The 54,553-nt window shown below is 70.7% G+C and carries 59 protein-coding genes and 1 tRNA gene (1 of these 60 cut by a window edge); 35 read left to right on the forward strand and 25 right to left on the reverse strand.

Features of this window, described 5'->3' with window-relative positions; all coding sequences use genetic code 11:
• The 4 genes from KTR66_RS17720 to KTR66_RS17735 form a co-directional block, all read left to right on the forward strand.
• Positions 1 to 662 (forward strand): sugar nucleotide-binding protein (locus KTR66_RS17720; protein WP_213614848.1); only part of this gene is annotated, 662 nt, incomplete at its 5' end.
• The gene (locus KTR66_RS17725; RefSeq protein ID WP_213614849.1) at positions 662 to 1,696 is read left to right on the forward strand and encodes a hypothetical protein; all 1,035 of its coding nucleotides are present in this window, start codon (positions 662 to 664) and stop codon (positions 1,694 to 1,696) included. The genes KTR66_RS17720 and KTR66_RS17725, both read left to right, overlap by 1 nt.
• 98 nt (positions 1,697 to 1,794) lie before the next feature.
• Positions 1,795 to 3,531 carry a glycosyltransferase gene (locus KTR66_RS17730; protein WP_213614851.1) on the forward strand — a complete coding sequence of 579 codons (1,737 nt, stop codon included), beginning with the start codon at positions 1,795 to 1,797 and terminating at the stop codon, positions 3,529 to 3,531.
• Between the two features lie 153 nt (positions 3,532 to 3,684).
• Entirely contained in the window at positions 3,685 to 5,712 is a 2,028-nt protein-coding gene (locus KTR66_RS17735; protein WP_213614853.1) for an FG-GAP-like repeat-containing protein, read from the forward strand.
• A 7-nt stretch (positions 5,713 to 5,719) separates the two neighbouring features.
• Here the strand turns inward: KTR66_RS17735 and glp are convergent, their stop codons facing one another.
• The 4 genes from glp to trpD all read right to left on the reverse strand — a co-directional run bounded on the left by glp (position 5,720) and on the right by trpD (position 9,402).
• Positions 5,720 to 6,922: a gephyrin-like molybdotransferase Glp gene (gene glp, locus KTR66_RS17740; protein WP_213614855.1), complete on the reverse strand. Its 1,203-nt coding sequence runs from the start codon at positions 6,920 to 6,922 to the stop codon at positions 5,720 to 5,722.
• The gene (gene moaC / locus KTR66_RS17745) at positions 6,919 to 7,395 is read right to left on the reverse strand and encodes a cyclic pyranopterin monophosphate synthase MoaC (protein WP_213614857.1); all 477 of its coding nucleotides are present in this window, start codon (positions 7,393 to 7,395) and stop codon (positions 6,919 to 6,921) included. Before moaC ends, glp begins: the two co-directional genes overlap by 4 nt.
• Before the next feature lie 166 nt (positions 7,396 to 7,561).
• Complete coding sequence (gene trpC, locus KTR66_RS17750) at positions 7,562 to 8,383, reverse strand: indole-3-glycerol phosphate synthase TrpC (RefSeq protein WP_213614859.1); 822 nt, start codon at positions 8,381 to 8,383, stop codon at positions 7,562 to 7,564.
• A complete protein-coding gene (trpD, locus tag KTR66_RS17755) occupies positions 8,380 to 9,402 on the reverse strand; it encodes an anthranilate phosphoribosyltransferase (protein WP_213614861.1) in 1,023 nt (340 codons plus the stop codon). Before trpD ends, trpC begins: the two co-directional genes overlap by 4 nt.
• A gap of 209 nt (positions 9,403 to 9,611) precedes the next feature.
• Here trpD and KTR66_RS17760 point away from each other — a divergent pair, with 209 nt between their 5' ends.
• Positions 9,612 to 10,454, forward strand: a complete 843-nt coding sequence (locus KTR66_RS17760) for a tetratricopeptide repeat protein (RefSeq protein WP_371819160.1) — start codon at positions 9,612 to 9,614, stop codon at positions 10,452 to 10,454.
• Between the two features lie 17 nt (positions 10,455 to 10,471).
• Here the strand turns inward: KTR66_RS17760 and moaB are convergent, their stop codons facing one another.
• From moaB to KTR66_RS17775, 3 genes are all read right to left on the reverse strand, one after another.
• Positions 10,472 to 10,999 (reverse strand): molybdenum cofactor biosynthesis protein B, encoded by a 528-nt coding sequence (gene moaB, locus KTR66_RS17765; RefSeq protein ID WP_213614863.1) that lies wholly within the window; start codon positions 10,997 to 10,999, stop codon positions 10,472 to 10,474.
• A 5-nt stretch (positions 11,000 to 11,004) separates the two neighbouring features.
• Entirely contained in the window at positions 11,005 to 12,663 is a 1,659-nt protein-coding gene (locus KTR66_RS17770) for a lytic transglycosylase domain-containing protein (RefSeq protein WP_213614865.1), read from the reverse strand.
• 245 nt (positions 12,664 to 12,908) lie between these two features.
• On the reverse strand, positions 12,909 to 13,730 hold the full coding sequence (locus KTR66_RS17775) for a uracil-DNA glycosylase (protein WP_213614867.1): 822 nt from the start codon (positions 13,728 to 13,730) through the stop codon (positions 12,909 to 12,911).
• Positions 13,731 to 13,821: 91 nt separating this feature from the next.
• Here KTR66_RS17775 and KTR66_RS17780 point away from each other — a divergent pair, with 91 nt between their 5' ends.
• The 8 genes from KTR66_RS17780 (at position 13,822) to KTR66_RS17815 (ending at position 18,413) form a co-directional block, all read left to right on the forward strand.
• Positions 13,822 to 15,426, forward strand: coding sequence for an electron transfer flavoprotein-ubiquinone oxidoreductase (locus KTR66_RS17780; RefSeq protein WP_213614869.1), 1,605 nt, complete (start codon positions 13,822 to 13,824; stop codon positions 15,424 to 15,426).
• Positions 15,427 to 15,429: 3 nt separating this feature from the next.
• Complete coding sequence (locus KTR66_RS17785; protein WP_213614871.1) at positions 15,430 to 15,705, forward strand: hypothetical protein; 276 nt, start codon at positions 15,430 to 15,432, stop codon at positions 15,703 to 15,705.
• Complete coding sequence (locus tag KTR66_RS17790; protein WP_213614873.1) at positions 15,705 to 16,085, forward strand: DoxX family protein; 381 nt, start codon at positions 15,705 to 15,707, stop codon at positions 16,083 to 16,085. Before KTR66_RS17785 ends, KTR66_RS17790 begins: the two co-directional genes overlap by 1 nt.
• A gap of 10 nt (positions 16,086 to 16,095) precedes the next feature.
• The gene (locus tag KTR66_RS17795) at positions 16,096 to 16,290 is read left to right on the forward strand and encodes a hypothetical protein (RefSeq protein ID WP_213614875.1); all 195 of its coding nucleotides are present in this window, start codon (positions 16,096 to 16,098) and stop codon (positions 16,288 to 16,290) included.
• A 5-nt stretch (positions 16,291 to 16,295) separates the two neighbouring features.
• A complete protein-coding gene (locus KTR66_RS17800; protein WP_213614877.1) occupies positions 16,296 to 16,907 on the forward strand; it encodes a glutathione S-transferase family protein in 612 nt (203 codons plus the stop codon).
• Positions 16,904 to 17,527 (forward strand): class II aldolase/adducin family protein, encoded by a 624-nt coding sequence (locus KTR66_RS17805; protein ID WP_371819161.1) that lies wholly within the window; start codon positions 16,904 to 16,906, stop codon positions 17,525 to 17,527. Before KTR66_RS17800 ends, KTR66_RS17805 begins: the two co-directional genes overlap by 4 nt.
• Positions 17,528 to 17,629: 102 nt before the next feature.
• Positions 17,630 to 17,968: a hypothetical protein gene (locus tag KTR66_RS17810; RefSeq protein ID WP_213614879.1), complete on the forward strand. Its 339-nt coding sequence runs from the start codon at positions 17,630 to 17,632 to the stop codon at positions 17,966 to 17,968.
• 106 nt (positions 17,969 to 18,074) lie between these two features.
• A complete protein-coding gene (locus KTR66_RS17815) occupies positions 18,075 to 18,413 on the forward strand; it encodes a hypothetical protein (RefSeq protein ID WP_213614881.1) in 339 nt (112 codons plus the stop codon).
• A 43-nt stretch (positions 18,414 to 18,456) separates the two neighbouring features.
• On the opposite strand, the gene KTR66_RS17820 is transcribed toward KTR66_RS17815, so the two are convergent.
• Complete coding sequence (locus KTR66_RS17820) at positions 18,457 to 19,539, reverse strand: alpha-hydroxy acid oxidase (RefSeq protein WP_213614883.1); 1,083 nt, start codon at positions 19,537 to 19,539, stop codon at positions 18,457 to 18,459.
• 114 nt (positions 19,540 to 19,653) lie between these two features.
• Between KTR66_RS17820 and KTR66_RS17825 the strand changes: the two genes are divergently transcribed.
• Positions 19,654 to 20,511, forward strand: a complete 858-nt coding sequence (locus KTR66_RS17825) for an oxaloacetate decarboxylase (protein ID WP_213614885.1) — start codon at positions 19,654 to 19,656, stop codon at positions 20,509 to 20,511.
• Positions 20,512 to 20,614: 103 nt separating this feature from the next.
• A complete protein-coding gene (locus KTR66_RS17830; RefSeq protein ID WP_213614887.1) occupies positions 20,615 to 20,875 on the forward strand; it encodes a hypothetical protein in 261 nt (86 codons plus the stop codon).
• 5 nt (positions 20,876 to 20,880) lie between these two features.
• Here the strand turns inward: KTR66_RS17830 and KTR66_RS17835 are convergent, their stop codons facing one another.
• Complete coding sequence (locus KTR66_RS17835; RefSeq protein WP_371819162.1) at positions 20,881 to 22,488, reverse strand: ABC transporter substrate-binding protein; 1,608 nt, start codon at positions 22,486 to 22,488, stop codon at positions 20,881 to 20,883.
• 394 nt (positions 22,489 to 22,882) lie between these two features.
• Here KTR66_RS17835 and KTR66_RS17840 point away from each other — a divergent pair, with 394 nt between their 5' ends.
• From KTR66_RS17840 to KTR66_RS17850, 3 genes are all read left to right on the forward strand, one after another.
• Positions 22,883 to 23,281 carry a GtrA family protein gene (locus KTR66_RS17840; protein WP_249732232.1) on the forward strand — a complete coding sequence of 133 codons (399 nt, stop codon included), beginning with the start codon at positions 22,883 to 22,885 and terminating at the stop codon, positions 23,279 to 23,281.
• A gap of 169 nt (positions 23,282 to 23,450) precedes the next feature.
• On the forward strand, positions 23,451 to 24,296 hold the full coding sequence (locus KTR66_RS17845; RefSeq protein WP_213614894.1) for a PhnD/SsuA/transferrin family substrate-binding protein: 846 nt from the start codon (positions 23,451 to 23,453) through the stop codon (positions 24,294 to 24,296).
• Positions 24,297 to 24,317: 21 nt separating this feature from the next.
• Positions 24,318 to 25,796, forward strand: a complete 1,479-nt coding sequence (locus tag KTR66_RS17850; RefSeq protein WP_213614896.1) for an ATP-binding protein — start codon at positions 24,318 to 24,320, stop codon at positions 25,794 to 25,796.
• Positions 25,797 to 25,822: 26 nt separating this feature from the next.
• Here KTR66_RS17850 and KTR66_RS17855 read toward each other — a convergent pair.
• A tRNA-Pro gene (locus tag KTR66_RS17855) sits at positions 25,823 to 25,899 on the reverse strand.
• A gap of 109 nt (positions 25,900 to 26,008) precedes the next feature.
• Here KTR66_RS17855 and KTR66_RS17860 point away from each other — a divergent pair.
• Positions 26,009 to 26,470 carry a cytochrome c gene (locus KTR66_RS17860; protein WP_213614898.1) on the forward strand — a complete coding sequence of 154 codons (462 nt, stop codon included), beginning with the start codon at positions 26,009 to 26,011 and terminating at the stop codon, positions 26,468 to 26,470.
• On the opposite strand, the gene KTR66_RS17865 is transcribed toward KTR66_RS17860, so the two are convergent.
• The 8 genes from KTR66_RS17865 to KTR66_RS17900 form a co-directional block, all read right to left on the reverse strand.
• A complete protein-coding gene (locus KTR66_RS17865) occupies positions 26,455 to 27,183 on the reverse strand; it encodes an FkbM family methyltransferase (protein ID WP_213614900.1) in 729 nt (242 codons plus the stop codon). The genes KTR66_RS17860 and KTR66_RS17865 overlap by 16 nt on opposite strands.
• Entirely contained in the window at positions 27,183 to 28,070 is an 888-nt protein-coding gene (locus KTR66_RS17870; protein ID WP_213614902.1) for a PhzF family phenazine biosynthesis protein, read from the reverse strand. The genes KTR66_RS17865 and KTR66_RS17870 overlap by 1 nt, the downstream gene beginning before the upstream one ends.
• Positions 28,060 to 28,695: a thiamine phosphate synthase gene (gene thiE / locus KTR66_RS17875; protein ID WP_213614904.1), complete on the reverse strand. Its 636-nt coding sequence runs from the start codon at positions 28,693 to 28,695 to the stop codon at positions 28,060 to 28,062. Before thiE ends, KTR66_RS17870 begins: the two co-directional genes overlap by 11 nt.
• A 149-nt stretch (positions 28,696 to 28,844) precedes the next feature.
• Positions 28,845 to 29,195 (reverse strand): DUF4345 family protein, encoded by a 351-nt coding sequence (locus KTR66_RS17880; RefSeq protein ID WP_213614906.1) that lies wholly within the window; start codon positions 29,193 to 29,195, stop codon positions 28,845 to 28,847.
• A 39-nt stretch (positions 29,196 to 29,234) separates the two neighbouring features.
• Entirely contained in the window at positions 29,235 to 29,723 is a 489-nt protein-coding gene (locus KTR66_RS17885; protein ID WP_213614908.1) for a hypothetical protein, read from the reverse strand.
• Between the two features lie 38 nt (positions 29,724 to 29,761).
• Positions 29,762 to 30,490, reverse strand: coding sequence for a sulfite exporter TauE/SafE family protein (locus KTR66_RS17890; protein ID WP_213614910.1), 729 nt, complete (start codon positions 30,488 to 30,490; stop codon positions 29,762 to 29,764).
• A 53-nt stretch (positions 30,491 to 30,543) separates the two neighbouring features.
• On the reverse strand, positions 30,544 to 31,464 hold the full coding sequence (locus tag KTR66_RS17895) for a class I fructose-bisphosphate aldolase (protein WP_213614912.1): 921 nt from the start codon (positions 31,462 to 31,464) through the stop codon (positions 30,544 to 30,546).
• A gap of 40 nt (positions 31,465 to 31,504) precedes the next feature.
• Positions 31,505 to 31,888 (reverse strand): hypothetical protein, encoded by a 384-nt coding sequence (locus tag KTR66_RS17900; RefSeq protein WP_213614914.1) that lies wholly within the window; start codon positions 31,886 to 31,888, stop codon positions 31,505 to 31,507.
• A 92-nt stretch (positions 31,889 to 31,980) separates the two neighbouring features.
• Here KTR66_RS17900 and KTR66_RS17905 point away from each other — a divergent pair, with 92 nt between their 5' ends.
• Positions 31,981 to 32,253, forward strand: coding sequence for a hypothetical protein (locus KTR66_RS17905; protein ID WP_213614916.1), 273 nt, complete (start codon positions 31,981 to 31,983; stop codon positions 32,251 to 32,253).
• 11 nt (positions 32,254 to 32,264) lie between these two features.
• The gene (locus tag KTR66_RS17910) at positions 32,265 to 32,603 is read left to right on the forward strand and encodes a cell division protein ZapA (protein ID WP_213614918.1); all 339 of its coding nucleotides are present in this window, start codon (positions 32,265 to 32,267) and stop codon (positions 32,601 to 32,603) included.
• A 7-nt stretch (positions 32,604 to 32,610) separates the two neighbouring features.
• Here the strand turns inward: KTR66_RS17910 and KTR66_RS17915 are convergent, their stop codons facing one another.
• Positions 32,611 to 33,216 (reverse strand): BLUF domain-containing protein, encoded by a 606-nt coding sequence (locus KTR66_RS17915; protein WP_213614920.1) that lies wholly within the window; start codon positions 33,214 to 33,216, stop codon positions 32,611 to 32,613.
• Between the two features lie 493 nt (positions 33,217 to 33,709).
• On the opposite strand from KTR66_RS17915, the gene KTR66_RS17920 reads away from it, so the two are divergent.
• From KTR66_RS17920 to KTR66_RS25320, 11 genes are all read left to right on the forward strand, one after another.
• Positions 33,710 to 34,264, forward strand: coding sequence for a 5-formyltetrahydrofolate cyclo-ligase (locus tag KTR66_RS17920; RefSeq protein ID WP_213614923.1), 555 nt, complete (start codon positions 33,710 to 33,712; stop codon positions 34,262 to 34,264).
• Complete coding sequence (locus KTR66_RS17925; RefSeq protein ID WP_213614925.1) at positions 34,261 to 35,070, forward strand: TIGR00282 family metallophosphoesterase; 810 nt, start codon at positions 34,261 to 34,263, stop codon at positions 35,068 to 35,070. The genes KTR66_RS17920 and KTR66_RS17925 overlap by 4 nt, the downstream gene beginning before the upstream one ends.
• A 118-nt stretch (positions 35,071 to 35,188) precedes the next feature.
• The gene (locus tag KTR66_RS17930; protein WP_213614927.1) at positions 35,189 to 35,428 is read left to right on the forward strand and encodes a hypothetical protein; all 240 of its coding nucleotides are present in this window, start codon (positions 35,189 to 35,191) and stop codon (positions 35,426 to 35,428) included.
• A 28-nt stretch (positions 35,429 to 35,456) separates the two neighbouring features.
• The gene (locus KTR66_RS17935) at positions 35,457 to 36,275 is read left to right on the forward strand and encodes an ADYC domain-containing protein (protein WP_213614929.1); all 819 of its coding nucleotides are present in this window, start codon (positions 35,457 to 35,459) and stop codon (positions 36,273 to 36,275) included.
• Between the two features lie 203 nt (positions 36,276 to 36,478).
• On the forward strand, positions 36,479 to 36,613 hold the full coding sequence (gene rpmH, locus KTR66_RS17940) for a 50S ribosomal protein L34 (RefSeq protein WP_131547129.1): 135 nt from the start codon (positions 36,479 to 36,481) through the stop codon (positions 36,611 to 36,613).
• 37 nt (positions 36,614 to 36,650) lie between these two features.
• Positions 36,651 to 36,989: a ribonuclease P protein component gene (gene rnpA / locus KTR66_RS17945; protein ID WP_213614931.1), complete on the forward strand. Its 339-nt coding sequence runs from the start codon at positions 36,651 to 36,653 to the stop codon at positions 36,987 to 36,989.
• Between the two features lie 10 nt (positions 36,990 to 36,999).
• A complete protein-coding gene (gene yidD, locus KTR66_RS17950; protein WP_213614933.1) occupies positions 37,000 to 37,257 on the forward strand; it encodes a membrane protein insertion efficiency factor YidD in 258 nt (85 codons plus the stop codon).
• A 9-nt stretch (positions 37,258 to 37,266) separates the two neighbouring features.
• Positions 37,267 to 39,048, forward strand: coding sequence for a membrane protein insertase YidC (gene yidC, locus KTR66_RS17955; RefSeq protein WP_213614935.1), 1,782 nt, complete (start codon positions 37,267 to 37,269; stop codon positions 39,046 to 39,048).
• A gap of 80 nt (positions 39,049 to 39,128) precedes the next feature.
• Positions 39,129 to 39,776 carry a ribosome biogenesis GTP-binding protein YihA/YsxC gene (gene yihA, locus KTR66_RS17960; protein WP_371819163.1) on the forward strand — a complete coding sequence of 216 codons (648 nt, stop codon included), beginning with the start codon at positions 39,129 to 39,131 and terminating at the stop codon, positions 39,774 to 39,776.
• A 52-nt stretch (positions 39,777 to 39,828) separates the two neighbouring features.
• Positions 39,829 to 40,710: an acetylglutamate kinase gene (argB, locus tag KTR66_RS17965; RefSeq protein ID WP_213614939.1), complete on the forward strand. Its 882-nt coding sequence runs from the start codon at positions 39,829 to 39,831 to the stop codon at positions 40,708 to 40,710.
• A 217-nt stretch (positions 40,711 to 40,927) separates the two neighbouring features.
• Positions 40,928 to 43,753, forward strand: coding sequence for an ATP-binding protein (locus KTR66_RS25320; protein WP_213614941.1), 2,826 nt, complete (start codon positions 40,928 to 40,930; stop codon positions 43,751 to 43,753).
• A 72-nt stretch (positions 43,754 to 43,825) separates the two neighbouring features.
• Here the strand turns inward: KTR66_RS25320 and KTR66_RS17975 are convergent, their stop codons facing one another.
• A complete protein-coding gene (locus tag KTR66_RS17975; RefSeq protein WP_213614943.1) occupies positions 43,826 to 44,479 on the reverse strand; it encodes a DUF4189 domain-containing protein in 654 nt (217 codons plus the stop codon).
• Positions 44,480 to 44,646: 167 nt separating this feature from the next.
• Here KTR66_RS17975 and KTR66_RS17980 point away from each other — a divergent pair, with 167 nt between their 5' ends.
• Complete coding sequence (locus KTR66_RS17980; protein WP_213614945.1) at positions 44,647 to 48,504, forward strand: PAS-domain containing protein; 3,858 nt, start codon at positions 44,647 to 44,649, stop codon at positions 48,502 to 48,504.
• A gap of 416 nt (positions 48,505 to 48,920) precedes the next feature.
• Here the strand turns inward: KTR66_RS17980 and bcp are convergent, their stop codons facing one another.
• The 5 genes from bcp to KTR66_RS18005 form a co-directional block, all read right to left on the reverse strand.
• A complete protein-coding gene (bcp, locus tag KTR66_RS17985; RefSeq protein ID WP_213614947.1) occupies positions 48,921 to 49,388 on the reverse strand; it encodes a thioredoxin-dependent thiol peroxidase in 468 nt (155 codons plus the stop codon).
• A gap of 107 nt (positions 49,389 to 49,495) precedes the next feature.
• Positions 49,496 to 50,134 carry an aspartate/glutamate racemase family protein gene (locus KTR66_RS17990; protein ID WP_213614949.1) on the reverse strand — a complete coding sequence of 213 codons (639 nt, stop codon included), beginning with the start codon at positions 50,132 to 50,134 and terminating at the stop codon, positions 49,496 to 49,498.
• Positions 50,135 to 50,136: 2 nt separating this feature from the next.
• Positions 50,137 to 50,583 (reverse strand): hypothetical protein, encoded by a 447-nt coding sequence (locus KTR66_RS17995; protein ID WP_213614951.1) that lies wholly within the window; start codon positions 50,581 to 50,583, stop codon positions 50,137 to 50,139.
• A gap of 21 nt (positions 50,584 to 50,604) precedes the next feature.
• A complete protein-coding gene (locus KTR66_RS18000; protein WP_213614953.1) occupies positions 50,605 to 51,852 on the reverse strand; it encodes an MFS transporter in 1,248 nt (415 codons plus the stop codon).
• Positions 51,853 to 51,946: 94 nt separating this feature from the next.
• Positions 51,947 to 52,369 (reverse strand): globin family protein, encoded by a 423-nt coding sequence (locus tag KTR66_RS18005; protein WP_213614955.1) that lies wholly within the window; start codon positions 52,367 to 52,369, stop codon positions 51,947 to 51,949.
• A 150-nt stretch (positions 52,370 to 52,519) separates the two neighbouring features.
• On the opposite strand from KTR66_RS18005, the gene queA reads away from it, so the two are divergent.
• Together queA and tgt are read left to right on the forward strand one after the other, a co-directional pair.
• Positions 52,520 to 53,572: a tRNA preQ1(34) S-adenosylmethionine ribosyltransferase-isomerase QueA gene (gene queA / locus KTR66_RS18010; protein ID WP_213614957.1), complete on the forward strand. Its 1,053-nt coding sequence runs from the start codon at positions 52,520 to 52,522 to the stop codon at positions 53,570 to 53,572.
• Positions 53,569 to 54,553 carry the 5' portion of a tRNA guanosine(34) transglycosylase Tgt gene (gene tgt, locus KTR66_RS18015; RefSeq protein WP_213614959.1) on the forward strand. It continues 134 nt past the right edge of the window, so 985 of the gene's 1,119 nt are visible here — the first part of the coding sequence; its start codon is at positions 53,569 to 53,571; its stop codon lies off the right edge, out of view. The genes queA and tgt overlap by 4 nt, the downstream gene beginning before the upstream one ends.

Below are 54,553 nucleotides of genomic sequence, written 5' to 3' on the forward strand. Positions count from 1 at the left end.
GGGCCAATGCCCTGGGCCCCGCGCTGCTGGCGAAGCTCTGCGCCGAGGCCGGCATCCCGCTGATCCAGATCAGCACGGATTATGTCTATGACGGGCTGAAGGGCGCGCCCTATCTGGAGAGCGACCTGGCCAATCCGCTCGGTGCCTATGGCCGCACCAAGCTCGCGGGCGAATGGGCGGCCTTGGCCGGCAACCCGATGACGAGCGTGCTGCGCACCGCCTGGGTGTTCAGCCCGGTGGGCAAGAACTTCGTGCGCACCATGCTGGCGGTGGGGGCGACGCGGCCCGAGCTGCGCGTGGTGGCGGACCAGCACGGCCACCCGACGGCGGCCCCGGACCTCGCGGATGCGATTGCCGGCGTCCTGGCGCGGATCCGGCAGACCGGCTGGCGGCCGGAGTATCGCGGCGTGTTCCACGCGCGGGCCGAGCAATCCACCCATTGGCACGGCTTTGCAGAGGCGATCTTCGCCGGTGCGGCGCCCTATGGCGGCCCGCAGCCGCGCGTCGTCCCGATCGCCACGCACGAGTATCCAGTGAAGGCCGTGCGCCCGGCGGATGGGCGCATGGACGGCACGAAGCTCGCAGAGACCTTCGGCGTGACACTGCCGAGCTGGCAGGCCGGGCTCGCGAGGGTGCTCAAGGCCCTGCACGCGGGCGGCTGATGCTGCCCTATCGCCTCAGCGACCTCGCCACCCCGCAGGGGGGTGCGCCCCGCGTGCTGCATGGCCTTGCCGCCCGCGCGCCGCTCACCTTCCTGCGCCGCGCGGCCGAAGTGGCCTTCGAGATCGCCCAGGCCGCCGTGCTGGACCGCGTGGCACCGCTCAAGGCCGGTCTGCGTGAAGTCTCGCCCGGGCAGGCGCCGCGTCAGGGCCGCTCCCTTGCGCTCTACCTCCATTGGTCGCCCGATGGGCGCGTCTCGCCGATGGTGCTGCGGCAATTGGCGCTTTGGCGGGAGGCGGGGTTCGACCTCGTCTTCGTCACCAATGCGCGGGACCGCCCGCCCGAAGCCGATTGGGCGGCCGTCGGCGCACAATGCCTGCTGCGCCTCCATCGCGAGAATGTCGGGCGCGATTTCGGTGGCTGGCGCGATGCGGCTGCGGTTGCGCTGGCCGAATTCGGCCCGCCGGAAGAATTGCTGCTGGCCAATGACAGCGTGCTCGGCCCCTTCCTGCCGCTGGGCCCGCTCGTGGAGGCCTGGCGCGCGGGCGGCGAGGGCCTCTTCGGCATGACCGAGAGCGAGGGGGGCGGGCCGCACCTGCAATCCTATGCCCTGCTGGCGCGCGGTGCGGCCGCCGTGAACCTGCTCGCCACGCATCTGGCCGCCTTCCGGGACAGCCGCAGCAAGTGGCGCGTGGTGCAGCAGGGCGAGATCGGCCTCTCGCGGCGCGCGCGCGCGGCCGGCCTGCGCTGCGCCGCCCTCTTCGGCTATGCGCGCCTGACCGCGCAGGTGGATGACGCGACGCGCGCGAGCCTTGGGCCACGCTTCGCGAGCCCGGCGGCCTTTGCCCGCTATCCCCTCAACCCCTGCCATCACCTCTGGCGGGTGCTGGTGGAGCGGATGGGCTTCCCCTACCTCAAGACGGAACTCATCCGCCGCAACCCAGGCCAGCTGCCCGGGGTGGAAGGCTGGCCCAAGCTCATGGGCGCGCAGGATGCGGCGCTGATCCGCGAGCATCTCGACATGATGGGCCCCTGATCAAATCGCATGCGGCTCGATTGACAGCGCCCATCCGGAGCGGCAGAGACGGGCGGCCCGCGCAGGCCCCCACCCCTTCCCGAAAGTTGTCGCGCTCCATGGCTCCGCCGGATCAGGACCATCGCATTCATCCGCTGCGCCGCGCTGTCCGGCGCCTGCCCGGGGTGCGCAAGGTCCTTCTTACGGCGCTCAAGCCCGTCATGCCGCAAGTCGGCAACCTGGTCCGCTGGCTCGAGGCGGCCGAATACACCAGCTGGTTCGAACGCTGGCAGGCCAGCACCCCAGCCGATGACGCCGCCATCCTGGCGCTGCTCGGCCCGGCGCCCGCCTCCTTCCTGGTGACACTGCCCCGCGCCGACGCCACGACGCAGGCGAGCATCGCCGGCCAGATCGGCGTGGCGGCGGAGACGCTGGAGGGCGGCACGCTGGAGGCCGCGCAGGCGCTGCGGAGCCGCTTCGTGATGCATCTCCAGCCAGGCGACCTGCTGGTGCGTCACGCGCTGGCCGAATTCGCGATCGCCGCCCGGGCCGAGCCCGCGCCGCTGGTCCTCTTCGCGGACGAGGATGGGCAGGTGATCCGCGGTGCGCGCCGGGCACCCTGGCTGAAGACCGCCTTCGACCCCGACCTGCTGCTGCAGCAACCCGCCCTTGGGCGCGCCGTGGCCTATGACACAGGGCTGCTCGCGCGGCATGGGCTGCTCGGCCTGCGCGGCCATGCGCTGATGGTGGCAGCAACCCGCGCCGCGCTGGCCGAAGCCGGCCCAGCCGCGATCCGGCACATCCCCGGCATCCTGCTGCACCGCGCGGCTGGGTGCCTGCCCCCCTGGCGCGAAGAACTGGACGTGGCTGGCGTGTCCCAGATCCTCGCCGAGGCGGGCGAGCCCGTAACGCTGGAGCCGCCGCGCAGCGGCCGCCCCGTGCCGCGTGCGACCTGGCCCCTGCCCGACCCTGCGCCGCAGGTCACCATCATCATCCCGACGCGCAACGGCCTGGCGCTGATGGAGGCCTGCCTGGAAGGTCTCCTCGACCGCACCCACTACCCGGCCTTCGACATCATCGTCTGCGACAATGACAGCGACGACCCGGCGCTGCTGCGCCGCTTCGAGGAATGGTCCCGCGATCCGCGCTTTGCCGTGCTGCCCTGCCCGGGCCCCTTCAACTACTCGGTGATCAACAACCGCGCGGCGCGCGCGGCGAAGGGCGAAATCCTGCTCTTCCTCAACAACGACACGGAGATCCGCAACGCCGGCTGGCTGCGCGAGATGGTGAGCCACGCCGTGCGGCCCGAGATCGGCGCCGTGGGCGCGCGCCTGCTCTTCCCCAGCCTGCGCGTGCAGCATTCGGGCACGGTGCTGGGCCTCGCCGGCATCGCAGGCCACGACATGCTGCACACGCCGCAGAAGAGCCATGGCCCCTATGACCTGCTGCGGCTGACGCGCCGCGTCTCGGCGGTCACCGCCGCCTGCCTCGCGGTGCGGCGCGAGGCCTTCCTCGCCGTCGGCGGCTTCGACGAGGAGGGGCTGCGCGTCGCCTATAACGACGTGGATCTCTGCCTGAAGCTGCGCGCGGCGGGCCTGCACAACCTCGTCACGCCGCATGCGGAGCTGCTGCACAAGGAGAGTGCCACGCGCGGCGACGACATGTCGCCCGCGCACAAGGCGCGCTGGCTGACCGAGCGCGCCACCATGCGCGCGCGCTGGGGCGATGCGCTGGTGACCGACCCCTATTACAGCCCGTTGCTCTCGCTTGATCCCCCGGCCCGCATCCTGACCTCCGCGCCGCGGCGCCTCGCGCCCTGGCGCGCACCGGCCGAGCAGCCGCCACTGCCGGATTGAGCCAGGGCGCGCGCCCCAGGCGGGCCTGGCGGGAGCAGGAATTCACTTGCGCCTGCCGGCCGGCGCGCCCGATCCTGCGGGCTGCAGGCTCGCGGTCGCGCCACGGCATGACCCGCATGGTCCGCGGGCGGAGCATCAGGGAGGTGCCTCGCGATGGCACAGGGCGTCAGCGACGCTTCGGAAGCCGAGGATTTCGACGGCTTCTACGAATTCGCCTGGCAGGTCCCGCAGGAGCTGACGGAGGAGGCTGCCGGCCCCTCCCCCTTCGTCACCTTCGGCTCGAAATGGGGAACCTCCCAGGCCGTCGGCACGCCGGGCGGGACCGTGACCTGGAGCCTGGTCGGCGCCGGGGTCACCACCACCTCCTTCGGCTTCTACGCCGGGGCCAGCGTCGCGCTCAGCGGCTTCCTGGGCTTTGACTTCGTCGGTGTCCTCAACCGCGCCTTCGCGGCCTGGTCGGCCATCGCGAACATCAACTTCGTGCAGGTCTTCGATGGAGGCGGCGCGGTGGGCCGCGGCACCACGGGCAGCATCCGCATCGCGGGCGGCTATATCGACGGCGATTCCGACACGCTCGCACAGGCCTTCTCCCCAGGCTCCAGCGCCATCAGCGGCGACATCGTGTTCGACAGTTCCGAGATCGATTTCTGGAATGCGGACAGCTTCCTCGCCGTGGCGACGCATGAGATCGGCCACGCGATCGGGCTGAACCACACCGCCATTCCCAACCAGCTGATGAACGCCTCCTACAACCCGGCGATCAGCACGCCCCAGTCGGACGACATCGCGGGGGCGCGCCACATCTACGGCGCGAGCGATCTCTCGGCCCGCATCAGCGACGTGACGATCACCGAGCCGGATGCGGGCGTCACCATCATGGCCTTCACGGTGACGCGGGCCTCGACCGCGCTCGAGGCGACGGTGGATTTCCGCAGCCATGACGGCAGCGCCAGCGCGGGGCGGGACTATGTGGCCGTGAGCGGCACGCTCTCCTTCGCCATGAGCGAGGCCTCGCGACGCATCGAGGTGCAGATCCTGGGCGACACCGCCCATGAGCGGAACGAGTGGTTCACGATCGAACTCACCCGCGCGACGGGTGGGGCGACGATCGCGGATGCGGTGGGCATCGGTGTCATCACCGACAATGACCCGCCCTTCACCACCGCCAATCTCTGGCTGGCCGGCTTCGGCACGCAGGGGAGCTGGGCCAGCAACAATCTGACGCCGCGCCGCCTCGCCGATGTGAATGGTGATGGCATGGCCGACATCGTGGGCTTCGCGCATGGCGGTGTCGTCGTCTCGCTCGCCGCCGGCGGGGGCACCTTCGGCCCGGCGCGGCGCGCCGTCGAGGGTTTCGGCGTGAATGGCGGCTGGCTCAGCGATTCCCTGACCCCGCGGCAGCTGGCCGATGTGGATGGTGACGGGCGGGCCGACATCGTGGGCTTCGCCCATGGCGGCGTCGTCGTCTCGCTGGCCGATGGCGCGGGCGGCTTCGGTGCGGCGCGGCTCGCCGTCGCGGGCTTCGGCGTGAATGGCGGCTGGGCCAATGACAACCTGACGCCGCGCCACCTGGCCGACGTGAATGGCGACGGCATGGCCGACATCCTGGGGTTCGGCAGCGCGGGCGTCTATGTCTCGCTGGCGACCGGCGGCGGGGGCTTCGGCGCGGCGCGGCTGGCGGTGACGGGCTTTGGCCTCAATGGCGGCTGGTTGAGCGACGATGCCGCGCCGCGTCGCCTCGCCGATGTGAATGGCGATGGCATGGCCGATATCCTGGGCTTCGGCGGTGCCGGGGTCTATGTCTCGCTCGCCACCGGGGGCGGGAGTTTCGGCGCGGCGTCGCTGCGCCTCGGCGCCTTCGGCTCGAACCCGGCGGCGGGCGGCTGGACCTCGGATGACGCCACGCCGCGCGGGCTGGGCGATGTGAATGGCGACGGCATGGCCGACATCGTGGGCTTCGGCGGCGCCGGGGCCTTCGTCGCGCTGGCGAGCGGCGCGGGCGGCTTCGAGGCGGCGGAGCTGCGGCTCAGCGCCCTCGGCTCCGCCGCGGCGGCGGGCGGCTGGCGCAGCGACGACATCTTCCCGCGCTTCGTCGCCGACACCAATGGCGATGGCCTGGCCGACCTGCACGGCCTCGGCCATCTCGGCCTCTACAGCGCCTTTTCGAACTATCCGCTCTGATCGGCCGTCAGACGCCGAGTGCCGCCAGCGGGATCACCTCCACCGCCTCGCCCTTCGGCAAAGCGGGGGCGAAGGGGGCACGCAGGATCAGGCCATCGGCCGAGGCGAGCACGGCCAGCATGGAACTGTCCTGCCGGTTCGCGGGCGTCGCGACCAAGCGGCCATCGGCGCCGGGCGCGAGGGTCGCGCGCAGATGGTCGGCGCGCTGGTCATTCTCCGGCAGGTCCACCCCGGCGATCGCCGGGACGGTCCGCGGCCCGGCATCGGGCAGGCCCTGCATGCGGGCGAGCGCGGGCAGCAGGAAGACCACGGCGCAGACGAGGGCCGAGACCGGATTGCCCGGCAGGCCCAGCACCGGCATGGCACCCAGCCGGCCCCAGATCAGCGGCTTGCCCGGGCGCATCGCGATCTTCCAGAAATCGAGCGCGAAGCCATCCTGGCCCAGCGCCTTCTGCACCAGGTCATGCTCGCCCACGCTGGCGCCGCCGGTCGTCACCAGCAGGTCATAGCCGCCGGAGCCGGCGAGTTCCGCGATGCTGCCCGCATCATCCGGCGCGATGGGCAGGATGCAGCCCTCGCCCCCGGCCGAGGCGATGACGGCGGCCAGCGCATGCGCGTTGGAACTGACGATGCCGCCCGGCGGCAGCGGCTCGCCCGGCAGCGCGATCTCATCGCCCGTGGCCAGGATCGCGATGCGCGGGCGGCGATGCACGGTGAGCCAGGGGTGGTTGGCGGCGGCGGCGAGGCCGATGTCGCGCGCCGTGAGGCGCCGCCCGGCGGGCAGCAATTCGCCACCCTCGGCGAAGTCGAGGCCACGGCGGCGGATCCAGCGGCCGGCGGCGACGCCCTCGGTGACGGTGAGGCGCGGCCCTTCCGCCTTGGCGTTTTCCTGGATCAGGATGGCGTCGGCACCGGCCGGCACGAAGCCGCCGGTGAAGATGCGCACCGCCTCGCCCGCGCCGACCTCGCCCGCGAAGGGGTGCCCCGCGGGGGCGGCGCCGGTGATGGTGAGCGTCGCACCCGTCACCGCATCGGCCGCGCGCACCGCATAGCCATCCATGGCCGAGACATCGGCGGGCGGCTGCGTCAGCCGCGCCACCACGGGGCGCGCCAGCACGCGGTTCCAGCCGCCGCCGAGCGGCACCGTCTCCGGCCCCGTGGGCCGGATGGCGGCGAGAATGCGCTGCCGGGCGTCCTCGAGCGGGATCACGGCGCCGCTTCGAAGCGGCCCGACTTGCCGCCCTCCTTCAGGGCCAGGTGGATGCCCTCGATCCGCATGCCACGATCCACCGCCTTCACCATGTCATAGACGGTGAGTGCTGCGACGCTGACCGCGGTCAGCGCCTCCATCTCCACGCCGGTGCGGCCGGTGACGCTGACCTGCGCCTCGATCTCGACCGTGTCGGGCTGCGCGATGGTGAGGTCCACGCGCACCTTGGTGAGCATGAGCGGATGGCAGAGGGGGATGAGGTCGCTGGTCTTCTTCGCCGCCATGATGCCGGCGAGGCGCGCGACGCCCAGCACATCGCCCTTCCCCGCCTTGCCTTCCGCGATCAGCGCCAGCGTCGCGGGCGCCATGACGATGCGCCCGCGCGCGATGGCGAGGCGCTCGGTCTCGGGCTTGCCCGCCACATCCACCATGGCGGCGCGGCCGGCTTCGTCGAAATGGGTGAGTGAAGACATTTTTATGCCCTCAGACGCGTGGCTTGGCGCATGCCTGCGGCATGACGGGCGGCGGCTCCGCCGCCTTGCCTTCGCCGCGCGGCGGTTGCGCCAGGTTGAAAGGTCGGTTGGGCGGCGCCGGCCGCCTTCGCGGCCGGATTCTCCGTGCCAGCGTCCGTGTTGCGGGTCACGGCCCGAGCAAGGCGCGCGTCGCTTCCGCCACGTCCGGCTGGCGCATCAGATGCTCGCCCACCAGCACGCAATAGGCGCCGGCGGCGGCCATGCGGCGGAGGTCGGCCGGCGTGCGCAGCCCGCTCTCGGCGACCGGGATGCGGTCGGCCGGGACCATGGGGATGAGCTCCTCGCTGGTCGCGAGGTCGGTGACGAGCGTCTTCAGGTTGCGGTTGTTCACGCCGATGAGGCGCGTCTGCAGGCCGAGCGCCCGCTCCATCTCGCGCGCATCATGCACCTCCGCCAGCACCGCCATGTCGAGGCTGCGGGCGATGTCCTCCAGCTCATGCGCCTGGTCGTCGCTGAGCGCCGCCATGATCAGCAGGATGGCGTCCGCGCCCATCGCCCGGGCCTCGAAGACCTGGAAGGGGTGGATCATGAAGTCCTTGCGCAGCACGGGCAGCGCACAGGCGGCGCGGGCGGCCATCAGGTCCTCCGGGCGGCCCTGGAACCACTTGGCATCGGTCAGCACGGAGAGGCAGGCGGCACCCGCGCTCTCATAGGCCTGGGCCAGCGCCGCAGGCTCGAAGGGGTCGCGGATCAGGCCGCCGGAGGGCGAGGCGCGCTTGATCTCGGCGATCAGGCCGGTGCGGCCCTCGCCGATGCGGGCGCAGAGCGCGCCGGTGAAGTCGCGCGGCGCATCCTGGTCGAGCGCGCGCTTCTCCATCTCGGCGAGCGGCGTCGCGGCCATGCCGGCGGCAACCTCCTCCGCCTTGTCCCGCAGGATGCGGGCGAGGGTATCGGAGAGCCCCGCATCGGGGATCACATCAACAGTCATTCGGGAAGAGCCTCGGAGGTCGCACGGCGGAGACGGAGGAGAACATCCAGAGCGCGCCCGCTGTCAATGCTCTCGGCCGCCAGCGCCACGCCGGCGCGCAGCTCCGCCACGCGGCCGGCCACCAGGAGCGCGGCCGCGGCGTTGAGCAGCACCATGTCCCGGTAGGCGCCCGGCTGGCCTTCCAGCAGCGCCACCAGCGCGGCGGCATTCTCGGCCGGTTCGCCGCCCTTGATTGCCTCGATCGGCCAGAGAGGCAGGCCGGCCTCCGCCGGTGTCACGGTGAAACGGCGCGTCTTGCCGGCGAGAAGCTCCACCACCTCAGAGGGGCCGGAGATCGCCAGTTCATCCATGCCCTGGCCGTGCACGACCCAGGCGGCCTCGGTGCCGAGGCGGCCCAGCGCCTCGGCCATGGGCTGCAGCCATTCGGCCGAGAAGGCGCCGGTCATCTGCCGCTTCACCCGGCCCGGATTCGCGAGCGGCCCCAGCAGGTTGAAGATGGTGCGCGTGCCAAGCTCCACGCGCGCGCCACCGGCATGGCGCAGCGCCGAATGGTGGCGGGGCGCCAGCAGGAAGACCATGCCGGCCTCGCGGATCACGTCGGGCAGGCGCTCCAGCGGCACGTCGAGGTTCACGCCGAGCGCGCCCAGCGCATCCGCCGCACCGGATTTCGAGGAAAGCGCGCGGTTGCCGTGCTTCGCCACCGGCACGCCGGCGCCCGCCACCACCATGGAGGCGGTGGTGGAGATGTTCAGGCTGCCCGAGGCATCGCCGCCCGTGCCGACCACGTCGATCGCATCGTCCGGCACGTCCACCGGGATCATGCGGGCGCGCATGGCGCGCACGGCGCCGGTCATTTCGGCCACCGTCTCGCCGCGCACGCGCATGGCCATGAGCATGCCCGCGATCTGCGCGGGAGTGGCCTCGCCCGCCATGATGATGCCAAAGGCGGCCTCGGCCTCGCTCTCGGCCAGGCGTTCCCCCGCGGCGAGGCGGGCCAATACGGGTTTGAGGCCGTTCATCCGGACTGTGTGACCTTTTCTTCCTGGCGCGATGCGTCCCTCCTTATAGGGCGCATGGCGGTCTGGCCCAAAATGGGCCATAGGAGGCCATGGCGTCGAATCCGCTTCCTGATGCGACGGGCAGCCCCCGTTCGCGCGGCGGTTTGTCGCGGCCTGCCTCCTGCGGCAGGGCGATTCCCACCGCCCCCCCTTTGCTGTAGGTTGTGTGCGTGCGGAACCTTATTCTGATCGGGCTGGGAGTGGCGGCGGCCGCGGGATTGGGTGGCGCCGCCTGGTGGGTGCGCGAACCCGCGCCGCAGGCCGTGGGCGTGGCCGCTGCACCGCCCCTGCCGGACAACCTGCCCCTGCCGCCCGAAATGCCGCGCCTGGCCGACGGGGCTGATTATGACCGCTGCCTCTCCCTTCTGCGGGACGACCCGGACGAGGCGATGCGCTTCGCCCAGGCCTGGGACGCGACGGGCGGCGGCGATGGTGCCCGGCATTGCATCGCCCTCGCCCTGCTCGGCCTGGGCGAGCCCGACCGCGCGGCCGACCGGCTGGAGCGCCTGGGCTCCTCAAGCCGCGCCAGCAGCCTCGCGCGCGCCGCCGTCTTCGGCCAGGCCTCCCAGGCCTGGATGATGGCGGGCGACCCGAACCGGGCCTTCGCGGCCGTCACCATCGCGCTGACGCTCGCGCCCCAGGATGTCGAGCTGCTGGTGGATCGCTCTGTGGTCCTGGCCTCGATGCAGCGCTATCGTGAGTCGATCGAGGATCTCGATTCCGCCCTGGCGCTGGAGCCAGACCGCGCCGAAGCCTGGGTGCTCCGCGCCGCGGCCCTTCGCCACCTGGAGCGCGTGGACCAGGCCTTCGTGGCCGTGGAGCGCGCCCTGGTGCTGACGCCCGACAACCCCGAGGCACTGCTGGAACGCGGCATCCTGCGCCAGTTGCGCGGCGACGTGACGGGCGCGCGCAACGACTGGCAGCGCGCCATCCAGCTGGCGCCGGACAGCATGGCGGCCGACCTTGCCGCGCAGAACATCCAGCTCAATGAACTGGGGCCGCAGCGGCGTTAGACCCGCCGCCGATCGGACTACTTCTCCATCAGCCGAGGCATCAGCTCGACGAGGTTGCAAGGCCGGTGCCGCGCATCGAGCTGCCAGACCAGGATGTCGTCCCAGGCGTCCTTGCAGGCGCCTGTGCTGCCCGGCAGCGCGAAGATGTAGGTCCCCTGCGCCACGCCACCCAACGCGCGGGATTGCATGGTTGAGGTGCCGATCTTCTGGTAGCTTAGCATGCGGAAGAGCTCGCCGAAGCCCTCGATTTCCTTCTCCATGACGCGCTTGAAGGCCTCGGGCGTCACGTCGCGGCCGGTGATGCCGGTGCCGCCCGTGGTGATCACGCAATCCACCATGGGGTCGGCGATCCAGGCGCGCAGTTGCGCCTCGATCAGGTCGGCTTCGTCGCGAAGGATCTCGCGCGCGATGCAGCGATGGCCCGCGGCCTCGATGCGCGATTGCAGGGTCTCGCCCGAACGGTCGGTGCTGAGGTCGCGCGTGTCGCTCACCGTCAGCACGGCGATGTTCACGGGGAGGAAGGTGCGGCTGGGGTCGATCGGCATGTCGATCAATTGGACCGGGCCGAGGTCATGCGCAACATGGCCGTGACCTCTTCGACGCTGGCGAAGCTCGGGAAGCCGCCGCCCGCGATCTGGTCGAGCGAGGGCGTGGGCAGGCCCAGGCGATGGGCGTAGATCCAGCTGAAGGTCAGCACGCGCGTGACGAAGCTGCGCGTCTCATGCACCGGGATGCTCTCGATGAAGAGCAGCGGGTCGGCGCGGCGCTGGGCGGCCGGCAGCCAGCGGTTGAGGTTGCCGGGGCCCGCATTGTAGGCGGCCAGCAGCCGGATCAGGTCACCCCGCACCGCATCATGCCGCGCCAGGTAATGCACGTAGCGCTGGCCGAGCTCGAGGCTCAGCCCCGGATCATGCAGGCGCGTCACCGCCTCGCCGCGCAGCGAGGGGTCGTTGGCGACATAGCTGGCCGTCGCCGGCATGAGCTGCATGATGCCGCGCGCCCCGGCGCGGCTGACCGCGCTGGAATCGAAGCGGCTCTCCTGCAGCGCAAGCGCGTAGAGCAGCGAGGGGTCCATCCGGAAGCCGCCATTGGGCAGCAGCACGGGCAGCGGATAGCGCGCGCCATCCCGCGCGCGGCCATCCTCGAGCTGCGCGGCCGTCGCCACCTGGGCGGCGAGGCCCGGCATGTTGGCCTGCTGCGCGACGGCAAGGATGCCCTGCGTCACCGACGGGTTGTTGCGCGTGCGGCGCTGGAGCAGGCGAAGCTCGGCCTCGGCCCGCTCGCGCTGGCCGACCTGCAGGAGGGCCAGCGCACGCCAGCCGCCCGCTGTCTCGGCCAGCCCCTGGGCGCGGGCTTCGTTGGCCACGTCACGCTCCCAGACCAGTCCGGGCGGAAGGCCCAGGCTGCGGCGGGCGATCATGCCATGGAAGGTGCGTGGCTCCTGCGCGGCCTGGAGCATCCAGGGCACGTATTGCGCGGGGCGGCGGGCGCGGACGGCGGCGCGCGCGGTCCAGAAGGCGGCGGCGGCGCGCAGCGTGGGCGGCGCCTGCTCGTTGCGGGCCGCGCGCTCGAAGGCGTGGTAGGCGCTTTCGTAATTCTGCATGCCCCAGGCCGAAAGCCCGGCCTGGTAGGCGAGGGTCGCGTTCTGCGGCGCGAGGCGCAGCCCCTCCTGCGCGATGCTCCAGGCCTCGGCATCGCGCCCCTGGCGGAACAGGGATTGCGCGAGATCGGCCTTGAGATGGCCAAGATAGGCGTTGGACAGGCCGCGCCGGGCGCGGATCAGCGTCAGGGCGGCATCGAGATTGCCCTCGTTGATCCGCGCCTGGACAGCGCGTTCGAGGGCCGCGTCCCGCGTGAAGCTGGTCTCGGCCGGCGCGCGTTCCTCGGGCAGAAGATCCGCCATGGTTTCTGGCTGGCTGGGCGGCGGCGGAGCGGCTGCGCCGCGCGGCAGCAGGCGCAGCAGCGCCTCATGCAGCAGGGGCGCGTCGGGCAGGTCGGCGAAATCGGCGAGCCATGCCTGGAGTTCGTTGAGGCTGGGCTCGCCGCGATTGTAGCGGTCGGCCAGCAGGTGGCCCATCAGGCGGCGGTCATCCAGGCCCGCAGCCTCGCGGATGGCGGCCGGGATGTCGCCGCGGGCCTGGGCCTCGAAGGCCCGGCGCATGCGCGCGGCATCGGCCTGCCCCATGGGCTGTGGCAGGCCCACGGGCATGGCGGGACCCGGGGGCGTTCGTGTCCGCACCTGGAAAGGGGCGGTCTGGTCTTGGGCCCGCTGGGCGGTGGCCGGGCTGAACCCGGCGCCGAGGCAGAGAAGGCCGGCAATAACGCCGGGCAGGGTGCGGGCCATGGGGCGCAGCGCTCGCATGACGAGGCACCCCTAACCCAAGCTCCGCCGGTAAAGCAAGTGTTGATTTTCCAGGACGCCCTTTATCGGCTTCGTACGGGACAATCCTGACGTTAAGGTTTTTCCTTTGCCCCAATGCCGCCATCATTCATGGCGCGCTGCAACATCAGCAGATCCGCCCACGCATCACGCTTGGCGATGGGGTTGCGGAGGAGATAGGCTGGATGAAGGGTCGGCATCGCCATCAATACTTTATCTCCAAGTATTGATACTTGGTGCCAGCGGCCACGCAGGCGGGTGATGCCCTCCCGCGACTGAAGAATCCCCTTGGCCGCGACACCGCCCGCCAGCACCAGCAGGCGCGGCCGGGCCAGCGCGACATGGCGCAGCACGAAGGGCAGGAAAAGCGAGATCTCGGCATCGGTCGGCGTGCGGTTGCCGGGCGGGCGGAAGGGCAGGATGTTGGTGATGTAGAGGCTCTCGGCACGGTTCAGCCCGATGCTCGCGAACATGCGGTCCAGCAGCTGGCCGGAGGCGCCGACGAAAGGCTTGCCCTGACGGTCTTCCTCGGCGCCCGGCGCCTCGCCGATCACCATGACCGGCGCGCCGGGGATGCCGTCGCCGAAGACGAGATTCGTCGCGGTCTCGCGCAGCGGGCTGCCGGTGAAGCCGGCCATCGCGTCGCGAAGTTCGTCGAGCGTGCTGGCCTTCTCGGCCAGCGCGGCGGCCGCCTCGCCATGCGGGGTGGCCTTGCGCGCGACCGGAGCGGCCGCGCCGCGCACAGGCTCGGGCCCGCGTTCGGGCGCGGGTGCCGGCGGCGGTGCGGTGCGGCGCGCGCGCGGCGCCGCCTCCTCCAGGATCGCCTCATCGGCGCCCATGGCGATCTGCCATCGGAGGCTGGCCAGCAGCGCGTGATGCTCGGAATGAGACGCCATGCTGTCTTTCTACCGTGTCATGCGGGTTCCGCGAAACGGGCGCCTCGTCTAGGTTCGCGCCTCACGGAATTTGCCGCGAAGGGTGGTCGGGATGAGCGAAGAACGCGAAGCGATGGAATTCGATGTGCTGATCATCGGCGCCGGCCCGGCGGGCCTGGCCGCCGCGATCCGCCTGAAGCAGCTCAACCCCGAGATGAGCGTCTGCGTCGTCGAGAAGGGCGGCGAGGTCGGCGCCCATATCCTCTCGGGCGCCGTGCTCGAGCCCCGCGCGCTGGACGAGCTGATCCCCGACTGGCGCGAGGACCCGCCGGCCCTCGCCACCCCCGCCGGCGAGGACCGCTTCATGCTGCTGACGGAGACCAAGGCCTTCAAGCTGCCGACGCCGCCGCAGATGCACAATGAGGGCAACTACATCGTCTCGCTTGGCAATGTGGCGCGCTGGCTGGGGGCCAAGGCCGAGGCGCTCGGCGTGGAGATCTATCCGGGCTTCGCGGCGTCGGAGACCATCATCGAAGAAGGTGTGGTCAAGGGCGTCGTCGCCGGCGTCATGGGCATCGTGAAGGACGGCACCAAGGGCCCCGACTACCAGCCGGGCATGGAGCTGCGCGCGACCACGACGCTGTTTGCCGAGGGCTGCCGCGGCAGCCTGACCAAGAAGCTCTTCGAAACCTTCAACCTCCGTGCCGACTGCCAGCCGCAGACCTATGCCATCGGCATCAAGGAGCTGTGGGAGATCCCGAAGGAGAACCACACGCCCGGCCTGATCTGGCACAGCGCAGGCTGGCCGCTGCCCAGCGACACCTATGGCGGCTCCTGGCTCTACATGTTCGGCGAGAACCTGGTGAGCGTGGGCTTCGTGGTCGGCCTCGACTATCCGAACCCCTGGCTCTCCCCTTTCGAGGAGTTCCAGCGCTTCAAGCACCACCCGGCCGTCGCTCCCATGCTGAAGGGCGGCAAGCGCATCGCCTATGGCGCGCGTGCGCTGAACGAGGGTGGCTTCCAGTCCATCCCGAAGCTGACCTTCCCGGGCGGCGCGCTGATCGGCGACACGGCGGGCTTCCTCAACGTGCCCAAGATCAAGGGCACGCATCTCGCGATGAAGTCCGGCATGGTGGCGGCCGAGGCGATCGCGGGCGAAGGGATCGAGGCCTATCCCGACCTGCTGCGGCAATCCTGGCTCTGGTCCGAGCTCGAGGGCGTGCGCAACATCCGCCCCGGCTTCGCCAAGTTCGGCTTCTGGGGCGGCATGGTGAATGCGGCGCTCGACACCTACGTCTTCAAGGGCAAGGCGCCGTGGACGATGGGGCACCACCATGACCACAGCCAACTCAAGGCCGCGGCGGACGCGCCGCGCATCGCCTACCCCAAGCCGGATGGCGTGCTGAGCTTCGACCGCCTCTCCTCGGTGTTCCTCTCGAACACCAACCACGAGGAGAACCAGCCCGCGCACCTGGTCCTGCGCGACCCGGGCAAGTGGCTGGGCGAGAACTGGGAGCGCTTCGCGAGCCCGGAGAGCCGCTACTGCCCGGCCGGCGTCTATGAGGCGGTCGGCATCGAGGAGGGCAAGCCCGCTCTTGTCATCAACGCTCAAAATTGCGTCCATTGCAAAACCTGCGACATCAAGGACCCGTCGCAGAACATCGACTGGAAGACGCCCGAGGGGGGTGGCGGCCCCAATTATCCCGGAGGGATGTAGCGCATGGCCGATGCCAAGACGGACGCACGCAGCGACGCGGAGAAGATCAACGCCTTCCTGCCCAAGCGCGGCGCGCAGGGCCCCTGCTCCGCTTGCGGGCAGAATGCCTGGACGCTGGTGGGCGGGGCCGGATGGTCCGTCACCCTGCCGATGATCGACGAGGCGGGGACCATCCCTTCCGCGCCGCCGCATGTGCCGGTCTATGCACTGGTCTGCAACAATTGCGGCAACCTCCGCCTGCACGCGCAGCGCGTGGTGGATGCCGAGGAGGGATCCTGATGCTCGACCGTTTCGCGCCCTATGGGCTCAGTGTGCTGCGCATCGTGGCGGGGCTGCTGTTCTTCCTGCACGGGCCGCAGAAGCTGATCGGCTTCCCGCCCTCGCCGCGCCCCTCGCCGGACCTCTTCTCCATGCTGGGTGCTGCGGCGACGCTCGAGACGATCGGCGGCGCGCTGCTCATCATCGGCCTCTTCACCCGGCCCGTCGCCTTCGTCATGTCGGGGCTGATGGCCTTCGCCTACTTCATCGGCCATGCGCCGCGCAGCTTCTGGCCGACGAGCAATGGCGGGGATGCGGCGATCCTCTTCTGCTTCCTCTTCCTCTATCTCGTCTTCGCCGGCCCCGGCCCCTGGAGCCTGGACGCGCGCCGCAAGTCATGACCCTCCCGGCATGAGCCTGATCTCCCTCCTGAGGCAGGGCATGGTGCTCTCGCTCGGCTGGGTGGTCTGCGCCGCCATGGCGCTGACGCATTACGGCTTCCTCTGGGCGCTGCTGCTGCTCATCCTCTGGGCCGCGCTGCTGGTTCGATTCCAGCGCAGCACGGTCGAGCACGCCAAGGCCATCGCCGCCAAGCTTGAAGGTTAGAAGCCATGATCCGCATCCACGGCACCCCCAAATCCCGCGCCTTCCGCTGCATCTGGGCGGCGGAGGAAGCCGGCCAGCCCTATGAGGTGGTGCCCACCGGCTTCGGGCCCGGCATCAAGTCGCCCGCGCATCTCAGGGTGAACCCGAACGGCAAGATCCCGGCGATGGAGGATGGCGCGCTGGTGCTCTTCGAGAGCCTGGCCATCAACCTGCACATCGCCGCCAAGGCCGGCGCGCCCCTCATGCCCGCGGGCGATGATGCGAGCCGCGCGCTGCAATGGACGCTCTGGGCCGCGACCGAGGCCGAGCCGGCCGCGATGCAATGGGCCTACAACACCTATATCCGCCCGCCCGAAGAGCGAGACCCCGGCCAGGCCGCAGCCGGCGCGGCCGGGCTGAACGCGCGGCTCGACGTGCTGGAGGGCCAGCTCGGGGCCAATCCCTGGCTGCTGGGCGAGGCCTTCACCATCGCCGACTGCAACCTGGGCGGCGTGCTCTACGGCGCCTGGGCGAACAAGTTCGATTTCGGCGGCCACACCCGCGTGAAGGCTTGGCTCGAGCGCTGCTTCAACCGGCCCGCGGCGCTGGCCGCGCGCGCCTTGCGCGACGCGGCGTGAGCATCATCGAGACGGCCCGGCGCCTCGATGCGCTGGGCTTCATGCCGAGCAAGTCCGGCAATGTCTCGACGCGGATCGAGGGCGGCTTCCGCATCACCCCCTCGGGCCTGCCCTATGCCGCACTGACCGAGTCGGACCTCGTGGAGGTGGCGCCGGACGGAAGCGTCCTGGCAGGCACGCGGCGCCCCTCCTCCGAATGGCGCCTGCATGCCGAGATCTACGCGGCGCGGCCCGAGGCCATGGCCATCGTCCACACGCACAGCCCCCGCGCCACGGCGCTCTCCTGCGCGCGGCGCGGCCTGCCGCCTTTCCACTACATGATCGCACTGGCCGGCGGTGACGATATCCGCTGCGCGGCCTATGCCACCTTCGGCACGGCGGAGCTGGCACTCTCCGCGATCCCTGCCCTGGCGGGCCGGCGTGCCTGCCTGCTCGCCAATCACGGCGTGGTGGCGCTGGGCACCTCGCTCGCCGCGGCCGAGACACTGGCGCGCGAGGTCGAGAATCTGGCCGGCGAATATCTCGACCTGCTGGCAGCGCGGCTTGATCCCGTGCTGCTGACGGCGGAGGAGATGGCGGCGGTCACCGCGCAATTCGGGGGCTATGGGCGGCTGCGCTGAGGCCGAATGAATTACGCGCAATAAATGAAAGAGAGCTTGCTTTTGCGTTTCGTGGATTGAGAATTTCTCTTGTTTTTGACGTCCACGACAACGGAAAAAAGCATGACCCTGCGTCGCCTCCTCCTCGCCACCCTCCTCACCACCGGCATCGCCGGCGCCGCCAGCGCGCAATGCGACACCAGCTTCACCCTGATCAACCGCTCGGGCTCCACCGTGCAGGAGTTCTATTTCGGCAGCAGCGCCCAGCGTGAATGGGGCGTGGACCAGCTCGGCACCAATGTGCTGGTGAACGGCCAGAGCATGCGCTTCCGCGCGCGCAACGCCGGCGCCAACGACTTCAAGATCGTCTGGGCCAATGGCGACACGGCCGAGCTGATGCGGATCGACATCTGCGTCACCAGCGAGATCATCGCCACGCGCCGCGGCATCGAGGCGCGCTGAACATGACCGCGGCCCGCCTTGCGTGGCGGGTCGCGGCTCCCTTCCCGAAACGGCCGCTTCGCGGGGCGCGCAGCGCCATTCCCGCGGCCACTCCGAAAGAACCCCCATGTCCCTCCGCCGCCTCTTCCTCGCCGTCGCGCTCGCCGGGGGCGTCAGCTCCGTGGCCCAGGCCCAGTGCGACCGGCGCTTCACGCTGGTCAATCAATCGGGCTCCACCATCAACCAGTTCTTCTTCGGCTCCAGCGCCCAGCGCAACTGGGGTGTGGATCAGCTCGGCTCCAACGTCCTGCCGAGCGGCCGAAGCATCCGCTACGAGACGCGCCACAGCGGCCGCAACGACTTCAAGGTCGTCTGGGCCAATGGCGCCACGGCGGAGCTCATGAACATCGACATCTGCGCGACCAGCGAGATCGTGGCCACGCAGCGCGGCATCGTCGCGCGCTGAGGCAAGTGCGGGCGCGCGGCGACAAGGCCGCGCGCCCAGCCCCTCAATAGCCTTCCTTCAGCAGCGGGAAGGCGCTGTGCACATTCGGGAAGACCACCGGCGGCGCGCCGATATGCACATGGCCCCGCGTGAGCTGGCCGAAATTATTCACCCCCGTCAGCCCCAGCGCCTTGATCACCTCATCCTCCAGGATCTCGAGCAGCCGCTCGATCCCGTCCGCGCCCTCGGCGGCGAGGCCGTAGAGATAGAGACGGCCGAGCCCCACCCAATCGGCCCCCAGCGCCACCGCCTTCACGATGTCCGTGCCGCGGCTGAAGCTGCCATCCACCATGATCTTCGCACGGCCGGCCACGGCCTCCACCACCTCGGGCAGCACGTCGAGCGAGCCGCGCCCGCCATCGAGCTGCCGCCCGCCATGGTTGGAGACGTAGATCACATCCACGCCGTGCTCGCAGGCGATCGCCGCGTCCTCACCCGTGCCGATGCCCTTCAGGATCAGCGGGATCTTGTGCTTCTCCTTGAAGCGCGCGACCTCGCGCCAGGACAGCGCCGCCTGGTGGTCCATGCCGGTATTGGCCGCGCGCCAGGTCTTCACGAAGCGCTTGGCGATGTCGCGCTCGCGGCGTGAGTAATGCGCCGTGTCCACCGTCATGCAGAAGGCGTCATAGCCGCTGTCCACCACGCGGCGCACATAGTCATCCACGAAGGCGTCGTCGCCGCGCACATAGAGCTGAAACACCTTGGGGCCCTTCGACGCCTCGGCGCAGGCCTCGAGACCCGGCTGGCTGACGCTGCTCAGCATATAGGGCACGCCGAAGGCGCCCGAGCCCTTGGCGACGCTGACGCCACCGCCCGGCTCGAAGCTCTCGAGCGAACCCACTGGCGCGCAGAAGACCGGCAGGCGGATGCGGTGCCCAAAGAAATCCACGCTCGGGTCCACCTTGGAGACATCGTTCAGCACGCGCGGGCGCAGCGCCACGGTGTCGATCGCCATGCGGTTGCGCGCCAGCGTCGTCTCGGTCTCGGTGGCGCCCACCAGATAGTCCCAGACATTGTGATTCAGCTTGATCTTCGCCGCCTTCACGAATTCGTGCAGGACCTGATAGCGTTCCTCGAAATTGCGCATGGTTTTGCTCTCCGCCTTTGGCGCAAACCTAGCTTGTGCGGATGAATTCGGAACCCCCCCTCTCCCGCTTCGCCGCATCCGGCGCGACAATCGCGGCAACAGAGGGAAGCCTTGATGAACGCCACCGAACGCCGCCTCCGCGCCCGCGCCATCCTCGACGGGACGGCCTGCATCCACCCCGCCTCCGTGCATGATCCGCTCTCGGCCCGCATCGCCGAGGAGCTGGGCTTCGAGCTCGGCATGTTCGCCGGCTCCACGGCGTCGCTCGCCATCCTGGGTGCGCCGGACCACATCCTCATCACGCTGACGGAATTCGCGACCCAGGCCCGCCGCATCACCCGGGCCGGCACGCTGCCCCTCGTGGTGGATGCCGACCATGGCTACGGCAATGCGCTCAATGTGAGCCGCACGGTGGAGGAGCTGGAGGTGGCCGGCATCGCCGCCATGTCCATCGAGGATACGGACCTCCCCCGCCCCTTCGGCGCCGCGAAGCCACGGCTGATCTCCATCGAGGAAGGTGTCGGCAAGATGCGCGCCGCCGTCGCCGCGCGCGTGGATCAGAGCCTCTGCATCTTCGCGCGCACGGGGGCGATGAACGTCACCAGCCGAGACGACTGCCTGGCCCGCATCAAGGCCTATAATGACTGCGGCACGGACGGCATCTTCCTGACGGGTGTGACCACCCGCGCCGAACTGGATGCGGCGGCGGAGGTCGCGAAGCAGCCCCTCATCCTGGGCACGCTCAGCCCCGAGATCACCGACCGCGAATACCTGGCGAGCCGCGGCGTGCGCATCGCACTCCAGGGCCATGCGCCGAGCCAGGCGGCGGCCCAGGCCATCCATGCGACGCTGAAGGCCTTGCGGGAGGGGGTGCAGCCCGCCGACCTCAAGGGCCTGCCGGAGAAAGGCGCGATGGCCCGCTGGACGCGCGAGGCGCCCTATGCCGAGGCCATGAAGCGCTTCCTGGATTGATCGCGATCGAGCCCGCCGATCCGTGGGATCGGCGCATTCCGGTCGCGCCCGGATGCCGGTGCCCGCTATCCTTCCTTCGGCCAATGCGGAGGGCTTGGATGTGATGACGAAACGGCGTTGCGGCTCCTTCATCGCCGGTGCGGCGGCGGGCGCCATCCTGGCGGGCGGGTTCGCCCTCGCCCAAGGCCAGCAGGTGCTGCAGGGGCAGAATTACGGACTCGCGCGCGGCAACACCGCGACGCTCTTCTGCCTGACCTCGAACGGCGCGCCGCAGCCGCGCGGCACACCGCTCGTCCAGCAGGCCCGCATCGCGGTCGGCACCACCGCGAATGTCGCGGTGGTGCACGTCACCTGCTTCGACTGACGGCCTCAGCCACGCCGGATGTTCCAGAAGAGCGGCGGCTGGCCCTTCAGCAACCCGGTCAGGTTCCGGCGGATCGCCGTCGGCTGGTAGTACATGCCGGTCGGCACATAGGGCACCTCCTCGAAGGCGATGCGCTGCATCTCCGTCGTCGCCGCCTTCTCCGCCGCCTCGTTCGGCGCGTTGAACCAGGCGTCGCGCTGCGCCTCGATCGCCGGGATCGTCGGCCAGCCGGGCCAGGCATTCTCGCCATTGCCGCGGATCGAGGCGTGGTTCGCCGGGTTCCAGTGGTCCACGCCCGACCAGAAGGTGAAGAAGCCCGACCAGCCGCCCTGCTCCAGCGGGTTGCGGCTGGCGCGGCGGGCCACCAGCGTGCCCCAGTCCGTGCTCACCAGATCCACGTTGAAGCCCATCCGGCGGAACAGGTCCGCCCCCACCAGCGTCGCCGCATTGATCGAGGAGAGGTCCGTCGCGTTCAGCAGGACGAGGCGCGCACCCATCGCACCCGCCGCCTGCAGCTCGGCGCGGGCCGCATCCACGCTCTTGCGCATCCGTTCCATGCTGACATTGCTGGCCGACGGGCTTTCCGGCGCGAAATAGCCGATGCCCTCGCGCCGCAGATCGGGCCGGCCCTCGATGCCCGAGGTGCCGATCACCGCCGTCATGAAGTCGGTCTGGTTGATGGCCGTCAGCACGGCGCGGCGCACGGCCGGGTTGTTGAAGGGCGCCGTCAGGTGGTTCGGGCGGAAGATGCCGATGAGGCCCGTGCCGTTGATGATGTCCACCCGCACATTGCGCGCGGCGGCACCCCGCAGGAAGAGCGGAAACAGGTCCGCTGTCGGCTGCTCCCACCAATCGATCTCACCCGATTGCAGCGCGGCCGAGGCCGTTGCCGGGTCCGGCATGATGTGCCACTCGACGCGGTCGAAATGCGTGACCTTGCCGCCCGCCGTCATCGAGGCATTGCCCTGGCGCGGCACGTAATCCGCGTTGCGCGAATAGGCCAGGCGCGAGCCCGGCACCCATTCGTTCTGGATGAAGCGGTACGGCCCGCTGCCCACGGCTTCGGTGATGTTCGTGAACGGGTCCACATTCGCCAGCCGCTCGGGCATGATGAAGAGGCAGGACGTCGTCACCTTGCTGATGCATTCCAGCATCTTGGGGAATGGCGTGTTCAGCCGGATGGTGAAGACGCGGTCGCTCACCTCCGTCATGTCGGCCACACGGCTCATCAGCACCTGGCCGAAGGCGTCGCGCCGGCCCCAGCGGCGGATGGAGGCGATGCAGTCGCGGCCGCGCACCGGCGTGCCATCATGGAACTTGAGGTTCTCACGCAGCGTGAAGCGCCAGAGCAGGCCGTCATTCTCCACCACATGGCCTTCGGCCATCTGCGACTGCGGGCGGAAATTCTCGTCCATGCCGTAGAGCTGGTCATAGACCAGGAAGGCATGGTCACGCGCCACGAAGGCGGTGTTGGTGAAGGGGTCGATATTCGGCAGGTTGGCATGCGGCACATAGCGCAGCACGCGGTTCTGCGCCGGCTGCGCCATGGCTGGGGCAGCCAGCGATGCGGCCGGCAGGGCCGCCGCGCCGGCCAGGATCTGGCGACGTTGGATCATGGAGTGTCTCCCGAAAATTGGTGGCGGGAGCCTAGCAGGGGTTTCGGCCCTGTCTCTAGCCGGAGCGCGTGCCTTTTCAGGGATTCCGCCGTAGCACCCCTTCCCCGCCGAAACGGCCGCGCGGCGTTTCCGATGCGATGCGCGGTTTCGGACAAATGCGCATCGCGGCCCCAAGGCGCCTTCCCTGGCGCCCCAGGGGCCGCAGCTGAATGTTCCGCCCAGCAAATGATGCGCGCAAGCGCGGCTTCCAGGCGCGGAAGGGGCGGGTTTGGGCGGCAAGGGATCGGGGCGGGGCCTGGGTTCATTCTAGGAAATTATACCTTATCCTCCAGAAAGGCAAAGCTTTTGTGCCGCCGCAATTACGCCATGCGGCGGCGCGATGAGGCCGCCCATGCGCGCGATGATCGAACAATTCCTGCGCTTCGGCGTGGTGGGCACGGTGGGCTTCGTGGTGGATTCCGCGGTGCTGCTGGGCATGATGGCACTTGGCCTCGGCCCCTATGCGGGGCGCGTCATCTCCTACCTTGCCGCCGCCAGCACCACCTTCGCCCTCAATCGCGCCTGGACCTTCCGGGCGGCGCGGCGTGATGCGCCGGTGGCCGCGCAATGGGGCCGCTTCGTGCTGCTGAACCTGGCCGGCTTCGCCGCCAATTACGGCACCTATGCAGCCCTCATCGCGGGCGTGCCCCTGGTGGCCGCCAACCCGGTGCTCGGCGTGGCCGCGGGCTCGCTCGCCGGCATGTTCATCAATTTCGGGCTGTCACGCCGCTTCGTCTTCCAGGGCGGCTGAGACCGGCGCCAAAGGGCCCCTGACCGCGCGGCCACGGCGGGTTCCGCGCGGGCCTGCCGGACCGCAATCTAGCGTTTGGCTTCCGCTGCATACAGGCGTATCGTCCTTGCCGATGGATGGACCCTCGGTTCGCCCACCGAAACGACCTGCCGACAAGCAAAGGAGCGCCGTGACCGAAGCCACCACCCGCCGCGCCCTGGCCGGCCTTGCCCTTGCGGCCGCCCCCGCGGGAATGGCTGCGGCGCAGCCCGCACCGCTGCAATTCGGCGTCATGCCCAATGTCAGCGCCCGCATCCTGCTGGGCCAGTACCAGCCCTTCCGCAGCTTCCTGGAGCAGGAGCTGGGCCGCCCCGTCGAGGTGGTGACCGCCCCCGGCCTCTCGGCCTTCCAGGAACGCAGCGTCGCCGGCGCCTTCGGCCTCGTCGTCACCGCCGCCAATCTCGGCCGCGTGGCGCAGCTCGATGCCGGGCTCACACCCATCGCCATCTATGAGCCGCGCATCCCGGGCACCATCGTCACCCTGCGCGAGCGCCCGCTGACCGCGGCGGCCGAGCTGCGCGGCACCACCATCGCGATGACCAACCCGCAATCGCTGGTCGCGCTGAAGTTCATCCATTGGGCCCGCGCCCAGGGCGTCCAGATCGGCCGTGACGCGCAGGCGACCCATGCCCGCAACGAGGACAGCCTCGCCCAGCTGCTCAACACGGCCGAGACGCGCGCCGCGGTGATGAGCCAGGGCGAGTTCAACGCCATCCGCCAGGACATCCGCGAGAACCTGGTCGTCTGGCAGGTCTTCATCCGCGTGCCGGGCTTCCTCGTCCTGCTCGCCGCCCGCACGCCGGAGGCCGATGCCGCGCGCATCACGGCCGCCCTGGGCCGCTTCCCCGGCAGCGCCCAGGGGCGCGAATTCTTCGCCGCCACCGGCTTCAACGGCATCCGCCCCGTCACCCCGGCCGACCTGGCCGAACTGGACGACGTGGTGGAGGAGACGCGCGCCTTCCTGCGCGGCGCCTGAGTGCTCGCCCGGTCCGGACTGATGCGCATCTCCCTCCGGATCAAGCTCTTCGCGCTCGCCGCCTCGGCGCTGCTGCTTCTGGCCGGCGTCCTCACCTTCATGCAGGACCGCCTGGTGCTGCGCGCGCTGGAGGCCGAGCTGCACGCCCGCGCCATCGCCGTCTGCCCCATCCTCGAGGCGGCGCTCGCCACCCCGCTCGCCGAGCGCGACTACGCGACCGCCCAGGCCGTGCTGCGCGAGGGCGTGGCCTCGGGCAGCTTCGCCCACATGGTGCTGGTGGATGCGCGCGGCCAGCTCATCTCCAGCGAGGGCTGGTCCTTCGGCGACGGCATGCCCCAGCCCGGCCGCTTCCTCATGGCGGATGGCGAGGAGCGGCAGCTCTACACCGTGCCCATCGTGCTCGCCGGCCAGGCGCTCGGCACGCTGCATTTCGGCCTCTCGCGCGAGCCGCTCCAGGCAGCCCACCGGGCGCTGCTCCGGGGTGCCGTGATCGTGGGCCTCATCTCGCTCGCGCTCCTGGTCCCCCTGGTCGAGCTCGGCAACCGCATGCTCTTCCTGCCGATGCGCCGGCTGGAAGCCGCGGCCGCGCGCATCCGTGACGGCGACTACGACATCACGCTCAAGCCCCAGGGCCAGGATGAGGTGGCGCGCCTCACGCTCGCCTTCAGCGAGATGGCGGACGCGATGCGCGCCCGCCTGCGCGCGCTGATGGCGAGCGAGGCTGCCCAGGCCGTGCTGCTGGAGAATGCGCGCATCCGCGAAATCGATCTGCGCGAGGCGCGCGACAAGGCCGAGGTCGCCAACCGCGCGAAGAGCGAGTTCCTGGCCAATATGAGCCATGAGCTCCGCACGCCGCTCAACGGCATCCTCGGCATGGCGCAGGTGCTGGAGGATCCGGACCGCCCGGAGGCGGACCGCGAGGCCATCGCCGCCATCCTCGAATCCGGGCAGCAGCTGCTGCGCCTCATCAATGACGTGCTGGAGCTCTCGCTCTTCGAGACGGGCGGCACGGTGCTGCGCCCGGTCATGGTGCCCGCACGCGGCCTCTTCGCACCCGCCCTGGCGCCGGCCGCCGCCGCCGCGCGCCGCAAGGGCCTCACCTGGAACCTCGATATCGCGCCCGAGCTGCCGCAGACCCTGCGCGCCGACCCCGCGCGCATCACGCAGCTGCTGGGCCACCTGGCCGACAACGCCGTGAAGTTCACGGAAGAGGGCGAGATCTGCGTGAAGGTAGGCTGGACCCAGCGCGAGGCCACGCGCGGCATGCTGCGCGTCGAGCTGCGGGACACGGGCATCGGCATCGCCCCCGCGCTTCGCCCGCGCCTCTTCCTCCGCTTCAGCCAGGCCGAGAGCAGCAGCACGCGGCGCTATGGCGGCATCGGCCTGGGGCTGGCCATCTGCCGGCACCTGACGGAATTGATGGATGGCGTGATCGGCTTCGACAGCACACCCGGCCAGGGCAGCGTCTTCTGGTTCGAGATCCCGCTGCAGACCGCGTGACCGATGGGATGCCATGAGGAGGAAGATGGTCGGAGTGAGAGGATTCGAACCTCCGGCCCCCGCGTCCCGAACACGGTGCTCTACCAGGCTGAGCTACACTCCGACGCCTGTGCAGCGCGTCATAGCGGCAGGACGCCGTCTCGGCAAGCCAGGGCCTTGCAGAAGACGTGAAACAAGAATCTTATATTTTCCTACTCGTTGGGAGATATCGCATGAAGCATTGGTTGGCCGGTCTTGGAGCCGTGGCGCTGATGGGCGCCGCCCCCGTGCTGGAGGCGATGGCGCAGCCCAGCCCCGCCGCGGTCGTCACGCAGCGTCGCGAGGGCTTCAAGGCCGCGGGCGACAACATGACCGCCGTCGCCGCCGTCGCCCGCGCCGGCGGGGACCCGCGCGGCACGGTGGAGCGCATCGCCGCCATCCAGGCCTGGTTCGCCACGGCGGGCACCATGTTCCCGGCCGGCACGCAGCAGGGCGCGCCGGGCCTCGACACCCGCGCCCTGCCCGCGATCTGGACGGACCGCGCCGGCTTCGACGCCGCCATGGCCGCGATGCAGCCGCGCCTCGTGGCCCTTCGGGAGGCCGCGGCCTCGGGCAATGTCGCGAATTTCCAGGCGGCCGTGCAGGCGACGGGTGCCGCCTGCGGCGATTGCCACCGCCCCTACCGGGCGCGCTGAAGCTGCTCTGACAGCCGGCCCGCCATCTCGGTGGGCAGGAAGAAGAAGCTGAAGATATAGGGGTCCGACGCCGCGAAGACCGCGGGGTCGGGGCTCGCCACCTGCATGGTCGCGGCATCGAACTCGGCCAGCGGCCGCAGCGCCCCCGCGTGCCAGAAGAAGCCCGCATAGCCCAGCGCGTGCAGCAGCGCCGGCACGTCGCGCGTGCTGCCGGGCCGGTGCCGTTCCTCGATCTCGATGGAGAGCACGGGGCGTGAGGTGGTGAGCGTCCGGCGCGCGCCCTCCAGCACCTCCTGCTCGGCCCCCTCCGCATCGAGCTTGATGGCGGTCACCTCCCGCAGCTCGAGGCTGTCGAGCGGGAGGACGCGGACGCGATGCGCCTCGGTCGTCACACTCGCATGCTCGGCGTAGTCCTTGCTGATGCTGGCCCATTGCTCCTGCGCCACGCCCTCCAGCACGGGCAGGGTCAGCACCGCCTCGCCCGCCGCGGCACCCAGCGCCACGTCATGCAGCGTGACATGCGGCGGGATGGCGGCGAATTCGGCCGTGAGCGCCGCGCGCAGCCGTGCCATGGCGGAGGGCAAGGGCTCGAAGGCATGGACCCTGCTGCCCGGCAGCCGCGCGAAGGGGATGGTCAGCAGCCCGTCATGCGCGCCGATATCCAGCAGCACGCCCGGCCGGTGCAGGGCGCGGTGGAAATCGAGCTCCTCCATCAGAGGCTCATCACGCCCCGCGAGACCGGCACCACGCCGCCGCCGACCCGCACGCGGATCGTGCCATCCAGCTCCCGCCGCGCGGCCAGCACCAGCAGGCTCGGCCGGCCGAGATCCGCCCCCTGCTCCACCTCCAGCGCCAGGGCCGAGCCGCCGGCCAGCTGCAGCAGCAGGCCCGCCAGCGCGACATTGGCGCCGCCCGTCGCCGGGTCTTCCACGATTCCGTTCAGGGGCGCGAACATGCGAACGCGGCGGCGGCCCACGCCAAGCGGCGTGTGCAGCAGCAGGCCCACGGGCGGGCTGGCCAGCGGGCCGAAACATTGCCGCATGGCGGGGATGTCGGGTGTCGCGGCGGCCAGCAGCTCCACATCCTCCACCTCGGCGATGGCGAAGGGCGCGCCGCATCCGGCCATCAGCGGCGGATGCGCGTTCACATGGATCGCCTCCATCGGCAGCGCCGCGCAGGCGGCGATGGCCGTGCGGTCGAAGGTGGCGCCGACCGTCAGCGGCCGTGGCGCCTCGATCTCAGCGGCCACCGGCAGCCCGCCTGCACCGCGTGTGAGCCAGGCCGTGACATGCCCGGCCGGCTGCTCGAGCACGAGCTGATCCCCCTCATGGCCGATGCGGCGCGCGATCATCACGGCGGCGCCCACATTGGGGTGGCCCGCGAAGGGCAGCTCCATGCCCGGCGTGAAGATGCGCAAGCGAACATCGGCGGGCTCACGCTCGGGCGGCAGGACGAAGACGGTCTCGGAGAGGTTGAATTCGCGCGCGATCGCCTGCAGCGCCGCGTCCTCCAGCCCGTCCGCGCCATAGACGAGGGCCAGCGGATTGCCGCCGAAGCGGGCGGTGGTGAAGACGTCGCAGGTTTCGAATTCAACGTCCATCGAGCGCGTCCCTGATCGCCTGGTTCATGCGGCGCACCCCGGCGGCGGCCCCCTCGGGATGGTTCCACACCGCGCCAACCACCGCCAGGAAATCCGCCCCCGCCCGCACCAGCGGCGCGCAATTCTCCGCCGTGATCCCGCCGATGGCGACGGAGGGCACCTCCATCAGCTCGCTCCACCATTCGAGCAGTTCGGTGTCGGCCACATGCTGCGTCGCCTTCGTGTTCGTCGGGAAGAAGGCGCCGAAGGCGACGTAATCCGCGCCCATCTCGCCAGCCGTCATGGCGAGGTGACGCGAGGCATGGCAGGTGATGCCGAGGATCCTGCCCGAGAGCAGCATGCGCGCGCCGGCATGGTCGCCATCGGACTGCCCGAGATGCGCGCCGTCGCAGCCCATCTCGGCGGCCAATGGCGCGTCATCATTCAGCAGGAAGGCCACGTCGCGCTTCTGGGCGATGGGCATGAGGCGCGCGATGGCGCGCTTCACCTCATCGCGCGGCGCATCCTTCAGGCGCAGCTGCAGGCAGGCGACATCACCCCCATCGAGGGCGGCGGCGAGGTGATCCTCGAAGCCGGCGGGCAGGACGGGGGGCGTGATGAGGTAGAGGCGGCAACGGTCATCCATGCCCTCTGTGTCGCGCGACGGCGCGCTTTTGGAAAGCTTCGCGGCGGCGCGCTTTTGGAAAGCTTCGCGGCGGCGCGCTTTTGGAAAGCGTTGCGACGGCGCGCTTTTGGAAAGCTCGGCGACGGCGCGCTTCTGGAACGCAGGCGTGATCAGCGCCGCGCCGCCAGCCACAGCGCCGGCACCACGCCCAGTTCCATCCCGAGCGCCAGGAGATGCGGCCAGGGCGGCAGGCCCTCGATCATGAGGCCGAGCGCCCGCGCCATGCCCCCCAGCACGAAGATCGCGCAGAGCGCCGAGAAGATCGCGCCGCGCCGCCGCAGATCGCCCGCGCACCAGAAGGTGCCAAGCCCCATGCCCAGCAGCAGGCCCGAAAGGTAGCGCAGATGGCTGCCCGTCGCGGCCCCGCCCACCTCGCCCAGCGCCGCCACGCCGAAGACCGCGCCCGCCCCACCCCCCAGGATGGGAACGAGGCTGGCAAGGCGGATGGCGAGCGGGAGCATGCCGGCGTTACGCCCGGCGCCGGCCTGCGGATGCAGCTTCTATTCCGAGAGCCAGGGCCCGAAATCCTGCCTCAGCGCCTCCATCACGCGCGGCGGCACCGGCGGCCCGCCCTGCCGTGCGGCGACCAGGGCGGTGAGTGCCGCGGCGCGCGCATCGCCCGGCACGCGGCGCCGCGCCTCGGCCAGATCCGCCGTCGCATCCCGGTTGGCCAGCAAGGCGAGGCCGGCCCGCGCGGTGAAGGGTGCCGCGTCGCGCGGCCCGGCGGCAGCGATGGCGCGGGCCAGCTCCGCCTCCGCCCGCTGCAACTCGCCGATGCGGTGCAGCACCAGCGCGCGCTCGGCCAGCAGGTCGGCGCGGCCCGGCGCCTCGCGCAGCCCGGCCTCATAGGCGGTGAGTGCCGCGCCGAATTCATCCAGCGCGCGCCAGGCATTGCCGGCGGCGAGCTGCGCGGCCGGATCGGCCAGCGCGGGGCCTGCCCGAAGCAACGCGGCACAGCAGAGCAACGCGGCACAGAGGATGCGGCGCATGAGGAACCTCCCTGCCCCGCATCCTGCCGAAGCGCGCCTCACCCGCGCAAGGCGATCCCGCCGCCCAGCAGCAAGAGCCCCGCGAAGAAGACGCGCTTGAACATCGCCTCCGAAAGCCGTCCGCGCAGCGCCGTGCCCAGCGCCTGCCCGGCCAGCGCCGGCAGCAGCGCCAGCGCCGAGGTCAGCAGCTGCGCACGCTCCAGCGCGCCGCTGCCGCCGAGCAGGACCCCCAGCGCGAGCGTCGAGACCAGGAAGGCCAGCCCCAGCGCCCGCACCAGCTCATCCCGCGCGAGGCCGATGCCCTGCAGCCAGGGCACCGCCGGAATGACGAAGACGCCGGTGGCCGCCGTCAGCGCCCCGGTCAGCGTGCCGATGAGCCCGCCCGCGCGCTCCGGCCAGCGCGGCCGCCACGCGAAAAGCCCGAGCGCGCCATAGGCCGCCAGCGCCACGCCCAGCAGCACCGCGCCATACCGCCCGCCGAAACCGCCCCAGGCCAGGCCGCCCAGCGCCGTGCCCAGCACGACACCCGCCAGCATGGGCCAGAGCCGGCGCGCCAGCCGCCAGGCCTCGCGCGCGGGCGCGATCTGCACGAGGTTGGTGACGAAGCTCGGCAGCAGCAGCAGGGCCGCCGCCTCGGCCGGCGGGCCCAGCAGGCTCAACAGCGCCATGGCGATGGTCGGCAGGCCGAGGCCGATCAGCCCCTTGCTGAAGCCGGCCAGCAGGAAGACGAGCGCAACGGCCGTGAGATGGAGGGCTGAATCGAACATGGCCCGAGGCTAGCGCCCCGGGCCATGCAAAGCTTCGGAAAGGCCCGAAGCGATCAGACTTTCGTCTTGTAGATGTCGATGATGTCGGAGAGCAGCTTCAGCGCCTCCGCCTTCGGACGCTGGAAGGCGTTGCGGCCGACGATGGAGCCATTGCCGCCACCGGCATGGATGGCGCGCACCTCGTTCAGCAGCGCATCCGCACCCTTGGCCTCACCGCCCGAGAACACCACGAGGCGACGGCCGGCGAAGCAGGCCTGCACGATATGCGCGATGCGGGCCGCGGCATCCTTCACATCCACCGGATGCGACTGGTAGGTCTTCTTCGCCGCATCCAGGAAGATCGCGTCGGAGGGCGGCTTCACCTTGATGATGTGCGCGCCGGTCAGCGCCGCGATGTGCGCGGCATAGGCCGCGATGTCGAGCGCCGTCTCACCCACCTTGTCCAGCATCGGGCCACGCGGATAGGACCAGGTGACGACGGCGAGGCCGACCGCCTTCGCCTCGGCGGAGAGCTCGCGCAGCTCCTCCATCATCTCGAACTGGTACTCGGAGCCCGGATAGATGGTGAAGCCGATGGCCGAGCAACCCAGGCGCAGCGCGTCCTGCACCGTCGCCGTCACGGCCTGGTCCTTCGTCGTGGACAGGCTGTTGCTGCTGTTGACCTTGAGGATGGTCGGGATGCAGCCGGCGTAGGAACCGGCCGCGGCCTCGAGCGCGCCCAGCGGCGCCGCATAGGCGTTCAGCCCCGCCTCGATCGCCAGCTCGAAATGGTAGCGCGGATCATAGGCGGGCGGGTTCGGCGCGAAGCTGCGGGCCGGGCCGTGCTCGAAGCCCTGGTCCACCGGCAGGATCACCATGCGGCCCGTGCCGCCCAGCTTGCCCGTCATCAGGATGCGGGCGAGGTTGCCCTTCGTGCCGGGGTTGTCGCTCTCGTACCACGAGAGGATGTCCTTGACCTTGCGCGTGAGCCGCATCGGGCGCTTCCTTTCCAAAGGGTCGAAATTTGGACGTGGTCTAGGGCAGATCGAGCCAGCGTGCCAGATGCATCCGGCCCTGGGCCTTGTGGAAATCCACGCGCGCGAGGTCGAGCGCGGGCGGTGCAGCGGGCAGCAGCGCGGCGCCCATCGCCCCGGCCAGTTCGGCGAGCGCGGCGAAGGCCGGTACCCTCTGCGCCAGCACCACGCGCGGCACACCGGCGCGTAGCGCGGCCAGCGCATGGCCGGGTGCCGCCGCCGCATCGAGAATCGCGAGCGGCAGCGCGCCATGCGGCGCGAGCAGCGCGAGAAACCCCGCGACACCCAGATAGCCCGCCGCCCCCGGCGCGGAGAGCAAGGCGATCGGCCGGCCTGCCGCCACCTCCAGCGCGAAGGCCACGTCCCGCGCGCCATGGATGATCACGGCTGGCGCTTCTCTCGGTTGACCCTGAACCGGCTGCATGCCAACGCTTTCCCATGCAGAGCGCTGGCAGGTCCAGCACCCGGGAGCAGGCCTTGGACGCGAACGATATCACCCTTCTCGCCGCGGACCGGCTGGAAGCGGCCCTGGAGCGGTTGGCCGAAGCCCTGGAAGCGCGCGAACGCCGGCACCTCGAAGCCCGGGAAGCCGCCGTCCAGGCCGCGCTCGCCGAGGCCCGCGCCACCGCCGCCGGCCCGCCGGCCGACATGGTCTCCCGTGCCGAGATCGAGCGCCTCTCGGCCAGGCTGGACGAGGCGCTGGGCAAGCTGCGCGCCCTGGTTGGCGACGAATCCGGCGCGGAAATCTGAGGAGCACGCCCATGGGCCAGGTGAACATCCGCGTGAACGGCTACAGCCACACCATCGGCTGCAAGGATGGCGAGGAGCAGCACGTCCAGGACCTCGTCGGCCAGATCGAGGAGAAGGTGCGCGTCATCCGCTCCATGGGCGGCCAGTTCAGCGAATCGCGCATGCTGCTGCATGTGGCGCTCCTCTTCGCCGATGAGGCGAATGACCTGCGGATCGACCTCGCGCGCCTGCGCAGCCAGGGCGGCGTCGCCACCACGGCCGCCCCCGCCACCGACCCTCGCCTGGCCGAGCGTCTCTCGCGCATCGCCGAACGGATCGAAGGCATCGCGAGCGCGATCGAGAAGCCGTAACGCTTCCTCAGGCGAGGCGCAGCCGCGCTCGCAGCGTCGCCATCAACTCCCTGAGCGCGGCCGTCGCCGCCGCCGTCTCGCCCAGCCCGCTCAGGCCGCGGCGGATCATCTGCTCGGGCACCTGCCCGGCATGCACCATGGACCAGCGGGAGAAGACGCGGCGCGCAGCGGGGTGCAGCGCCAGCAGCGTCACGTCCCGGTGGCGCTCATCGCGCATGATGCGGGCATAGAGCGCCTCGAGCGCACCGCGCTCGCCCTCCAGCACCTGCGCGAACCAGCGGCGGCTGTGCAGCAGCGCGCCGGTCAGCCCGGCCTCGGCATTGTGGCGGCGCGCCACCTCGAGGATGGCGGCGAGGTGCTTCGCCGATTCCGCCCCGCTCGCCGCTGTCGCCCGGCTGACATAGGCCAGGCGATGCAGGCCGGTCGCGATGGGCGGCAGGATGCGCTCCTCGGCGATCAGCGCCTCGCCCGCCACACGCAGCAGCAGCGCGGCGCGCGGCTGCCCCGAGGCCGAAGCCACCCGCGCCATCCCGAGAAGCGAGGCGCCGAGCGGCAGCCCGCCCGCGGGTTGGGGCGATGGGGCGGCGATCGCAAGACTCTCCGGGCCGGACATTTATTTTGAACTCGTTTTGATCGGGGCAGCTTGCGCCCTTCCTGGCCCGGGCGCCAGCACGATCTCGCTTTCCTTGCCTTTCGCCCCCCCAGGGCCTACCTCTGACGGGCGAGGCTGCCCGGTGCGTCAGGTACAGACATCCCCAGGGCCAATACGCAACTCCCGGGAACTGGCGCTGGCCGGGCCGAGGTCCGGCTATCTGGTGCCCACCTGCTTATGGCAGGCCTTGGGAGGATGCAGACGCCAACGGCCAGGGCGGCTTCGCACTCACGCCCCGCCGGGGGGCTCGCAAGGCGAGCCCCCCGGCGGGGCGTGAGTGCATTTTTAGCGGCCCTCAGACGCCGGGCGCGCGCTCCGCGCGCTTGGCTTCGGGATGCTGAAGCATCCCGCCGGGCCTATTCGGCCCGGATTCTCGCAGGGCGGCGCAGAACTTGCGCAGGTCGCGCCGCCGCACCGGACTCGCCTTCGTTTCGGCTTGCGCTACATCTGCGACATGACCGAAGCCCCGCTCCTCGCCGCCAAGGCCGAACTTCGCCGCGCGGCTCTGGCGGCGCGGCGCGCCTCGCCCGAAGCGGGCGTGATGCTGCGCGACGTGATCCTGCGCGAGGCGCCGCCGAACCCCGGCGCCGTCATCGGCGGCTTCTGGTCGATGGGCAGCGAGATCCCGACGCGCCCGCTCCTCGAAGCCCTGCACATGCGCGGCCACGTCATCGCCCTGCCTGTCACGCCGCCGCGCGGCAACCCGCTCTTCTTCCGGCCCTGGTCGCCCGCCACGCCCATGGCGCGCGGCCCCATGGGCACGCAGCACCCGGCGGAGGGCGAGACCGTGACACCCACCTGGCTCCTCGTGCCGCTGCTCGCCTTTGACCGCAGCGGCGCGCGGCTCGGCTATGGCGGGGGGTATTACGACCGGACGCTCGCCCTGCTACGCGGCGCCACGGCCATGGGCGTCGCCTATGCCGCGCAGGAGATCGCCCAGGTGCCCACCGGCCCGCATGATGCCCGCCTCACCGCCATCGCCACCGAGCAGGGCGTGATCCGCCCGTGAGGATTCTCTTCCTGGGCGACATCGTCGGCCGCGCGGGCCGTGATGCCCTCACCCAGCGCCTGCCCGCGCTGCGCGAACAGCTCGATCTCGACCTCGTGGTCGTGAATGGCGAGAACGCCAGCCACGGCTTCGGCCTCGCGCCCGACATGGCGCGCGCCTTCTTCGCCGCCGGCACCGATGTCATCACGCTGGGCAACCACGCCTGGGACCGGCGCGAGATCATCCCCTTCCTCGCCGAGGAAAAGCGCGTCATCCGCCCCGCCAATTTCCCGCCCGGCACGCCCGGCGCCGGCGCCGTGGTGGTCGAGGTCCGCGGCGGGCGGCGCGCGCTGGTCATGAACGTCATGGGGCGCCTCTTCATGGACCCGCTGGACGACCCCTTCCGCGCCGTCCAGGCCGAGCTGCAGCGCCATACGCTCGGCCGCACCATCCAGGCCGCCATCCTCGACGTGCATGCCGAGGCGAGCAGCGAGAAGCAGGCCTTCGGCCACAGCTTCGACGGCCTGCTGAGCCTGGTCATCGGCACCCACACCCATGTGCCGACGGCCGATCACCAGATCCTGCCCGGCGGCACCGCCTACCAGACCGATGCCGGCATGTGCGGCGATTATGACAGCGTGATCGGCATGCAGAAGGGCGGCGCGGCACTCCGCTTCTGGAAGAAGATGCCGGGCGAGAAGCTGGCCCCGGCCGAGGGCGAGGCCACGCTCTGCGGCCTCTACCTCGAGACCGATGACGCGACCGGGCTTGCGACCCGCGTGGCGCCGCTCCGCCAGGGCGGCCGCCTCAGCCCGGTGATGCCGTAGCGCGACCGACGCGACAGAAGCCCCGCCGCCGCGCGATCATCCCGCGACAGAGCGCGTTCATTCTCCCTCTCACGGCGCCGGAACATCCCGGCCCGCCCCGAGATCCAGGAGAACCGCCATGATCCGCCTCACCGCCCTCGCCGCCGCCCTCGTCAGCGCCAGCCTCGCCATGCCCGCGCAGGCGGGGTGGAGCAATGGCGTGAACCTGAACGGCGTCAGCATCAACGGCGTCAAATCGAACGGCGTGAAGGAGAACGGCACCAAGAACAACGGCGTCCAGCAGCATGGCGCCGCCGCCGCGACCGGCGCGCTGCTCCAGGGCCTCACCCTGCCCAACGGCGTGACCATCGCGCGCTGAGCGCCCCGGCCGGCCAGGAGGCCCCCCAATGATCCGCGTGATCCTGATCTTCTGGGCCCTGCTCGCCCTCCTGGTCGCCCCCGCTTTGGCCCAGGGGGGCGGCGCGCCCCTCACGCTCACGCGCTTCGGCGCCGAGGGCGGCGATTTCCGCGCCGAGCTCTCCGATGGCCGCATCCTGCGCGGCGCGGATCTCATCGGCGCCGAGCTGAACATGACCGAGGCCGGCACCCCCTACCGCCTCCGGATCGCCACGGCCGAGCCCGAGGCGGGCGGCTTCGCCCCCGATCTCTGGCTCTTTCACCTCATCCTCATCGCCCCCGACGGCACCGCCCGCGACCATTGCGAGCCCGACCCCGAGGGCCGTTCGCTCGCCATTCCCTACCCGGCGCCCGATCAGCCTCTCGGCTTCACCCTCACCTGCACATCCGGCGCCGTCGGCAAGTGCATGCGCGCGGGGTATCGCCCCTGGGCCCTCGCCGCCGACGGCATCACCCCCCTCGCGCCCTATCACGCGGCCTGCGTGAACCTGTTTCGCGCCGCCTATGGCGGCCCGGACCAGCCCTGGACCCGCGACGGCATGCGCATCGACCTCTATGACCGCATCGGCATCCAGCAACCGGACCGCATGGAGGGCCAGAGCTTCGAGGCCGGCTGGACGCCCGAGGGCGCGGTCTGCCTGGCGCACCCCCGCGTGCCGGAGAACGGCTCGCTCGAGGAGATCGCCGCCGCCATTCCGCGCCTCATCGGCCGGACCGGGCCGGAGTTCTGCACCGAGGCGCGCGCCGCGGCGCTTGGCGCCCTGGTCTTCAACCGCTCCGACGCGCCGCGTCAGGGCATGACGCGTTGAGGCGGAATCGCCGAGGCGCTGAATCAGATGCTCGGCAAGCGGAGTGAGCGCGTGTCAACGCAGCGACCGCCCAGCCCGACGCGAGGTTGACGCCAGCGCCCCACCCTCCCTATACAGCCGCACGCCCGGGTTGGAGCTTCCTTCGCCGGCCATGCCTTTTTGACCCCAAGCTTGTCTTTCGTTGAGATTCTCAGGAGCCTGCCGTGAAGCGCACCTATCAGCCCTCCAAGCTCGTCCGGAAGCGCCGGCACGGTTTCCGCGCCCGCACCGCCACCGTGGGTGGCCGCAAGGTGCTGGCCAACCGCCGCTCCAAGGGCCGCGCCAAGCTCTCCGCCTGATCCATTGACCCCCGCGGCGCGAGAGGGAGGGCCAGCCATGCTCGGTCGCCTCAAGCGCCGCGCGGAATTCGTTCGGGCCGCCAAGGCCGGGCGCAAGGCGGCAAGGGATACCCTGGTCCTCCAGGCCCTGCCCCGCACGGATGACGAGACCCGGCTGGGTTTTACCGCCACCAAGAAGATCGGCAATGCGGTGGCCCGCAACCGGGCGAAGCGCCGCCTGCGCGCCGCCGCCCGGCTGCATCTCACGGCCCACCCGGCACCCGGGCACGATCTGGTATTGATCGCCCGCGACAGCACCGGCTCCTGCCCCTTCCCGGCGCTGATGGCCGATCTCCAATCCGCGCTCCGCAAGGCCGGCGTGCCCCCCCAGCGATGAGCGCCCTCCCATGAATCCGGGAACCGCCGTGCTCAAGGGCGCCGTCATCGCCTATCAATGGACCCTGCGGCCCATCCTGGGCTGCAATTGCCGCTTCTACCCCTCCTGCTCCTCCTTCGCCGTCGAGGCGCTGACCGAGCACGGGGCGATCCGCGGCTCCTGGCTCTCCGCCCGGCGCGTCCTGCGCTGCAACCCCTGGCATCCGGGCGGCTACGACCCGGTCCCGCCCTCCCTGAATCGGCTGGCCGCGCGCGGCCCCGAAACCTGATCGAGACCCATGGACCAGAAGCGCCTCCTCGCCGCGATCGCCCTTTCGATCGGCATCCTGCTGACCTTCGAGGTCTATAACCGCTCGCAGAACCCGGCCCCGGTCACGCCGCCGCCGGCCGCCAGCACGGCCGCCGTGCCGCTGCCCAGCACGCCCGCCACGCCGGGCGGCGCGGCGGCACCGGCCGCCGTCACCGCCGCACCCGCGGCAGCCCCCGCCCAGATGGTCGCCGTCGAGAATCCGCGCGTGCAGGGCCGCATCTCCGCCCGCGGCCTGATGCTCGAATCCCTGATCCTCAAGGATTACCGCGAGACGATCGAGCGCAACTCGCCCCTCGTCACCCTGCTCGCCCCGCGCAACACGCCCGAGGGCTATTTCGCGCAATGGGGCTGGACCGCCGCCGATGGCCGCACCCGCGTGCCCGACAACGACACCGACTGGACCGTCACCGGCGGGCCGCTCACGGCCACCAACCCCGTCACCTTCACCTGGGACAATGGCCAGGGCCAGGTCTTCCAGGCGCTGCTGAGCCTCGACGCCAACTACATGTTCCACATGCAGCAGCGCGTGGTGAACAACGCGGCGGAACCCGTGCAACTCCTCCCCTGGGCCCGCATCCGCCGCGAGCGCACGCCGCAGGTCGCCGGCTTCTTCATCCTGCATGAGGGCTTCATCGCCGTGCAGGATGGCCGCCTGACCGAGATCACCTACAGCGACGGCAAGAAGGAACAGACCGGCCCTCGCCGCGCCCAGGGCTCCGCCTGGGACAATGAGGCCGCCGAGGGCTGGGCCGGCCTCTCCGACAAATACTGGCTGACGGCGCTGACCCGCGCCGATGACGGCACGCGCCTGCGCTCCGCCTTCCGCCACATCCAGGATGGCCCGGTGGATCGCTGGCAGGTGGATGTCGCGCCGCCCGCCCCCGTCACCATCGCGCCCAATGCCACCGATGTGCTGGCCACCCGCCTCTTCGCCGGCGCCAAGGAAGTCCGCCTGCTCGACGACTACGCGACGCGCCTGCGCATCCAGGACTTCGACAAGGCGATCGATTTCGGCTGGTTCTACTTCATCACCAAGCCCTTCTTCTACGGGCTGGACTGGCTCTTCCTGCTGACCGGCAACATGGGTGTGGCGATCATCATCTTCACCCTGGTGCTGAAGATCGCCTTCTTCCCGCTGGCCAACAAGGCCTACAAGAGCATGAGCCGGATGCGCCTGCTCGCGCCCAAGATGACCGAGATCCGTGAGCGCTACAAAGAAGATCCGCAGAAGATGCAGGCGGAGATGATGGCGCTCTACAAGACCGAGAAGATCAACCCGGCCTCGGGCTGCCTGCCCATCCTGATCCAGATCCCGGTCTTCTTCGCGCTCTACAAGGTGCTCTTCGTCACCATCGAGATGCGCCATGCGCCCTTCTTCGGCTGGATCCGGGATCTCTCGGCGCCCGATCCGACCAATTTCTTCAACCTCTTCGGCCTGATCCCCTTCGATCCGCCGACCTTCCTGCACCTGCCGGCCTGGGCCATCGCCATGGGCCTGACCATGTACTTCCAGCAGAAGCTGAACCCGCAGCCGCCCGATCCGATCCAGCAGAAGATCTTCCAGTGGATGCCGGTGATCTTCACCTTCATGCTGGCGAGCTTCCCGGCGGGCCTGGTCATCTACTGGACCTGGAACAACCTGCTCTCCATCGGCCAGCAGTGGTACATCATGCGCCTCGACGCCAAGGCCCAGGCGGCCAAGCCGCCGAGCCAGGGTGGCACCGGCGGCGCCGTGGCCGCGAAGAAATGAGCCCGTCCGATCGGCAGAGGGGCGAAGGCCCCGGCGCCGTGAATCGGCCGGGGGGCCATGAGCTCCCCGCGGGCGGTCTCATCGAAGCGCAGGACGAGGAGCAGCGCGCGGCCCTGATCGAGGCCGGGCGTCTGCTCTTCGCCCGCCCCTGCACCTTCTTCACCGCCGCCCAGGGCCTCGACCACCTCCCGCCCCCGGAAGGGATCGAAGTCGCGCTCGCCGGCCGTTCCAATGTCGGCAAATCCTCGCTGATGAACGCGCTGACGGGGCAGAAGGCGCTGGCCCGCGTCTCGGTCACGCCTGGCCGCACCAAGCAGCTCAACTTCTTCCATCTGGATGACGGCCGTCTGACCCTCGTGGACATGCCGGGCTATGGCTACGCCAAGGCCTCCAAATCCGTGAAGGAGGATTGGCAGGGGCTGATGTTCGACTACCTGCGCGGCCGCCCCAACCTCCGCCGCGTGCTGCTCCTGATGGACAGCCGCATCGAGACCAAATCCTCCGACACCGCCGTGATGGACTTGCTGGATCGCGCCGCCGTGCCCTTCCAGCTCGTGCTCACCAAGGCGGATGGCGTGAAGCCCGCGCAGCTCAAGACCCGCCAGGCCGAGATCCAGGCACTCGCCCGCAAGCATCCGGCCGGGCACCCGCTGATCCTCACCACGAGCAGCGAGACCGGCTTCGGCATGGAGGATCTCCGCGCCGAACTGGCCGCGCTCGCGGCTTGACGCATCGCGGCACGCGGCCGATAGCCGAGGCAAGAAATCGAGGACCAGCCCCATGGATGACGCCATCGCTCAGATGCAGACGATGATCGGCGCCCTGCCCTATCTGAAGCGCTATGATGACCAGATCGTCGTCGTGAAATACGGCGGCCATGCGATGGGCGAGGAGGAGACCGCGCTGCGCTTCGGCCGCGACATCGCGCTGCTGGAACAGGTCGGCGTGAACCCCGTCGTCGTCCATGGCGGCGGGCCGCAGATCAACGCCATGCTGGCCCGCCTCGGCGTGAAATCCACCTTCGTGCAGGGCCTGCGCGTGACCGACCAGCAGATGGTCGAGGTGGTCGAAATGGTCCTCTGCGGCACCGTCAACAAGCAGGTGGCGGAGAGCATCACCCGCGCCGGTGCGCTCGCCGTCGGCATCTCGGGCAAGGATGGCGGCCTCGTCACCGCGCGGCGCGCGACGCGCGTCGTGAAGAACCCGGAGACGAACCAGGAGGAGGTGCTCGACCTCGGCCTGGTGGGCGAGCCCGAGAGCGTGGACACCCGCGTGCTCGAACTCCTGATGGGCGCCGACATCGTCCCCGTCATCGCCCCCCTCGGCGTGGGCCGGGACGGCCAGACTTATAATATAAATGCCGACACCGTCTCCGGCGCGATCGCCGGTGCGCTGAAGGCGGAGCGCATGCTGATGCTGACGGACGTCGCCGGCGTGATGGACGCGAACAAGACGTTCATCCCCGAGATGACAGTGGCCGAGGCACGCGCCGGCATCGCCGCGGGCTGGATCGCGGGCGGCATGATCCCCAAGGTCGAGACCTGCATCTATGCGGTGGAACGCGGCGTGAAAGGCGCGGTCATCCTGGATGGCCGTGTTCCGCATGCCGTCCTGCGCGAACTCTTCACCGATGGTGGTGCGGGCACGCTGATCAAGCCCTGACGGCCGGCACGGCCCGGTCGGCATCCGCGCCCGGGTTCCCGGCAACGCCGCGCCGCCGCCCCCGTGCCCCCGGGGGAGCCACCGCCCCCCCCCCCGCGCCTCCGCGCCTCCGCGCCTCCGCGCGAGGGGCTGCAACATGCGCGGTGTTGTGTTAAGCAATTCCCGCATAGGTAGCATGGCCGGTTCCGGCCATGCCCCGCACGGGAAAAGGCAGCGCGTGGCAATCGGGCGCGAGGACAGCTCAGGCGAAGGGCGCGCGGCAGCGCAGGTCCGCCGTTGGTGGGTCGTTCCCGCGCGCGCCGTGCCGGCGCTCATCCTCGCCGCCAGCTTCATCATCCTCATGTCGCTCGCCATCAGCACGGCGCGCAATCTCTCGCGCGGAGAGGCGCTGGCCGTCTCAGGCGCCGAGGCGGCCATCTCGCGCGCCGTCGCCGTCGCGCAATCCGTGCTGGACCGTCATTTCCTCCAGGTGGACGGCCAGGTCTCGGGCCTCGCCGAATGGCTGGAGCACGGCTTCATCTCGCCCGACGACCCCCAGCGCGCGAGCCTGGCACTCGAGCAGCTTGCCGCCCACAGCTACACCCATCGCAACCTGATGCTGACCGATGCGCGGGGCGAGGTCTGGGCCTCGGCCATCGCCGCGCGGATCGGCCAGTCCCTGCCGCTGCCGCGGGGCGTGCTGGATGCGGCGACCTCGAGCGGCCCGGCCGTGCTGCACGGCCCTCTGCGCAACATGGAGACCGGCCTCTCCATGCTGCTGCTGCTCCGCCGCGTCGGCCAGGATGCCGAGGGGCGGCCGATCCTGGCCGTGGCCGAAATCCCGAACGCCATGGTCAGCGGCGTCCTCGCCCCCATGGTCAACCCGCCCGAGATGCGCGTGCGCCTCGAGAACCGGGAGGGGCTGGTGCTGGCGGCCGGCCCCGGCCAGACCTTCCTGGTCGGCCAGGTGCTCCGCGCGCCGGAGACCGAGCAGCGCGACGGCCGGGTGAGCCGCCGCGAGTCCCGGCAGGGCCAGGGCGACGTCTTCGCCGCGGCGCGGCCCGTCATGTTGCCCGGCCTCTACGCCGTGGTCAGCCTGCCCGAGGCTGCGGCGCTGGCCGGCTGGCCCCGGCTGCGGCTCAGCATCCTGGTGGGCTCGGGCATCGCCGCCCTGCTCGTCGTCGCGCTGGCGGCCGCCCTCTTCTTCGCCAGCTGGAACAGCCAGCGCGCCACGCGTGAGCGCGAGATGGCCGATTCCAGGCTGCGCGCGGCGATCGACAGCCTGCCGGACGGCTTCGTGCTCTGGGATGCCGAGGACCGGCTGGTGGTCTGCAACTCCCGCTACCGGGACATCCATGGGCCGGTGGCGCAGATGCTGGAGCCGGGCCTGCCCTTCATCGAGCTGGCGCGCGCCTGGGTGAAGGAGGACCTGCTGGCACCCCATGGCCGTTCGCCCGAGGCGATGGTGGAGGAACTCCTGACCCGCCACCGCACCGCGGCGGGCCAGCCCGAGCGGGAATTGCGGGACGGCCGCTGGCTGCGCATCGCGCCCCGCCGCATGTCCGATGGCGGGCTCGTCGTCGTCGTCACCGAGATCACCGAGCTGAAGCAGGCGATGGGCGCGCTGGCCGCCGCGCGCGACGCTGCCGACCAGGCGACGACCGCCAAATCCGCCCTGCTCGCCCATGTCAGCCATGAGCTGCGCACGCCGTTGGCGAGCCTGCTGCGCCTCGCCGACGCGCTGCAGCGCCAGGCCGGCCTCTCGGCCACCAACCGCCACCAGGCGGGCCTGGTGGGTGCGACGGCGCGTCACCTGCTGGCACTCGCCAATGAGGTGCTGGACCTGGCGGCGATGGAGGCGCAGAGCCTCACCCTCCACCCCGAGGTCGCGGCCACGCAGGAGATCTTCCTCGACGCCGTCGCCATGGTGCGCCCGCTCGCCGAGGCGAAGGACGTGGCGCTGCGCTTCACCTCGGACAGCCTGCCCTCCCATATGCGCGTGGACGCGACGCGCCTCAGGCAGATGGTGCTGAACCTGCTCTCCAACGCCGTGAAGTTCACGCCGGAAGGCAGCGAAGTGCGGCTCGCCGCCCGCGCAGAGCCCGGGCGCCCGCTCGACACCCTCGTCTTCGATGTCTCGGATCAGGGCGCCGGCGTGCCGGAGGCGGAGCGGGGGCGTCTGTTCCGCGACTTCACCCGCCTCGCCTCCAGCCTCCCCGAGGGCACGGGCCTCGGCCTGTCCATCACCGCGCGGCTGACGGCGCTGATGGGCGGGCGGATCACTTGCGCCGATGCGGAGCCCGGCCCCGGCGCCCGCTTCCGGATCGAGCTGCCGCTGCAGCCCGCCCCCGCCCCCGAGGCCGCGGCAGACCCCGCGCCACCTCGCCGCCTGCGCGTGCTGGCGGTGGACGACGCGCCCTCCAATCTCTCGGTGCTGCGCGCCCTGCTGGCGCAGAGCGAGATCGACCTCGAGACCGTGACGGAGGGCCGCGCGGCGCTGGAGGCGGTGGAGGTCGCAGCCCGCGAGGGACGGCCTTTCGACGTCGTGCTGATGGACGTGATGATGCCGGGCATGGACGGCAAGGAGACGACGCGGCGCCTGCGCGCCCTGCCGGGCACCATCGGCCGCATGCCCATCATCGCCGTCACCGCCAGCGCCTTCCCCGAGGACATCGCCGAGACGCGGGCGGCCGGGATGGACAGCCACGTCATCAAGCCGGTGGATCGCAACCTGCTGCTCAAGGCGCTCTCCGCCGCCACCGCCCTCCCCACCACGTCGGAGCCGGCGGCCGCGCCGGTGGAGGCGCTGCGGCCCATGCTCCTGGCCGAGCTCAACCTCCGCCTGACCCAGCTCGACATCGCGCTGCGCGAAGGAACGGCCGCCATTCCCATCGTGCATGCGCTGGCCGGCACCATCGGCCATCTCGGCGCGCCGCAGCAGGTGACGCGCACGCGCCGCGTGCTCCAGGCCCTGCGCGAGGAGGACCCGGCGGCGCTGAAGCTGGCCCGCGCCCTGCTCGATGAGCTGCGCTTCAGCTTCCCCGAAGCCACCGCCGCCGCCTGACGCGAAGCGCGCGACACACGAAAAAGGGCGGCCTCGCGGCCGCCCCATCGAAACCCACCGAAGAGCGGCAGCTCACCCCTGGCTGCGGCACTGGACCGCGGCGATGCGGCAGGTGGCGTGCCCATCGCGCGACCGGCACTCGGCCAGCGCGTCCCGCTCCGCCGCTTCGCGCGTCTCGCCGGTGCCGGCATGGGCCGAGAGCACCTCGAAGGTCGAGGCGTCGGAGGTCATCAGGAAGGCCGAACGATGCCGGCGCACCGCCTGGGCCACCGCGCCGCAGGAGGTGGTGAACTCGGCGACGATGCGGCAACCCGGGCCCGCCTGGGTGCAGCGCGCCTCGGCATTGCGGAAGGCGGCCAGCCGGTCGCGCTCGCCCACCACCAGGCCGAAGGCGGCCGAGGGGCTGCGCGCCGCGAAGATCACGCCATGGGTCGCCGGCGCCACCTGATGCACCACGAGCAGGCCCGCGGCCGGCGCCGGGTTGCGCTGCTGCTGCTGCGAATAGGCCTGGCCCGCGCCGCAGCGCACATGGCAGGCCTGGGCGGCGGAGGGATGCGCGCCCGGCCGCGCCGCCTGCTGCAGGCAATCAGCCCGGCACGCGGCGGAGAGATCGGCCTGCATGCGGCTCATCCGGTCCGGCTGGGCGCGGCTCGCGGCACCCGGCGCGGCGGCGGCGGGGCCCAGCGTGGCCAGGGAGAGGAGGGCGGTGAGGATCAGGCGGCGCATGGGGTGGTCTCCGGGAAGCGGTGCGTTTCGATGCCCCCAATCTGACGGCCCTCTGTCGCGGCAGGATCGCGCGCAGCGCCCCGCTTCGTCGCATCTGTCGCGCGGGACGGAGCCGCCGCGCGACAGACGCGACAGAAGCCGCGACGGAAGCATGACATAACCGCCCCATGCCCGATGACGCCTTCCCCATGGGCGCGCCCGACCATGATGTGGCGCTGCTCGACGCCCTCTTCGCCCTGCCCGACGCCGCCTTCCTCGACCTGGACGGAGAGGGCCGAATCCGCCGCCTCGCGCCCGGCTTCGCGAGCCTGCTGCGTGCCCCACCCGCCGCCCCGGGCGCGTCACTGGCCGATTGGCTGGAGGGGCTGCTGGCGGCCGGCCTCTTCGCCATGCCCCTGGCGCTGCCGCACCTGCTGGCGCCCTTCCAGGCACCGGCGGGCGGCACCGCCCGCTGGGCCCGCGCCGATGGTCGCGCGATGCACCTCACCGTCCAGGCGCTGCCGGGCGGCGGGCGCCTCGCCCGGCTCGCGCAGATCAGGGCCGACGAGGAGTCGGCGCATGAGCTGCTGCGCAGCGCCTATCTGCTGGAGAACGTGACCGATGCCGTCGTGCTGATGGACGCCGATGGCACCATCCTCGACAACTCCACCGGCCGCGGCGACCTGCTGGGCCTGCCGGACGAACTGGTGAAGCCCGGCCATACCCACCAGGACATCCTGCGCTTCATGCACCGGCGGGGCGATTACGGCTTCGAGCAGAGCGAGGACGAGTTCGTGGCCCAGCGCCGCGCCATGATCCTCGCCGCCGGCCGCTTCACCCTGCCGAGCCGCATGCCCGACGGCCGCTGGGCCGAATACAATTTCCGCCCGCTGCCCAATGGCGACCTCCTGATCCTGGTGCGTGACGTGACCGAGCTGCGCAACGCCCTGGCCGCGCTGGAGGCCGAGCGCGCCGAGCGCGAGGAGGAACGCCGCCGCGCCACGCTGCTGCTGGAGAGCACCGAGGACGCCATCCTGCTCTTCGATGCGAAGGGCGTGCTGCTCGAGACCTCGCGCAACGTGGATGACCTCTACGACCTGCCGCCCGAGCTCTTCGCGCGCGGTGCCACGCATGAGGGGCTGCTGCGCGCCGTCCATCGCCGCGGCGACCACGGCTTCGAGGAGACGGAGGAGCAGTTCGTCGGCCGCATCCGCCACGTCGTCTCCAAGCCCGGCCGCCGCCAGGTGGTGCGCGTGCTGCCAAATGGCCGCTGGGTCGAAGTCACGATGGACACGCGGCCAGACCTCTCGCTGCTCATCAATGTGCGCGACGTCACCGGGCTCAAGAAGGTGCAGCTCGCCCTCGAATCGGAGCAGCAGAAGCTGCGCCGCGTCATGGACAACATGCGCGACGGCGTCATGCTCTTCGACGACGAGCTCCGCTGGACCCTGGTCAGCGAGCCGATCAAGCGCTTCTTCGACCTGCCCGCGCATTACGGCGTGGGCACCAGCCTGCGCGAGGTGACGCGCTTCCAGACCCTGCGCGGCGATTTCGGCCCGGTGCCCGAGACGGAGGAGGCGCTGGCCGAGGCCATCGAAGGCCGCATCAGCGGCCTGCTCGACCCCGGCGGCCGGCGCTATGTCCGCAAGACGGCCAATGGCTACTGGCTCGACATCCGCATGCAGCCGCTGCCCGATGGCGGGCTGCTCGCCTTCTACCGCGACGTGACCCTGCTGAAGCAGCAGGAGGAGCAGGTGGAGGCCGAGCGGCATCTCCTGCTCGAGATCCTGAACGGCCTGGATGAGGCGGTGGTCCTGCTGGGGCCGGACCAGTCCATCCTCGCGAGCAATGCGCGCGGCTCGGACTTCCTGCCGGAACGGCCAGAGCTGCTGGCCCCTGGCGGCAGCATGCGCGAGGTGCTGCGCCACCTCCATCGCCGCGGCGAATACGGCACGGATCTCGACGAGGAGGCGCGCATCACCGAGCGCCTCGCCTTCATCACCGACCCCGCCGGCCAGCGCTACACCCGCCCCTCCACCGATGGGCGCTGGGTGGAGTTCCAGTACACGCCGCTCTCCGGCGGGCGCACGCTCATGCAGGCGCGCGACGTGACACCGCTGAAGCGCGGCGAGGCGGAGGTGGAGGAGCAGCGCGCCCTGCTGGCCGAGGTGCTGAACTCCATGGACGCCATGGTCGTCCTGCTCGATTCCACCTCGCGCGTCATCATGTCGAACGGGCGCGGGCGGAACCTGCTCGATATCCCGGCCGAGCTGGTGGATGAGGGCGGCTCGCTGCGCGAATCCATGCGCTACATGTACCGCCGCGGCGATTTCGGCTTCGACCAGCCGGAGGAGCATTGGGTGGATGGCCGCGTGAACGCCGTCCTCGCCGGCAAGCCCGTGCGCTTCACCCGCCCCGCGCCGGGCGATCGCTGGCTCGAATTCAGCTACAGCCCGATCGGCAAGGGCCGCATCATCGCGCAAGGCCGCGACGTGACGGCGCTCAAGGCCAGCGAACAGGCGGCGATCGCGGCGAAGGAGGCGGCGGAGGCGGCAGCACTCGCCAAGTCCAGCTTCCTCGCCGCCATGAGCCACGAGATCCGCACGCCGATGAACGGCGTGCTCGGCATGCTCGAAGTGCTCGGCCGCTCCGAGCTGAAGCCCGAGCAGGCGCGCAGCGTCACCGTGATGCGCGAGAGTGCCCATTCCCTGCTGCGCATCATCGACGACGTGCTGGACTTCTCGAAGATCGAGGCCGGGCGGCTCGATGTGGAGAGCATGCCCTTCAGCCTGCGCGCCATGGTGGAAGGCACGATCGAGACGCTGACCCCCGAAGCGAAGCGCCGTGGCCTCGCCCTCTTCGCCGATGCCCAGGGCCCGGGACCGGACTGGCTCGAGGGGGACCCGACGCGCGTGCGGCAGATCCTCTTCAACCTGGTCGGCAATGCGCTGAAATTCACCGAGCGCGGCTTCGTGCGCATCTCGGCCCAGGCGGAGGCGCAGGCCAAGGGTGCCCTGCTGACGCTGATCGTGGAGGATAGCGGCCTCGGCATGGACGAGCCGACGCTCGCGCGCCTCTTCCAGCCCTTCACCCAGGCCGACAGCTCCACCACGCGGCGCTTCGGCGGCACGGGCCTCGGCCTCTCCATCGTCCGCCGCCTGGCCGAGCTCATGGGCGGCGAGGTGCGTGCCGAGAGCCAGCCCGGTCGCGGCAGCCGCTTTACGGTCACGCTGCTTCTCGGCATCGCGGCCGCGCCCGAGGTGCTGAGCGCCATTGCCCGCAGCGCGGCCCCCGCGCCCGCCCCCACGCCCGGGGGCGCGGGCGGCGTGCTGGTGGTGGATGACCACCCGGTCAACCGCGAGGTGATGCTGCGCCAGCTTGAGCTGCTCGGCCTCACCGCGCAGACGGCGGTGGACGGCGCGGATGCCCTGGCCCGCTGGCGGGAGGAGCGGCAATCCATCGTGCTGCTCGACATCCACATGCCGGTGATGGACGGCTTCGAGCTGGCGCGCGCCATCCGCGCCGAGGAGCAGCGCGCGGGGCTCTCGCGCACCACGCTCATCGCCGTCACCGCCAATGCGCTGAAGGGCGAGGCGGAGCGCTGCTACGCGGCTGGCATGGACGGCTTCCTGGCCAAGCCGCTGCACCTCGATGGCCTCTCCCGCGCGCTCTCGCGCTTCGTGCCGGCGCTGACGACCGAAGGCGCCGCGCAGGGCGGCGCGCTGTTTGACCCCGAGGCGCTGCGCGGCCTCTTCGGCCAGGATCGCGCGCGGCTTTCCAGCATCCTGGAGAGCTTCGCCGAGCAGGCGCGCCACGACATCTCGGCGATGCAGGGCGCGGAGACGGCCGCACTTGGCCAGGCGGCGCATCGCCTGAAGGGTGCCGCCCGCATGGTGGGCGCCCGCCTCTTGGCCGAGCAGGCCCAGGCGGTGGAAAGCGCGGTGAAGGCCGGGGAGGAGGAGACGGCCCGCGCCGCCGCCGCGACACTGGAGCGCCTGCTGGGCGAGACGCTGGAGGTGGCGCGCCCGCTGCTCGACGCCACCTAGCAGGCTGCTGAAAAACTCCGCGGTGGGACCGAGGGGCCAGCCCCTCGGACACCCCGGCAAGAACCTCAGCTTCTTGCATCTCCGATAAGTATTTGATTTAATTTAACAATTGAAGATCCAAGAAACTGAGTTTCTTGGCGGGAGAGTACGAGAGGGCGGAGCCCTTTCGTCTTTTGGCCTTTTTCAGCAGCCGGGCTAGAGCCTTTTCCGTTCACCTCGGCTCGCTGCAAAGGCTCCAGGCATCTGTATTCGCCAGCATCTTCACCCGATCAGATGACGCCATCTGATCGGGATCTGCTCTGGAGTCTGATCGCCTTTGGTGCGTTCACCGACGCGGTGAACCATCCTCTCGGCACGGGGCTGGCGCGTGCGGGCTGAACGCCGGTGAAGGCTGAGCGCCCCGGGCGGGCTCCGGCTCAGAGCGCCGCCGCGGCTTCCATCACCTGCGCGGCATGCGCCTCGGGCTTCACCTTGCGCCAGATCGCCTTGATCTTGCCGTCGGCGCCGACGAGGAAGCTCGTGCGCTCCATCCCCATGTACTTCTTGCCGTACATGCTCTTCTCGACCCAGGTGCCATAGGCCGTCGCCACCTTCTGGTCGGCGTCGCTGGCGAGCGGGAAGGTCAGGCTGTACTTCGCCGCGAATTTCTCGATGGGCGGCATGGCGTCGGGGCTGATGCCGATCACCTCGAGCCCGATCTTGCCCAGTTGCGGCAGCGCCTCCTGGATGCCGCAGGCCTGCTTGGTGCAGCCGGGCGTATCCGCCTTCGGGTAGAAATAGAGCAGATAGGGCTTGCCCTTCAGATCCTTGGAACTGACGGTCCGCCCGCCCGAGGCCGGCATGCTGAAGGCCGGCGCCTTGGCGCCGACGGCGAGTTCGCTCATGCGATCATTCCCTTGCTGCTGCTGCCCTGGAAGATGCGTCGCTGACGCGCCGCTTCAAGCACCCGGCCGCGTCTGATCGTCCTTGGTGGGATCACCAGGAACGTGAATCAGCCGCCCAGCATGCGGCGCAGTTTCCGCACCGCGCTGCCCGGTGTGGAAAACACCGGCTTGCCCGTCGCCTGCTCCACCATCGGCGCCACATGCGCCAGGCTGAACTGGCCAAGCGCGATGGCATCGCAATCGGCAAGGCGGCGCGAAGCCTCGACGGCCAGCCGATCATGCTCCGCCACATTCCCCGCATCGAGCGCGGCGAGCGCGCCCTCGGCGAGGCAGGGCACCACCTCGATGCCGGCCGGGAATTCCGGCGGCATGGAAGTCAGCGTGCCCGGGAAGGTCGCGAGCAGCCCCACGCGCTTCGCACCCGAGGCCAGGATCTCCTCGATCATCGCCTCATTGGGCTTGAGCACCGGCATGGACGCATGATCCGCCGCCACCGCCTCGATGCAGGGCCCGAAGGCCGAGCAGGTGAAGAGGATGGCGTCCGAGCCCGTGCCCGCGGCATAGCGCCCCAGCGTGCGGAAGCGCTCGGTCATCCCGGGCGTCAGCTTGCCTTCGCGGGCGAGATCGGCCGAGAGGCTGTCATCCATCAGGTTCATCAGCGTCTGGCCGGGCCAGAGCGCGGCGAAGGCGGCCTCGATGGGTGGCGGCGAATGCCGCAGCGCATGGATCAGGGTGATGCGGGCCATGCTCAGCTCGTCTTGCAGCGGCGCAGCGCGCCGGGGAATTCCACGCAGCCCGGCAGCAGCACCTCATCCGGCCCGCGGCGGGAGACGCGCAGCAGGTTCGGGTTGCCGTCGCAGCCGAAGCCGATCTCGGGCATCGGGCGGCCGGGCACGGGAACCAGGCGGAATTCCAGCCCGTCCGGCGTCACCGCCACCGTCTCGATGGCGCGCTGGCGATAGGCGTAGTCCAGGCTGGAGACGCGCATGATGAGGTCCCGCATCACGATCAGCGCGACATTGCCGAAGCAGCCCGGGCCTTCCGTGTCCACCGCCGGGAAGATGCCGCCGGTCCAGCTGCCGAACATCCATTCATGCGGCGGCCCCTGGCGCGGCTGGGCGAGCGCGGGGGTGATGATGGCGGGCGTGGCCAGAAGGCCGGTCAGGCCCGGCAGGAAGGAACGGCGGCGCAGCATGATGGCTCCCGGAGAAATGCCTCAACCCGTTGTAGCGGCTCGCGGCGGCGGCGTCATTCCCGGTGCTTTCGGACCCGGATCAACGGCCTTGGGCCCATCCTGGACGGGGATGTGCATGAGTGCCGCGAAGGCGGCGGCCGCGATGCAGATGCTCCACATCAGGTCGTAGCTCCCCGTGCGGTCGAAGATCCATCCGCCGAGCCAGGCGCCGGCGAAGCCGCCCAGCTGATGGCCGACATAGACGAGGCCGAACATGGTGGCCAACCAGCGCGTGCCGAAATTGCGCGCCATCAGCGCCACGGTGGGCGGGATGGTGGAGAGCCAGAGGATGCCCATGACCGCCGAGAAGATGAGCACATTCGTCGTCGTCTTGTCGGCCAGGAGGAAGAGCGTCATCAGCACGCCGCGCCCGGCATAGATGATGATCAGCAACTCCCGCCGCTTCCAGCGCTGCGACAATTCGCCCGAGATGAGCGACCCCGCCACGTTGAACAGCCCGATCAGCGCGATGGCCGCCGCACCCACGCTGGCCGGCAGATGGCAGCTCGCCACGAAGCCCGGCAGATGGACGGCGAGGAAGCTCACATGCAGCCCGCAGACCGAGAAGCCGAAGAAGATGTACCAGAAGGTGGGCGTCCTCAGGCCAAGCTTCAGCGCCTGCATCGCCGTCTGGTCATCCTGCCCCGGCTTGGGCGGGGCCGGGCGGCCATCGAGCGGCATGGCCAGCGGGATCATCAGCAGCGCCGCACCCGCCAGCAGGAAGAGCGCGCCCTCCCAGCCGGCCAGGTTGATGCCGAGCTGCGCCAGCGGCACCACCGCGAATTGCCCGAAGCTGGAGCCCGCCGTACCCAGACCGACGGCGCGGCCGCGCAGGTTCTCCGGCAGGAGGCGCGTCAGGCTCGCATTGATGACGGGCATGCCGGCGGCCGAGACCGCGATGCCCATGACGATGCCGGCGAAGAAGGTGAACATCGGCAGGCCCTGGCTCAGCGCCATGCCCAGGATGCCGATGGAATAGAGCGCGGCGCCGCCCATCACCACGGTCCGCCCGCCGATGCGATCCGCCACCTGGCCCACCAGCGGCTGGGCGAAGCCGTTCAGCAGCACCTGAAGCGCGATGGCGAAGGCGAAACCCGAGCTGGACCAGCCGAGCGTCGTGGTCATCGGCGCGAGGAAGAGACCGAAGCTCTGGCGCAGCCCGGTCGCCAGCGCAGCGCAGAGGACAGCCCCCGCGATGAGCAGGGTGGCGCCGCGCGGATGGGCGAGCATGGGGGTGACCTCCTGGACAGAGTGTCAGTGTTTCACGCCCCCATATGCCGCGGCAAACGCGCCCCACGCATGGCGGGGCGCGATTTCATGCAACCTACGCGGCCCTCCGGCTATAGGCCGCGTCCATCATCACATCGGCCAGCACGGCGAAGGCCTCGGCCCAGGCATCCTCCACCTCGGGCGTGAAGCCCTCGCCCAGGCCCTGGCGCAGCGTCCAGAGCAGGGCGGCCCCGACGCTGGCGTAATGGTGACGCTCCACGCCATAGCCCACATGGCGGCGGGCCATGTCGCGCAGCTTGGGGATCAGCACATCCGGCCGCTCCAGCGAGGAGACGGCCATGGCGAGCGCCTGCATGAGCTTGCTCCCCTGCGCCGCCATGTCGGTCTGGGCAAAGAGGGGGCGGGTGCTGGGGTCGATCTCCATGAGCCGCTGGTAGAACAGGGCTGCGGCGGGCCCGGCGATGGGCAGCACGCGGTCGAAGCTGCTGCGGAGCAGGGCGATGCGGTGCATTTCCATGGTCTCGTTCTCCTTTGCGAACAAGACCACGCTAGGCCCCCATCATGTCCGGATGATCGTGCGATCATGGCGAAATTGTCGCGTCTGTCGCGCCGGCGGCGTTGCGCGGGGGCGGCGCCCGCGCTACCGCCCCGGCCCATGTGCCCGCCTATGTCCCTCTCCACCGCCGATTTCGACTACGCGCTGCCCGAGGCATTGGTGGCGCAGGAACCCATCCGCCCGCGCGACGCGGCGCGGCTGCTCGTCGTCCGCCCCGACGCGCTGGAGGATCGCGGCGTGCGTGATCTGCCCGCCCTGCTCCAGCCCGGCGACGTGATGGTGGTGAACGACACGCAGGTGATCCCCGCCCGCCTGCATGCCCGCCGTGGCGAGGCGAAGATCGAGGTGATGCTGAACCGCGCCGAGGGCGATGGCACCTGGCACGCGCTGATCCGCAACGCGCGCCGCATCCGCCCGGGCGATACGCTCACCATCGAGGGCAGCGACCTGACCGCGCGGGTCGTCGCGAAATTCGAGGGCGGCAGCGCCCGCCTCGATTTCGGCAGCGATCCCGAAAAGCTCGCCGCCGCCCTGGACCAGGCGGGCGAGATGCCCCTCCCTCCCTATATCCACCGCGAAGCCCCGCGCGGCGAGGATCGCGCCGATTACCAGACCATCTTCGCGGCCCGCCCCGGCGCCGTCGCCGCGCCCACCGCCAGCCTGCATTTCACACCGGCGATCCTGGCCGCCCTCGAAGCCCGCGGCGTGCAGCGCGCGACGGTGACGCTGCATGTGGGCGCCGGCACCTTCCTGCCGGTGCGCGATGGCGATCCGCGCGCGCACAAGCTCCACCACGAATGGTGCGAACTCTCGCCCGAGGCGGCGGCCATCATCAACGCGGCCCGCGCCGAGGGGCGGCGCATCCTCTGCTGCGGCACCACCGCGCTGCGCCTGCTGGAAACCGCGGCCATGGGCATCACCGACCGGCGCGCGCCCATCCCGCCCTTCCGCGGCCTCACCGATCTCTACATCCTGCCCGGCTTCGAGTTCCGGGCGGCGGATCTGCTGATGACCAACTTCCACCTGCCGAAATCCACGCTGCTCATGCTCGTCTCCGCCTTCGCCGGCCAGGCGCGCATGAAGGCCGCCTATGAGCATGCGGTGCGCGAGCGCTACCGCTTCTTCTCCTATGGCGACGCCTCCCTTCTGGAACGCGCGCCATGACGCTGCACTGGACGCACAGCGCCACCGATGGCCGCGCCCGCGCCGGCACGCTGCACACCGCGCATGGCGAGGTGCCCACGCCCGTCTTCATGCCCGTCGGCACCGCCGGCACGGTGAAGGCGATGACGGCGGACGCGGTGCGCTCCACGGGTGCCCGCATGGTGCTCGGCAACACCTATCACCTCATGCTGCGCCCCACGGCCGAGCGCGTGGCGCGCCTCGGTGGCCTGCACCGCTTCATGGACTGGCACGGCCCGATCCTGACCGATTCCGGCGGCTTCCAGGTGATGAGCCTCGCGGGCCTCCGAAAGATGGACGCGGATGGCGTCACCTTCCAATCCCATGTGGATGGCTCCAAGCATCGCCTGACGCCCGAGCGCAGCATCGAGATCCAGCACCTGCTGGGCGCCGATGTCACCATGTCCTTCGACGAATGCACGCCCTTCCCCGCGACGCATGAGCAGGCGGCCTCCTCCATGCGGCTTTCCATGCGCTGGGCGGCGCGCGGGCGCAAAGCCTTCGTGGAACGCCCGGGCCATGGCCTCTTCGGCATCGTCCAGGGCAGCACCTTCGAGGATCTGCGCGCCGAGAGCGTGGCCGCGCTCACCGAGATCGGCTTCGAGGGCTACGCCATCGGCGGCCTCGCGGTGGGCGAGGGCCAGGAGGCGATGTTCGCCACCCTCGACTTCACCACGCCCATGCTGCCCACCACGCATGCGCGCTACCTGATGGGCGTGGGCAAGCCGTCGGACCTGCTGGGCGCCGTCCGCCGCGGCGTGGACATGTTCGACTGCGTGATCCCCACGCGCTCCGGCCGCATGGGCCGTGCCTATACCTCGCGCGGGCAGCTCAACCTGCGCAACGCGAAATACGCCGAGGATGACCGCCCGCTCGACCCCGACTGCACCTGCCCGGCTTGCCGCAACCACAGCCGCGCCTACATCCATCACCTGTTGAAGTGCGAGGAGATGCTGGGGCCGA

The sequence above is a fragment of the Roseococcus sp. SDR genome (genome assembly GCF_019083995.1).
Classification (GTDB): domain Bacteria; phylum Pseudomonadota; class Alphaproteobacteria; order Acetobacterales; family Acetobacteraceae; genus Roseococcus.

Bases quoted from the DNA above. Each gene is read 5' to 3' on its own strand.
- KTR66_RS17725 (WP_213614849.1), top strand. From the start codon at position 662: ATGCTGCCCTATCGCCTCAGCGACCTCGCCACCCCGCAGGGGGGTGCG.
- KTR66_RS17730 (WP_213614851.1), top strand. From the start codon at position 1,795: ATGGCTCCGCCGGATCAGGACCATCGCATTCATCCGCTGCGCCGCGCT.
- KTR66_RS17735 (WP_213614853.1), top strand. From the start codon at position 3,685: ATGGCACAGGGCGTCAGCGACGCTTCGGAAGCCGAGGATTTCGACGGC.
- moaC (WP_213614857.1), bottom strand. From the start codon at position 7,395: ATGTCTTCACTCACCCATTTCGACGAAGCCGGCCGCGCCGCCATGGTG.
- trpC (WP_213614859.1), bottom strand. From the start codon at position 8,383: ATGACTGTTGATGTGATCCCCGATGCGGGGCTCTCCGATACCCTCGCC.
- trpD (WP_213614861.1), bottom strand. From the start codon at position 9,402: ATGAACGGCCTCAAACCCGTATTGGCCCGCCTCGCCGCGGGGGAACGC.
- moaB (WP_213614863.1), bottom strand. From the start codon at position 10,999: ATGCCGATCGACCCCAGCCGCACCTTCCTCCCCGTGAACATCGCCGTG.
- KTR66_RS17770 (WP_213614865.1), bottom strand. From the start codon at position 12,663: ATGCCCGTGGGCCTGCCACAGCCCATGGGGCAGGCCGATGCCGCGCGC.
- KTR66_RS17775 (WP_213614867.1), bottom strand. From the start codon at position 13,730: ATGGCGTCTCATTCCGAGCATCACGCGCTGCTGGCCAGCCTCCGATGG.
- KTR66_RS17780 (WP_213614869.1), top strand. From the start codon at position 13,822: ATGAGCGAAGAACGCGAAGCGATGGAATTCGATGTGCTGATCATCGGC.
- KTR66_RS17785 (WP_213614871.1), top strand. From the start codon at position 15,430: ATGGCCGATGCCAAGACGGACGCACGCAGCGACGCGGAGAAGATCAAC.
- KTR66_RS17790 (WP_213614873.1), top strand. From the start codon at position 15,705: ATGCTCGACCGTTTCGCGCCCTATGGGCTCAGTGTGCTGCGCATCGTG.
- KTR66_RS17795 (WP_213614875.1), top strand. From the start codon at position 16,096: ATGAGCCTGATCTCCCTCCTGAGGCAGGGCATGGTGCTCTCGCTCGGC.
- KTR66_RS17800 (WP_213614877.1), top strand. From the start codon at position 16,296: ATGATCCGCATCCACGGCACCCCCAAATCCCGCGCCTTCCGCTGCATC.
- KTR66_RS17810 (WP_213614879.1), top strand. From the start codon at position 17,630: ATGACCCTGCGTCGCCTCCTCCTCGCCACCCTCCTCACCACCGGCATC.
- KTR66_RS17815 (WP_213614881.1), top strand. From the start codon at position 18,075: ATGTCCCTCCGCCGCCTCTTCCTCGCCGTCGCGCTCGCCGGGGGCGTC.
- KTR66_RS17820 (WP_213614883.1), bottom strand. From the start codon at position 19,539: ATGCGCAATTTCGAGGAACGCTATCAGGTCCTGCACGAATTCGTGAAG.
- KTR66_RS17825 (WP_213614885.1), top strand. From the start codon at position 19,654: ATGAACGCCACCGAACGCCGCCTCCGCGCCCGCGCCATCCTCGACGGG.
- KTR66_RS17830 (WP_213614887.1), top strand. From the start codon at position 20,615: ATGACGAAACGGCGTTGCGGCTCCTTCATCGCCGGTGCGGCGGCGGGC.
- KTR66_RS17840 (WP_249732232.1), top strand. From the start codon at position 22,883: ATGCGCGCGATGATCGAACAATTCCTGCGCTTCGGCGTGGTGGGCACG.
- KTR66_RS17850 (WP_213614896.1), top strand. From the start codon at position 24,318: ATGCGCATCTCCCTCCGGATCAAGCTCTTCGCGCTCGCCGCCTCGGCG.
- KTR66_RS17860 (WP_213614898.1), top strand. From the start codon at position 26,009: ATGAAGCATTGGTTGGCCGGTCTTGGAGCCGTGGCGCTGATGGGCGCC.
- KTR66_RS17865 (WP_213614900.1), bottom strand. From the start codon at position 27,183: ATGGAGGAGCTCGATTTCCACCGCGCCCTGCACCGGCCGGGCGTGCTG.
- KTR66_RS17870 (WP_213614902.1), bottom strand. From the start codon at position 28,070: ATGGACGTTGAATTCGAAACCTGCGACGTCTTCACCACCGCCCGCTTC.
- thiE (WP_213614904.1), bottom strand. From the start codon at position 28,695: ATGGATGACCGTTGCCGCCTCTACCTCATCACGCCCCCCGTCCTGCCC.
- KTR66_RS17880 (WP_213614906.1), bottom strand. From the start codon at position 29,195: ATGCTCCCGCTCGCCATCCGCCTTGCCAGCCTCGTTCCCATCCTGGGG.
- KTR66_RS17885 (WP_213614908.1), bottom strand. From the start codon at position 29,723: ATGCGCCGCATCCTCTGTGCCGCGTTGCTCTGCTGTGCCGCGTTGCTT.
- KTR66_RS17890 (WP_213614910.1), bottom strand. From the start codon at position 30,490: ATGTTCGATTCAGCCCTCCATCTCACGGCCGTTGCGCTCGTCTTCCTG.
- KTR66_RS17895 (WP_213614912.1), bottom strand. From the start codon at position 31,464: ATGCGGCTCACGCGCAAGGTCAAGGACATCCTCTCGTGGTACGAGAGC.
- KTR66_RS17910 (WP_213614918.1), top strand. From the start codon at position 32,265: ATGGGCCAGGTGAACATCCGCGTGAACGGCTACAGCCACACCATCGGC.
- KTR66_RS17915 (WP_213614920.1), bottom strand. From the start codon at position 33,216: ATGTCCGGCCCGGAGAGTCTTGCGATCGCCGCCCCATCGCCCCAACCC.
- KTR66_RS17920 (WP_213614923.1), top strand. From the start codon at position 33,710: ATGACCGAAGCCCCGCTCCTCGCCGCCAAGGCCGAACTTCGCCGCGCG.
- KTR66_RS17930 (WP_213614927.1), top strand. From the start codon at position 35,189: ATGATCCGCCTCACCGCCCTCGCCGCCGCCCTCGTCAGCGCCAGCCTC.
- KTR66_RS17935 (WP_213614929.1), top strand. From the start codon at position 35,457: ATGATCCGCGTGATCCTGATCTTCTGGGCCCTGCTCGCCCTCCTGGTC.
- rnpA (WP_213614931.1), top strand. From the start codon at position 36,651: ATGCTCGGTCGCCTCAAGCGCCGCGCGGAATTCGTTCGGGCCGCCAAG.
- yidD (WP_213614933.1), top strand. From the start codon at position 37,000: ATGAATCCGGGAACCGCCGTGCTCAAGGGCGCCGTCATCGCCTATCAA.
- yidC (WP_213614935.1), top strand. From the start codon at position 37,267: ATGGACCAGAAGCGCCTCCTCGCCGCGATCGCCCTTTCGATCGGCATC.
- argB (WP_213614939.1), top strand. From the start codon at position 39,829: ATGGATGACGCCATCGCTCAGATGCAGACGATGATCGGCGCCCTGCCC.
- KTR66_RS17975 (WP_213614943.1), bottom strand. From the start codon at position 44,479: ATGCGCCGCCTGATCCTCACCGCCCTCCTCTCCCTGGCCACGCTGGGC.
- KTR66_RS17980 (WP_213614945.1), top strand. From the start codon at position 44,647: ATGCCCGATGACGCCTTCCCCATGGGCGCGCCCGACCATGATGTGGCG.
- bcp (WP_213614947.1), bottom strand. From the start codon at position 49,388: ATGAGCGAACTCGCCGTCGGCGCCAAGGCGCCGGCCTTCAGCATGCCG.
- KTR66_RS17990 (WP_213614949.1), bottom strand. From the start codon at position 50,134: ATGGCCCGCATCACCCTGATCCATGCGCTGCGGCATTCGCCGCCACCC.
- KTR66_RS17995 (WP_213614951.1), bottom strand. From the start codon at position 50,583: ATGCTGCGCCGCCGTTCCTTCCTGCCGGGCCTGACCGGCCTTCTGGCC.
- KTR66_RS18000 (WP_213614953.1), bottom strand. From the start codon at position 51,852: ATGCTCGCCCATCCGCGCGGCGCCACCCTGCTCATCGCGGGGGCTGTC.
- KTR66_RS18005 (WP_213614955.1), bottom strand. From the start codon at position 52,369: ATGGAAATGCACCGCATCGCCCTGCTCCGCAGCAGCTTCGACCGCGTG.
- queA (WP_213614957.1), top strand. From the start codon at position 52,520: ATGTCCCTCTCCACCGCCGATTTCGACTACGCGCTGCCCGAGGCATTG.